Origin of the sequence: Gardnerella bretellae, from assembly GCF_048545135.1 — a bacterium.
GTDB classification, from domain to species: Bacteria; Actinomycetota; Actinomycetes; order Actinomycetales; family Bifidobacteriaceae; genus Bifidobacterium; species Bifidobacterium greenwoodii.
In genome coordinates, this window is record NZ_JBKQXU010000004.1 from 111,550 (window position 1) to 169,220 (window position 57,671).

Annotated in this window: 42 protein-coding genes and 1 riboswitch (1 of these 43 running past the window's edge); of the genes, 7 read left to right on the top strand and 35 right to left on the bottom strand. The window is 44.7% G+C overall.

The features are described 5' to 3' along the window. Positions 1 to 374, bottom strand: a 374-nt coding sequence (locus tag ACJV7B_RS04510; RefSeq protein ID WP_419389060.1) for an ATP-dependent Clp protease proteolytic subunit, incomplete at its 3' end; no start/stop codon positions are given. A gap of 206 nt (positions 375 to 580) precedes the next feature. On the opposite strand from ACJV7B_RS04510, the gene ACJV7B_RS04515 reads away from it, so the two are divergent. Further along, complete coding sequence (locus ACJV7B_RS04515; RefSeq protein ID WP_419389061.1) at positions 581 to 1,471, top strand: hypothetical protein; 891 nt, start codon at positions 581 to 583, stop codon at positions 1,469 to 1,471. 54 nt (positions 1,472 to 1,525) lie between these two features. Here ACJV7B_RS04515 and ACJV7B_RS04520 read toward each other — a convergent pair whose 3' ends face one another. The 7 genes from ACJV7B_RS04520 to ACJV7B_RS04550 all read right to left on the bottom strand — a co-directional run bounded on the left by ACJV7B_RS04520 (position 1,526) and on the right by ACJV7B_RS04550 (position 11,685). Beyond that, positions 1,526 to 2,947, bottom strand: a complete 1,422-nt coding sequence (locus tag ACJV7B_RS04520; protein ID WP_419389062.1) for a chloride channel protein — start codon at positions 2,945 to 2,947, stop codon at positions 1,526 to 1,528. Between the two features lie 111 nt (positions 2,948 to 3,058). After that, positions 3,059 to 4,408 (bottom strand): trigger factor, encoded by a 1,350-nt coding sequence (gene tig / locus ACJV7B_RS04525; protein WP_419389063.1) that lies wholly within the window; start codon positions 4,406 to 4,408, stop codon positions 3,059 to 3,061. Between the two features lie 51 nt (positions 4,409 to 4,459). Beyond that, the gene (locus tag ACJV7B_RS04530) at positions 4,460 to 5,797 is read right to left on the bottom strand and encodes an HRDC domain-containing protein (RefSeq protein ID WP_419389064.1); all 1,338 of its coding nucleotides are present in this window, start codon (positions 5,795 to 5,797) and stop codon (positions 4,460 to 4,462) included. A gap of 192 nt (positions 5,798 to 5,989) precedes the next feature. Continuing rightward, positions 5,990 to 6,361: a hypothetical protein gene (locus ACJV7B_RS04535; protein WP_419389065.1), complete on the bottom strand. Its 372-nt coding sequence runs from the start codon at positions 6,359 to 6,361 to the stop codon at positions 5,990 to 5,992. A 106-nt stretch (positions 6,362 to 6,467) separates the two neighbouring features. Further along, positions 6,468 to 7,349, bottom strand: a complete 882-nt coding sequence (pflA, locus tag ACJV7B_RS04540) for a pyruvate formate-lyase-activating protein (protein WP_004127262.1) — start codon at positions 7,347 to 7,349, stop codon at positions 6,468 to 6,470. Positions 7,350 to 7,494: 145 nt separating this feature from the next. Beyond that, the gene (gene pflB, locus ACJV7B_RS04545; protein ID WP_004137380.1) at positions 7,495 to 9,870 is read right to left on the bottom strand and encodes a formate C-acetyltransferase; all 2,376 of its coding nucleotides are present in this window, start codon (positions 9,868 to 9,870) and stop codon (positions 7,495 to 7,497) included. Positions 9,871 to 9,987: 117 nt separating this feature from the next. Continuing rightward, positions 9,988 to 11,685, bottom strand: a complete 1,698-nt coding sequence (locus ACJV7B_RS04550) for an NAD+ synthase (RefSeq protein ID WP_419389066.1) — start codon at positions 11,683 to 11,685, stop codon at positions 9,988 to 9,990. 258 nt (positions 11,686 to 11,943) lie between these two features. On the opposite strand from ACJV7B_RS04550, the gene ACJV7B_RS04555 reads away from it, so the two are divergent. From ACJV7B_RS04555 to thiC, 4 genes are all read left to right on the top strand, one after another. Continuing rightward, on the top strand, positions 11,944 to 12,777 hold the full coding sequence (locus tag ACJV7B_RS04555; protein ID WP_004137384.1) for a MetQ/NlpA family ABC transporter substrate-binding protein: 834 nt from the start codon (positions 11,944 to 11,946) through the stop codon (positions 12,775 to 12,777). A 155-nt stretch (positions 12,778 to 12,932) separates the two neighbouring features. Further along, complete coding sequence (locus tag ACJV7B_RS04560) at positions 12,933 to 13,733, top strand: methionine ABC transporter ATP-binding protein (RefSeq protein ID WP_410296122.1); 801 nt, start codon at positions 12,933 to 12,935, stop codon at positions 13,731 to 13,733. 1 nt (position 13,734) lies between these two features. Further along, a complete protein-coding gene (locus ACJV7B_RS04565; protein ID WP_308583147.1) occupies positions 13,735 to 14,415 on the top strand; it encodes a methionine ABC transporter permease in 681 nt (226 codons plus the stop codon). 119 nt (positions 14,416 to 14,534) lie between these two features. Beyond that, positions 14,535 to 14,638: riboswitch (TPP riboswitch) on the top strand. Then, a complete protein-coding gene (gene thiC / locus ACJV7B_RS04570; protein ID WP_419389067.1) occupies positions 14,636 to 17,296 on the top strand; it encodes a phosphomethylpyrimidine synthase ThiC in 2,661 nt (886 codons plus the stop codon). It overlaps the preceding riboswitch by 3 nt. A 224-nt stretch (positions 17,297 to 17,520) precedes the next feature. Here the strand turns inward: thiC and ACJV7B_RS04575 are convergent, their stop codons facing one another. The 8 genes from ACJV7B_RS04575 to hrcA form a co-directional block, all read right to left on the bottom strand. Further along, the gene (locus ACJV7B_RS04575; protein WP_419389068.1) at positions 17,521 to 18,057 is read right to left on the bottom strand and encodes a peptidylprolyl isomerase; all 537 of its coding nucleotides are present in this window, start codon (positions 18,055 to 18,057) and stop codon (positions 17,521 to 17,523) included. Positions 18,058 to 18,227: 170 nt separating this feature from the next. Next, positions 18,228 to 24,026, bottom strand: coding sequence for a MiiA motif-containing surface protein (locus ACJV7B_RS04580; protein ID WP_419389069.1), 5,799 nt, complete (start codon positions 24,024 to 24,026; stop codon positions 18,228 to 18,230). Further along, entirely contained in the window at positions 24,023 to 24,199 is a 177-nt protein-coding gene (locus ACJV7B_RS04585; protein WP_419389070.1) for a hypothetical protein, read from the bottom strand. The genes ACJV7B_RS04580 and ACJV7B_RS04585 overlap by 4 nt, the downstream gene beginning before the upstream one ends. Positions 24,200 to 24,472: 273 nt before the next feature. After that, on the bottom strand, positions 24,473 to 25,303 hold the full coding sequence (locus ACJV7B_RS04590) for an inositol monophosphatase family protein (protein ID WP_419389071.1): 831 nt from the start codon (positions 25,301 to 25,303) through the stop codon (positions 24,473 to 24,475). A gap of 252 nt (positions 25,304 to 25,555) precedes the next feature. Next, positions 25,556 to 26,230, bottom strand: coding sequence for a phosphoserine phosphatase SerB (serB, locus tag ACJV7B_RS04595; protein WP_419389072.1), 675 nt, complete (start codon positions 26,228 to 26,230; stop codon positions 25,556 to 25,558). 17 nt (positions 26,231 to 26,247) lie between these two features. After that, positions 26,248 to 27,234, bottom strand: a complete 987-nt coding sequence (fmt, locus tag ACJV7B_RS04600; protein WP_419389073.1) for a methionyl-tRNA formyltransferase — start codon at positions 27,232 to 27,234, stop codon at positions 26,248 to 26,250. A 47-nt stretch (positions 27,235 to 27,281) separates the two neighbouring features. After that, positions 27,282 to 28,433, bottom strand: a complete 1,152-nt coding sequence (gene dnaJ, locus ACJV7B_RS04605; RefSeq protein ID WP_419389074.1) for a molecular chaperone DnaJ — start codon at positions 28,431 to 28,433, stop codon at positions 27,282 to 27,284. A 69-nt stretch (positions 28,434 to 28,502) separates the two neighbouring features. Further along, the gene (gene hrcA, locus ACJV7B_RS04610) at positions 28,503 to 29,519 is read right to left on the bottom strand and encodes a heat-inducible transcriptional repressor HrcA (RefSeq protein WP_004137402.1); all 1,017 of its coding nucleotides are present in this window, start codon (positions 29,517 to 29,519) and stop codon (positions 28,503 to 28,505) included. Positions 29,520 to 29,854: 335 nt separating this feature from the next. Between hrcA and tkt the strand changes: the two genes are divergently transcribed. Both tkt and tal read left to right on the top strand, forming a co-directional pair. Beyond that, positions 29,855 to 31,954 carry a transketolase gene (gene tkt / locus ACJV7B_RS04615; protein WP_419389075.1) on the top strand — a complete coding sequence of 700 codons (2,100 nt, stop codon included), beginning with the start codon at positions 29,855 to 29,857 and terminating at the stop codon, positions 31,952 to 31,954. 219 nt (positions 31,955 to 32,173) lie between these two features. Next, positions 32,174 to 33,277 (top strand): transaldolase, encoded by a 1,104-nt coding sequence (tal, locus tag ACJV7B_RS04620; RefSeq protein ID WP_004137404.1) that lies wholly within the window; start codon positions 32,174 to 32,176, stop codon positions 33,275 to 33,277. 332 nt (positions 33,278 to 33,609) lie between these two features. On the opposite strand, the gene ACJV7B_RS04625 is transcribed toward tal, so the two are convergent. From ACJV7B_RS04625 to ACJV7B_RS04715, 19 genes are all read right to left on the bottom strand, one after another. After that, a complete protein-coding gene (locus ACJV7B_RS04625; RefSeq protein WP_419389076.1) occupies positions 33,610 to 35,529 on the bottom strand; it encodes a PASTA domain-containing protein in 1,920 nt (639 codons plus the stop codon). A gap of 380 nt (positions 35,530 to 35,909) precedes the next feature. Beyond that, positions 35,910 to 37,538 (bottom strand): RNA-binding domain-containing protein, encoded by a 1,629-nt coding sequence (locus ACJV7B_RS04630; protein ID WP_419389077.1) that lies wholly within the window; start codon positions 37,536 to 37,538, stop codon positions 35,910 to 35,912. A gap of 269 nt (positions 37,539 to 37,807) precedes the next feature. Beyond that, complete coding sequence (locus tag ACJV7B_RS04635; RefSeq protein ID WP_419389078.1) at positions 37,808 to 38,635, bottom strand: HAD family hydrolase; 828 nt, start codon at positions 38,633 to 38,635, stop codon at positions 37,808 to 37,810. 88 nt (positions 38,636 to 38,723) lie between these two features. Further along, on the bottom strand, positions 38,724 to 38,972 hold the full coding sequence (gene secG, locus ACJV7B_RS04640; RefSeq protein ID WP_004127207.1) for a preprotein translocase subunit SecG: 249 nt from the start codon (positions 38,970 to 38,972) through the stop codon (positions 38,724 to 38,726). A 52-nt stretch (positions 38,973 to 39,024) separates the two neighbouring features. Further along, positions 39,025 to 39,822: a triose-phosphate isomerase gene (gene tpiA / locus ACJV7B_RS04645; protein ID WP_004137410.1), complete on the bottom strand. Its 798-nt coding sequence runs from the start codon at positions 39,820 to 39,822 to the stop codon at positions 39,025 to 39,027. A gap of 226 nt (positions 39,823 to 40,048) precedes the next feature. Beyond that, positions 40,049 to 41,254, bottom strand: coding sequence for a phosphoglycerate kinase (locus ACJV7B_RS04650; RefSeq protein WP_419389079.1), 1,206 nt, complete (start codon positions 41,252 to 41,254; stop codon positions 40,049 to 40,051). Positions 41,255 to 41,442: 188 nt separating this feature from the next. Further along, a complete protein-coding gene (gene whiA, locus ACJV7B_RS04655; protein WP_032841772.1) occupies positions 41,443 to 42,390 on the bottom strand; it encodes a DNA-binding protein WhiA in 948 nt (315 codons plus the stop codon). Between the two features lie 228 nt (positions 42,391 to 42,618). Beyond that, the gene (gene rapZ / locus ACJV7B_RS04660) at positions 42,619 to 43,491 is read right to left on the bottom strand and encodes an RNase adapter RapZ (RefSeq protein WP_050543669.1); all 873 of its coding nucleotides are present in this window, start codon (positions 43,489 to 43,491) and stop codon (positions 42,619 to 42,621) included. Between the two features lie 134 nt (positions 43,492 to 43,625). Then, a complete protein-coding gene (locus ACJV7B_RS04665; protein WP_419389080.1) occupies positions 43,626 to 44,786 on the bottom strand; it encodes a shikimate dehydrogenase family protein in 1,161 nt (386 codons plus the stop codon). 9 nt (positions 44,787 to 44,795) lie between these two features. Next, on the bottom strand, positions 44,796 to 47,153 hold the full coding sequence (locus ACJV7B_RS04670; RefSeq protein WP_419389081.1) for a primosomal protein N': 2,358 nt from the start codon (positions 47,151 to 47,153) through the stop codon (positions 44,796 to 44,798). 66 nt (positions 47,154 to 47,219) lie between these two features. Continuing rightward, positions 47,220 to 48,440, bottom strand: a complete 1,221-nt coding sequence (gene metK, locus ACJV7B_RS04675; protein WP_419389082.1) for a methionine adenosyltransferase — start codon at positions 48,438 to 48,440, stop codon at positions 47,220 to 47,222. Positions 48,441 to 48,584: 144 nt separating this feature from the next. Beyond that, complete coding sequence (gene rpoZ, locus ACJV7B_RS04680) at positions 48,585 to 48,869, bottom strand: DNA-directed RNA polymerase subunit omega (RefSeq protein ID WP_004135230.1); 285 nt, start codon at positions 48,867 to 48,869, stop codon at positions 48,585 to 48,587. 116 nt (positions 48,870 to 48,985) lie between these two features. Next, complete coding sequence (gene gmk, locus ACJV7B_RS04685; RefSeq protein ID WP_004135231.1) at positions 48,986 to 49,603, bottom strand: guanylate kinase; 618 nt, start codon at positions 49,601 to 49,603, stop codon at positions 48,986 to 48,988. A gap of 16 nt (positions 49,604 to 49,619) precedes the next feature. Next, positions 49,620 to 50,531: an orotidine-5'-phosphate decarboxylase gene (gene pyrF / locus ACJV7B_RS04690; RefSeq protein ID WP_419389083.1), complete on the bottom strand. Its 912-nt coding sequence runs from the start codon at positions 50,529 to 50,531 to the stop codon at positions 49,620 to 49,622. An 18-nt stretch (positions 50,532 to 50,549) separates the two neighbouring features. Next, positions 50,550 to 53,930 (bottom strand): carbamoyl-phosphate synthase large subunit, encoded by a 3,381-nt coding sequence (gene carB, locus ACJV7B_RS04695; protein WP_419389084.1) that lies wholly within the window; start codon positions 53,928 to 53,930, stop codon positions 50,550 to 50,552. Positions 53,931 to 53,981: 51 nt separating this feature from the next. After that, positions 53,982 to 55,193, bottom strand: a complete 1,212-nt coding sequence (carA, locus tag ACJV7B_RS04700) for a glutamine-hydrolyzing carbamoyl-phosphate synthase small subunit (protein ID WP_004137426.1) — start codon at positions 55,191 to 55,193, stop codon at positions 53,982 to 53,984. Positions 55,194 to 55,415: 222 nt separating this feature from the next. Then, the gene (gene nusB / locus ACJV7B_RS04705; RefSeq protein WP_004137428.1) at positions 55,416 to 55,898 is read right to left on the bottom strand and encodes a transcription antitermination factor NusB; all 483 of its coding nucleotides are present in this window, start codon (positions 55,896 to 55,898) and stop codon (positions 55,416 to 55,418) included. A gap of 166 nt (positions 55,899 to 56,064) precedes the next feature. Continuing rightward, entirely contained in the window at positions 56,065 to 56,628 is a 564-nt protein-coding gene (gene efp, locus ACJV7B_RS04710) for an elongation factor P (protein ID WP_004111770.1), read from the bottom strand. 127 nt (positions 56,629 to 56,755) lie between these two features. Next, positions 56,756 to 57,671 carry the 3' portion of a hypothetical protein gene (locus ACJV7B_RS04715; RefSeq protein WP_004135241.1) on the bottom strand. It continues 35 nt past the right edge of the window, so only the last 916 of its 951 coding nucleotides appear in the window; its start codon lies beyond the right edge, outside the window; it ends in the stop codon at positions 56,756 to 56,758.

The following is a 57,671-nucleotide window of genomic DNA, read 5'->3' on the forward strand; positions in this document are numbered from 1 at the left end:
ATAAGCACGCGCGCATGAGACGTAATATAACGCTTACCAGGCGTTCCAGAACTAAGCAGGAACTGACCCATTGAAGCTGCCATGCCGACTGCAATAGTTGCAACATCTGGTTCGATTAGCTGCATAGTGTCGTAAATTGCCATACCCGCAGTAATAGAACCACCAGGCGAATTAATATACAACCAAATATCCTTCTTAGGATCTTGCGCCGCAAGCATCAGCATCTGAGCGCAGATAATATTAGCATTCTCGTCTTTTACTTCAGATCCCAACCAAATAATGCGATCTTTTAGCAACCGATTAAAAATAGAATCGGTTTGCGAAGACGCTTCCGCCTGTTCCATAACAGGAGAAGCTGTAAAAAGCTCAGTCACCTTATCTCCTTACCATAAACTTAAGTATTCCTAGATTATCGTGTGCGCGTGACCGTATAGAAAACATAGTATGCAGCGAATCAGCGAAATATTCTAGACTGAATTTTTACGAATCAATTCAGATAATTATTCAACTATTATACAGATTGATATAAAATGTTTAGTATATTTTTTATTAATGCAAATTCGCTCAAAGAGGAGAAGTCATGGATTCTAACAACTTGCCAAGCAACAATTACCCTCCGAATGCAGAAGCAAATAATAACAATCAGAGCAACGATTACCAAAATAATTGGAATCCAACAGACACTTACCCAAATAATGCTAATCAAACGGGCAGCTATCAAAACAACGAATATCAGAACAACACTTATCAAAACGACGGCTACCAAAATGACGGCTACCAAAATGGGTATCAGAACAATTCATACGTGAACAACGATTACCAAAATAATTGGAATCAAGAAAACACTTACCAAAACAACGACTATCAAAATAACGAATACCAAAATAACGGCTATCAAAATGATTGGTATCAAAACGACTACCAAAACGGGTACCAAAACGGGTACCAAAACGGGTATGCAAATAGTTATATAAATAACGATAAATTATTAAAAACGTATAAAGATTTCCAGCAGCGAGCAATAAGCTTCGTAAATACGACACTAGCAGATGAGCATAAGAAAAGAATTGCTGTCATTGTTGCTGTTGTACTAGCAGTAATAGTTTTCGGCAGCTTAATTACGGGCACTTTTGGCAAACATTACAATTGTTCTGCAGAAAAAAGCGTCAATATTGAAGAATACGCAAATTGCCATCCATCAGACTTTGAAGAAAGAGGCGATGATGACGTATCCGCAACGTTTGACGCTAAGGGAGATAACCTCAATATAACTGTTAAATTCACAGATCGCGTACCTGACGATGCAATTCCAAAGGCCACTGCTACTTTTTCCGACAGACTCTTCCTTTCAAATCTGTTCCCAGTACTTGAAGAAGCTAAAAATAAGGTCAGCTCTCCAATACACTTGTATTACACTATTTTAAATGACGACGGCAGTGTTATTTATAAAGATGACTTCATCGATAACTAAACAATATTACAATATGCGCTTTTGCTACTAATTGAATTAGCAAAGGCGCATATTTTATTTGCGTCTAAAAATTCTTGGCAGCAGCGTTACACTTCGTGCAGCAGCGCAGGAAACAATCATCGGAACGATCATAATAAGCGGAACATTCACTAGTTGCGCCACAAGTAAAAGCGCAAACCATAATGATTTTCGGCTTGCAGCCAATAGACTTGCTGCGCCAAAAATAGCAGACAATATCAATACATTAGGCTGGTTTATAAGAACGCTTCCAATAGGAAGTTTCATACTTACAGCGCACACAACAAGCCCAATGCAAGCACCCGATGAAATACTAGGCTGCAGCACGCCGCCGGAAGCACCGTAGCGCAAAACAAGCAAAGTAGCAAGCATTTTAATCATTGCAAGAAGCAGCAAAAGAATCATAATATTCGAACTAGCTGCCACATGCGGAAAGCTTGATACAGAAAAAGCAAGCTGAGCAAGCGACCTACCATTGCCCATAATATGCGGAAAAAGGCAAGCTATAACACCAATAAGCAAGCCGGCTATTGGCATAAAACACAGCATTTTTACGCCGCGCAAAGCATGAGTGCGACACCAAATAATACCAAAGCGAAAAACACAACCAAATAAGCCACACACTATGCCAACAGCAACAGCTAAAACAAAAATTTGCCAAGAAATCGTGCAGGAAAATTGCGAAATATTGTAGTATTTGGAATGATGCAGTAAAAATTCTGCAACAAGCGTTGCAACATAATTCATAACAAGAGCAAAAGGCAAGCAATACATGCGCTCCGATTGCGCAATATTTTTAACTACATTAACCGCTACAGGACCATTTTCGCGATTTAACCACGCGTAAAAACCAAGACCTTGAGTTTTACTAAGCAAACCTAATGCAAGCACAGTGCCAGCTAAAGGCGCGTGATACACTGCCGCCAATCCAGCTCCAGCAGCAGAAGCAATAAGTACGCGCTGAGTTTTGTAAGACACATGAAAAATGCGGCTGTAACGCTGAGCAATCATTGCAGCCAATTCTCGCGGAGCTACTTCCCTGCCTATTGAAATTCCAGAACCAACAATTCCGATTTGCAGCAAAACATGTGCAATAGTAGAAAAAATTGGCATAATGCTTCCGAAAACAGCTTGCGGAATAGTGACGATTCGAGGAGGATTCTCTCTTTTGCGCAAAAAATACCAAGCTATGCCGGCAATAGTCATTGAAATGGTTGTAGATAGCACGTAGCGATACCAAGGAAGCACTGAAAATACAGTGTTTTCAGCAGATTCAATTGAGCCAAAAGCAAGGTATTGTACTGCGTAAAGAATAAGCGTAAGAACTGTTGCACCTAAGCCGGCAAGAATGCCTAGAACAACAGAAGCTGCTGCAAATCGCGCTACTCGAATTGCGAGATTAAGTAAACTGCCAAATCTTGAGCAAGATTCAGACTTTGTTTCAGAGCTACTATCCATAACTTCTCGCAATTCTTAATAAAGTTAAGACCCGGCAGAAAAATAATTCCGCCAGGTCTTAGTTAAAGCATTTACAAAGTAACTTAGAATTTAGTTAATTCTACTCTACTTCTACTTAGAAAGCTCGTCAGCAACAGCAGCAGCCTTAGTTGCTGCTTCTACGCTTTCGCTTTCTTCATCTTCCTCAGACAAGAATGCGCTCAAATCAAGAGCCTCGCCTTCAGAAACAAACTTTACAGCGCGCATACCAGCAAGCAAGCCCTTAGAGCGAGCAACTTCCTGAATAGCGGAACCAAGCTGACCGTTGTTCACAATTGCATTGATGAACTGGTTTGGATCCATGCCGTACTGCTGAGCAACAGAAATCAAGAAGTTAGTGACATCTGCCTGAGAAACGGATACATCCATCTGCTCAGCCAAAGCATCGAGAACCATCTGGTCGCGAATTTCCTTTTCTGCAGCCTTCTGAGCTTCATCCTTCTGCTTCTTAGTAGCCTTTTCAGGATCTGGGGTCATGCCCTTCAAATGCTCAGCAACAGCCTTGTCCAAAACACCCTTTGGCACAGGAATTTCAACTTCTTCCTGAAGCTTAACAAGGAATGCGTCACGAGCGTTGGTGGCCTGACGACCTTCAGCAGCCTGTTCGCAAGACTTGCGAATTTCTGCCTTCAATTCCTTCAAAGTGTCAAACTCGGAAGCTTCCTGAGCGAAGTCATCATCAAGCTTTGGCAATTCCTGAGTCTTTACGGAATTAACCTTAACCTTAATCTGAGCCTTTTCGCCCTTATGCTTACCGGACTCAAGCTTGCCTTCAAAAGTGGTTTCTTCACCGGCAGAAAGGCTATCCAAAGCCTCATCCAAGCCGTCAAGCAAAACGCCGGAACCGATTTCGTAGCTAACGCCTTCCTGAGCGTCAACAACTTCATCGTTAATGCGAGCTTCCAAATCAATATTGGTGTAATCACCCTTAGTAGCTGGACGATCAACGCCAACCAAAGTTGCGAAACGCTGACGAAGAGCTTCCAAACGAGCCTTAACATCCTTGTCGGAAACCTTTGGCTTCTCAACTTCAATCTCAACGCCCTTGAACTTGTTCAGCTTGAACTCTGGACGACGCTCAACGGTCGCAACAAACTTAAGAGTTGCATCAGCTTCAGTAGACGTTGGAACTTCCTGAACGTCAAACTCTGGCTGATCCATTGGGTGAATCTTCTTTTCTTCCAAAGCATTGGAATAAAGCTCTGGTACAGCGGAATTAACGGCTTCACCAGCAACGGCTGCAAAACCGACACGCTGATCTACAATCTTGCCCGGTACATGACCCTTACGGAAACCTGGCACGTTAATTTGCTTTGCAATCTCCTTACGAGCCTCATCCAAGAATGGCTTGAAGTCTTCGAGATCTGCGGTGATAGTGAGCTTAACCTTAGTTGGCTCAAGATTCCTGACGCTGATTTTCACGCTTGCGCTCCTGAAATTACGTTTTCTACCTTCTGCCGTATGGCACAACCGTTACATGATAGCGCGAGTTACGGACTCAGCAATAAGTGCAACTTGCCATGGCCTAGCGCCTTGTTCCAAAAAGAAGGAATAAACGTCAACATCCGTAATATTTTCGCACCAACATAAGTTACGAATAATTTGCGGTTTAATAATGACTTCTACTGGAGTATGCGTGTCTTGCGAAATACTTGTAAGAACTGCTCTAATTCGTTGCAAACGCTCATATCTAGCGGGATGATGCTCTTTCCAATAGCGCATTGAGCGAGGAGCAGATTGCGCGTCTTGAGACTGCTGCAAACTTTTAGAATCTTTAAAATCGTCAGAATCATTATGCGCAATTTCCGAAAAATCATCCATGGCCGTTTCGCCAGATTTTGCACGATTAAGCGCTTTTTCAATAATATTCTTCCAAAGAGATGGCTTAATTTTGCGCTGAATTGGCGCGTAACGTTCAAACATTTTGTCTTGTTCGCTGCCTGTGTGAATGCGCACACGCTCGTTTAGTGAACGAATAGAACGAAAATCGCGAGCATTACGCGGCTTACGCTTTCCGGCTTCAATAATTGCCGAGTCAGAAAGCAAAAGATTAGGCGCAATATCGTATTTTTGAGCTAAAGCATCACGCTCTTGCCACAAGTCTTTTGCAATTATTAAGCCAACACGATCGTGCATAAGAACATTTATATGCGAAATTTTAAGCCACGGACGAGGATGAGGCGCTTTCTTTTGCGCACCCTTTATAAGCAAGTGCTTAAATTCTTCTTTAGCCCAATCCAATTTTCCTTGCTTTTTAAGTTCGCCGCGCATCACTTCTTCTAGTTCGATTAACAACTCAACGTCTAAAGCCGCGTAATTTCGCCAATCTCTAGGAAGAGGGCGGTAAGACCAGTCCGCTGCAGAATGTTCTTTTGCAAGAGTCAAACCCAAATAATATTCGGTTACAGAACTTAAACCAAAACGCTTTCTGCCAAGTAATTTAGCCGCGATTTCCGTATCAAATAAGTCACGCGGACGCAAACCAATGTCGAAAAATCCTGGCAAATCTTGCATAGAGTCGTGAATAATCCAAGGCGAATCCCCTATTGCCTCGTTAAACTCATGCCAATCAACACCGAGATTTTTAAGAGCCACAGGATCAAGCAAACCAATTCCTGCACCCTTGCGTTTAAATTGAATCAACCAATCTTCATGATTGTAGCGAAAACCGGAAGCTCGCTCAGCGTCCGCAGCCAAAGGGCCAGAGCCCGCTGCCAATAAACTGCAATATTCTTTATATGCTTCAAGCGTATCAATGACTTCTGGAACACCGTCTCTAGGCTCTTTTAAGAGCTTTGGTTCCTCGTTCAAGTACGCCTCCCGATTGTACGCTTTACACAAATTCTTACACTTTTTGCAAAATATTCTGTACTTTTTGCAAAATATCCGTAAAAAATATTTAAGCCGTGTTATAGATTATGCATCTTTTAACACGGCTTCAACTTTCGCACACAACTACGACTATTCAAAAATAAAAAATCAAATAAATAATCAATCAAATAATCAATCTGTTTTATTGTTTGCTATTTCGTCAGTTATGCGCTTAACAAGTTTAGTTTTAAGGAATCTAGTAAGAGTAAACGCAACCACCGAAACCAAAATCGTTGGGATAACGTAGAGGGTATGTAAACCTAAATCTCTTATTGGGAAAGTGGCAAGTTCTGTAGCAATGGTTATAGCAATAGATATTATTGGCACTTCAATAAGAAGTTTCTCATCGAAAGCTGCAACGATATTGGTCGGCAGCAAGATTATAGGCAAAACAATTAAAATAATAATTGCTGTGCCAAAGCCAAACTGATCGTTACACCGCACAAAAATAGCTAACGCTAATGTAAAAGCTAATGCAATCCAACAACCTATTCTGCGCTTCATTGCGTATCCTTTCTCTAAAAAAGGTTATTTGCATATATTATACAAAATCCTTTAAAAAAAAACAATACAATACGCAAAAATTGCCTAAAACGCATCGAGGTTCAGTCTAGTACACAACAAAACCGTGGTCTTTGAACTGGTTTACAACGCGCTCTTTAAGTGCTCTAGAAGGCCCTTTTTGATTCTCAAGAGGGTACGGAATCCTAAGCTCATGCCACTTTGGGCGGCCTAGTTGATGGAAGCCAAGCACGTCAATATGCTCAACAGCATCCCCAAACGAATCGCAAATTTCGGCAACTTTTTCAACGTTTTCTTCGCTGTCGGTCAAACCTGGAACGAGCACAAAACGCACCCAAATCTTCTTACCAGCCTTCGCCAAGCGCTGACCAAAGTCAATAGTTGGCTGAAGTAAGCCGCCAGTTACTTTTTTATACGTTTCTTCAGTTCCGGATTTAACGTCAAGAAGGCAAAGATCAATGTCTTCAATCATTTCATCCGTATAATTGCGATTCAAAAAGCCGGAAGTGTCCAAGCAAGTATGCACGCCCATTTCTTTTGCTGCACGAAAAACTCTAGATACAAAAGCTGGTTGCATCATGGACTCGCCGCCAGAAAAAGTGATTCCGCCGCCTGTTGCCTTAAAAAGACTTTGATAACGGTCAACTTTTTTAATCATCGCATCTAAGTAGACTGGCTTTCCGTCGCGCATTTTCCAAGTATCAGGATTCTGGCAATACTGGCAGCGAAGCGGGCAACCACTCATAAACACTGTCATACGAGTTCCCGGGCCATCAACAGAAGTGTTAATATCCCACGAATGCACAAACCCAATATCGCCTGTTTTAAGAGCAACAAGGCGATCTTTACGATCTAGCCCAATTGGAGATTCAAAGCCGGAAAGTCCACCCATTAAAGTTTGACGAGCATACTCTTTTGACTCTTTGAGCATATGCTGAGTAGTAGTACGAAACGCTGTATTTTCAACCACTTTTCTGCCCTCCAAACTTATTTAGCTGTGTGTAACTATTGCAATGTGTAACTGTTGCAACAGTAAACTTGCGTCTAACCGTTGTGCAAATAAGTAAACCGGGAGCGAAGCTAAGCTCGCTCCCGGCGCTCATAGATTAGATGAGTCAGTCAGAGACTGATCCTTGATGGAACGTACGAGAAATAACGTCGAGCTGCTGTTCCTTAGTGAGCTTCACGAAGTTCACTGCGTAGCCAGAAACTCGCACCGTCAAATGCGGGTACTTTTCTGGATGTTCAACTGCATCCTCGAGCTGTTCCTTACGCAACACGTTAATGTTCGCGTGGTACAGTCCGTGACCGTTGCCAGCATCCAGAATGCCGACCAAGTTATCAATCCTCTCACTTTCATCTCGACCTAAACCATCAGGAGTAATGGTGTTGGTCAGTGAGATGCCATCGAGGGCATCGTCATAATCAATCTTACCAACAGAAAACATAGATGGAAGCATTCCGTGAGAATCCATTCCATTTTCTGGGTTTGCGCCTGGTGCATACGGCGTGCCTTTCTTGTGTCCAGACGGGAAAGAACCGGTATTTTTGCCGTATTCAACGTTAGAAGTAATTGTCAAAATTGATTGTGTCGGCACGGCGTTTCTATACACAGGCAAACGCTTCACCTGGCCCATAACTGTGCTTACAACCCACTTTGCCAAATCGTCGGCGCGATCATCGTCGTTACCGTAGATTGGGAATTCACCAACCGTCTTGTAACCGACCACCAAATCGTCGTCTGCGCCTTCGATGTACTCGTACTCGTGACCTTCAGTATTCTTAGCATCCTTGTTGTAGATTGGGTAAACCTTTGCATACTTCAAGGCAGCCAAAGAATCCGCTGCAATAGACAAGCCGGACATACCGCAACCAAGCGTACGGTAGACTTCCCTATCGTGCAAAGCCATTTCAATGGACTCGTAAGCGTACTTATCGTGCATGTAGTGGATTATGTTCAAAGCCTCAATATAAGTCTCGGAAAGCCATTCCAAAGCCTTCTCGTAGTTGGCCTTGACTTTCTCATAGTCGAGAGTACCGTCGGCTTCTGGGCGAATTGGTTCAATAACGCCCTTGTCAATAACCTGCATGCCGGTCATTTCGTCGCGGCCACCGTTAATCGCGTAAAGCAAAGCCTTAGCGGAGTTCACGCGTGCAGCAAAGAACTGCATTTGCTTACCAACGCGCATTGGTGAAACGCAGCAAGCAATAGCAGCATCGTCACCCCAGTGCTCACGAATGTCTTTATCTGACTCGTACTGAATTGCAGAAGTGTCAATAGAGATTCGTGCGCAGAAACGCTTGTAAGCTTCTGGAAGCTTTGGATCCCAGAAAATGGTGATATTTGGCTCAGGGCCCGGTCCCAAATGCTCAAGAGTCAAAGTGTTGAGCAGACGGAACGAAGTCTTGGTTACGAAAGTGCGACCATCCTCGCTAAAGCCTGCATCGGACCAAGTTGCCCAGTAAGGATCTCCCGAGAAGATTGCGTCGTAATCCTTAGTACGCAAGAAGCGCACAATACGAAGCTTCATAACAAGAGCATCAATAATTTCCTGAGCATCGGTTTCGTTAATTAAACCAGCCTTCAAATCGCGCTCAAAGTAGCAATCAAAGAATGCAGAAACGCGGCCGAAGCTCATTGCAGCGCCATCCTGGCTCTTAACAGAAGCAAGGTAGCCCATGTAAGTCCACTGAACAGCTTCCTTAGCAGTCTGTGCTGGACGAGTCAAATCCAAACCGTACTCGTTACCCAAGTTAATAAGCTGCTTCAAAGCCTTAATCTGCTCATCATGCTCTTCGCGGAAGCGAATCCAATGCTCAATCTCAGTCTCGGTAAAATCGTTGCGGTATGGAATCGAATCCTTATCACGCTTCTTGAACTCAATAAGCATGTTCACACCGTACAAAGCCACGCGACGATAATCGCCAATAATACGACCACGGCCGTAAGCATCTGGCAAACCGGTTAGAATCTTGTTGTGGCGAGCAATCTTAATATTCTTGGTGTAAACACCAAACACGCCATCGTTATGCGTCTTGCGGTAAACGGTAAAAATCTTCTTAATTTGAGGATCTACTTCCTTACCAGCTTCCTTAATAGCCTGCTCAACCATACGCCAACCGCCGTTTGGCATCATAGCGCGCTTGCAAGGCTCATCAGTTTGAAGACCTACGATTACGTTATCTACTTCTGGGCTTTCAATATAACCTGCTGGCATGGCGTCAATACCTGCAGGAATATGAGTTTCAACATCGTATACGCGACGCTCACGCTCAACAGCCAAGTAATTGTCGTCAAGATACTTCCACATGTGCTTCGTTTTTTCTGTGGCATTAGCCAAGAAGCTTTCGTCGCCTTCATATGGCGTATAGTTCTTCAAAATGAAGTCACGAACGTCAATATCTTTCTGCCAGTTGCCACTTTCAAAACCGTCCCAAGCTTTGGTGCGAAGATCCTCTTCGTTGAGAACGGAAGCATCAACCGATGTCATTTTTAAGCTCCTTTTGTAATGCAGCGCACCTTCACGCTGTCTTAATAACAATATTAAGGCATACGTAGAAAAGTGCGCGAGGAGTTTTGCAAGAAATCTAGTGAGATATGTCACATTTTATTCTCGAAAAGCGGTTGTAACAGGCATTCTGCGATCCCTACCAAAAGCAATAGCGCTTACTTTTGGACCCAACGGATACTGCCTGCGCTTCCATTCGGCTCGATCTACCAAACGCATAACCGTATCTACAGTATGAGAGTCAAAACCGTCGGCAAGCAAATCAGCCCTTCCGTGAGCATGCTCAATATGAGCTTGTAAAACACGGTCAAGAAGCTCATATTCAGGCAAAGAATCGGAATCTTTTTGCCCCGGACGAAGCTCCGCGCTAGGCGGTTTAACAATAGAGTTTACTGGAATCAATATGCCGTCTTTAGGAGCTTTAGTCTTTTTAGCATCCTCAAAACCAACAATTTTTAACATGCCAACGCCTACTCCAGCTTTAGCTGCACGATTGCGCCAGCGAGAAAGCGCCCAAACACGCGTTTTTAGCAAATCTTTAATAGGAGCATACCCTCCTACCGCATCTCCATAAATTGTTGAATATCCGCAAGCAAGCTCTGATTTATTACCAGTTGCGAGCGCCAACACTCCTAGAGAATTTGAGTAAGCCATTACGATTACTCCACGAACGCGAGCCTGCAAGTTTTCTGCAGCAACACCTTGCAAATCAAGCTGAGACTGAAAAGCCTTAAAAATAGGCTCAATCGGCTGCACATCGTAGCAGGCACCAATGCGATTTGCTAAATCGCACGCATCATCCTTAGAGCCGTCAGAAGAATACATGCTCGGCATGGAAATTCCGTGAACATTTTCGCCGCCACACGCGTCCGCAGCCATAGTTGCAACTAAAGCTGAATCAATACCGCCAGAAAGACCTAAGCACACGCCTTTAAAACCGTTTTTACGCATGTAGTCGCGAAGACCCAGAACGCAAGCGCTGTAAACTTCTTCGTCCGAATCCAGTTTTGGAGCAATACTAGAAGTTTTTTGAGAAGAAAGCGAAGTGTCAAAATCAATAAAAGACAAGTCTTCAGCAAACATTGGCGAGCGCTCAAGCAAAGTTCCGTCAACATCAACAACAAAACTTCCGCCGTCAAAAACTAAATCGTCTTGACCACCAACCTGATTCACGTACACAACTGGAGCATGAACTTCCTCAGCACGCTTTTTAGCCAAGTTCAAGCGCACATGAGTTTTACCTTCCTCGTAAGGAGAGCCGTTCATTGTTATAAGAGCATCAATACCAAGTTCTGCTAAGCGCGCAACAGGTCCACCATCTTGCCAAATGTCTTCACAAATAGCAAAGCCAAGACGCATATTATTAATCTGCAAAATTTCGCACTTATTTCCGGAAGAGAAAATACGAAACTCGTCAAAAACGCCGTAATTTGGCAAAAAATGCTTATCGTACTGAAGCACTGATTCGCCTTTGTGAAGAACAAGTAGACGGTTACGAGGCTTTCCTGCAGACTCGTCGAAACCAACAGTGCCAACTACTACGTAAAGCTCACCCAAGCCTTCTTCCGAAAGTTTTTTAGCAAGAGACTCTGCAGCTTTTTGCGCGGCCGCACGGAAAGTTCCTCTTAAAGCAAGATCTTCAATCGGATATCCGGTTAATGTCATTTCTGGAAACACAACCATATTCGCACCATTATTTGCGGCGCAAGTTGCGTATTTCACCACTTTTTCAACATTGCTATCAATATTTCCAACGCAGGTATCTATCTGCGCTAATGCCAATCGCAAAAAACTCATATTTACTAGTTTAATAGCATTCGTTACGCAATTAAGCGACGTGTTGAAAAACTTATTTTTCCCCAGCCATGCCGTAAGCATGCGGATTAGTAACACGTCATAAATATTACTAATAAGCAAATTGTAGAATTCTTGATTTTTCTGGCCTATATTGAGAACTCGTTACTCGCGAAGGGGAGAAACGTAAAAACAAAATAAAAAAAAAACAAACAACAAACACAACAAACAAACAGGTAAACAAACCAAGGAGAAGAAAATATGCGCAGGATTAAAGTTATTGCATCACTCACAGCACTCGCAGCGCTCGCAACTTTTGCTTTAAGCGGATGCGGAAGCACTAAAGGCGCAAACGGCGATGATAAGACAATTACCATAGCAGCAACGCCAACCCCACATGCGGAAATTCTTAACAATGTTGTGAAACCAGTTTTGAAAAAAGAAGGTTACAAGCTTGTTGTTAAGGAATTCACCGACTACGTTCAGCCAAATGCTGCAACCGAAGAAGGTGAAGTTGACGCAAACTACTACCAGCATCTTCCATACTTGGACAACTACAATAAGGAAAAGGGCTCGCACCTGATTTCAATTGCAGGAATACATTTTGAGCCATTTGGACTTTACCCGGGAAAGACAAAAACCATTAAGGATTTGGCTAACGGCGCTACTATTGCAGTTCCAAACGATCCTTCTAATGAAGCTCGCGCACTTCTTCTTCTTCAGGATGCCGGTTTGATTAAGTTGAAGAATCCAAAGGATGTAAAATCAACAGTTAACGACATTACGAGCAATCCTAAGAATTTGAAGTTCAAGGAGCTTGACCCGTCTGCAGTTCCAACAGCTATTAAGGATGTTGATCTTGCTGCAATGAACGGAAACTACGCTATTCAGGCTGGTTTTAACCCAACTAAGGATCCTCTTACTTCCGAAAAAGTTGGTGGCGTTGCCGCTAAAACTTACGAAAACATTATTGTTGTAAAGAAGGGTTCAGAAAAGCTGGCTAAGATTAAAGCCTTGATTAAAGCTTTGAAAACAAGTGCAGTTCGCGATTATATTAATAAGAACTATAAGGGCGCTGTGCTTCCAGTTTTCTAAAGAATAAAAAGTAGCCACATACTGCCACAAGGCGTGTGCTTTGCGGCAGTATTTTTAGTATTTTTTAGTTTGTAATATACGTAGTGTAGATATTTTAGTTAAGTATTGAACTTACCTAAAGTATCCTAAGAATAATAAGCTGTTAGGGAATAAGCATGATTCAGATTGAACATCTTCATAAAAGCTACGGAAAAGGTAGCGAAGCGCATGAAGCATTGCACGATATTAATCTCACCATTGAATCTGGCGAAGTATTCGGAATACTTGGCTCTTCTGGTGCCGGTAAATCTTCATTAGTGCGCTGCATGAATCTGCTTGAGAGGCCAACTTCCGGAAAAGTTATAATTGACGGCAACGATATTAGCGAAGTAAAAGATAAAGAGCTTGCTAAAGTTCGCGCGAATATTGGAATGATTTTCCAAAACTTTAGTCTTTTCCAGCAGCGCACAGTATTGCGAAACGTAACTTTTCCGCTTGAACTAAATCACACTCCAAAAAAAGAACGTGAAGAGCGCGCACACTATTTGCTTGACTTGGTTGGATTGCAGGATTTTGCTAACCGCTACCCTAGCCAGCTTTCCGGCGGACAACAGCAGCGCGTAGCAATCGCTCGAGCCTTGGCAAATAATCCTTCGATTATGCTTTGCGACGAAGCTACAAGCGCACTCGACTCCACTACAACAGCTCAAATACTTGACTTATTGCGCAGAATTAACCGCGAGCTTAACGTGACGCTCGTTATTATTACGCACTCGTTGGCAGTTGCTAGAAATATTTGCGACCGTGTGGCAATGATTGACGGCGGAAATATTGTGGAATTAGGAGATACTGCAGAGCTTTTCGCAAATCCACAAAGCGATATTTTGCGCACGCTTATTGCAGACGACAAAGTAGAAAATCATAGAAATAAGAAGAGTTTTACCGAAAACTACACACTTGCAGGCGAGGTGAAGTAAAATGCTAGAAACTGCTACACAATTTATTGATAACTATGGCGATTTACTAATTGAAGGCGTGCAAGATACTTTAGTAATGACTTCTGTGGCAACACTTTTAGCTTATGCAATTGGCCTTCCAATTGGTGTGCTGCTTATTATTTCGGGCAAAAAGGGCATTTGCCCAAACGCAACTTTAAGCGCTGTTATTGGCTGGATTGTTAATATTGTGCGCTCAGTGCCGTTTATTATTCTTCTTGTTGCTTTAATTCCGTTCACTCGCCTACTTGTTGGCACATCTCTTGGAGTTCCAGGAGCTATTGTGCCGCTTGTTATTACAGCAGCTCCGTTTGTGGCGCGAATTGTTGAACAGTCCTTGGCAGAAGTTGACGGAAGCTTAATTGAAGCTGCACAAAGCTTTGGAGCAAGCAAACTTCAAATTGTGTGCAAAGTGCTGCTTTGGGAAGCTTTGCCTTCGCTTATTCGCGGCGCTGCTCTTACATTCATAACGCTTTTTGGTTTTAGTGCAATGGCTGGAACAGTTGGAGCTGGCGGACTTGGAGATATTGCAATACGTTACGGCTACCAGCGCTACCAGTACGATGTTATGACGGTTGCCGTGGTGCTCTGCATTATTCTTGTGCAAATTGTGCAAAGCTTGGGAGATTTTATTTCACGCACTATAAATCACCACGAGCGCTAAAACTTACAAACTCTAACTTTGTAAAACTAAGGCATGTTGTGAAAACTTTACAAAAACAAAGTCTTCGCAACATGCCTTTAATAAAAAGTGCATGTAATCGTGTAAAATGGCTGATAATTCGACATTTGCAGGGGTGCTTTCTTTTAGAAGGCTGAGATAGGCAAAGCCTAACCCTTCGAACCTGTTTAGTTAATACAACGTAGGGAGCAACGATTTTAGTATGACCTCGAATTATCCATACGCATCAATGCGTGATCAGTTCAATCTCACCGCCTGCTTTATTGCAGACCCAAAAGCTTGTAATAATCGTCCGCTTACCGATATTGTTGATGATGCTTTGCGCGCAGGAGCAACGTTGATTCGTTTGCACGCAAATGATGAGAGCGCAAAAGAAATCACAACTATTGCTCGAGATATTGCACAAATTATTGAAGACAATAACAAGTGTGATTCAGTAACTTTTGTTATTGACGAGCGAGTTGATGTTGCTTGGCAGGCTAGAAATCAAAGCATTAAAGTTGACGGCGTTCACTTAGCTCAAAGCGACATGGAACCTAGAGAAGCGCGCGCTTTGCTTGGCGAGGATGCTGTTATTGGTTTAACAGTTGAAACAGAAAGCTTAGTTAAGGTTATTAACGAGCTTCCAGATGGTTGCATTGACTACATTTGCGTAACAGCAATGCGAAACCCAGAAGAAGGGCAAGAAAACACTACTGCCTCTTACGAATTGGAAGCGAATCACACAACGCTGGACGAAGCAAAAATTAATACGATTTGCTCCGCAAGCGATTTCCCAGTTTTAGTTGGCGGAAAAACTCAGCTTGAAGACGTATCTATGATTGCTCGCACAAATGCTGCAGGCTTCTTCGTTACAGAACCGATTTATGCTTCGCAAACTCCAGAATCAACAATGCATGATTTTGTTGAAAGCTGGAAGTCAGTGCGCCAAGAAAGCAAGCACGGCTACGCTAAGCGCGTAGTTGTTGACGAAAAAGCTTCAAACTCAGAATCTAAAGAAACTGCAGAAAAGAAACCAACTTTTATTAACGCTAAAGAAGCAAAAGAAGCAGCAAAGTTAGCTAAGCAGCAGCGCGTAGATATTGCATCACGCGGATGCACTCAGCGAGACAAGGCTCATATTCGCAAAACTACTCCAGTTCATTTTGAATACGAGTACGGTTCTTACGATTTGGAAGTTCCATACACTGAGATTAAGCTTTCGGACACTCCTGGCGTTGGCCCTAACCCGCCTTTTAAGGACTACAATACTGAAGGTCCAAAGTGCGATCCTAAGGAAGGCTTGGCTCCGCTTCGACTTGACTGGATTCGCGACCGTGGTGACGTTGTGGAATATGAGGGTCGCAGGCGCAATCTTCAAGACGACGGAAAGCGCGCAATTAAACGCGGTAAGGCTTCTAAAGAATGGCGTGGTCGCACGCATAAGCCAATGAAGGGCGCGGATCATCCGATTACGCAAATGTGGTACGCTCGCCACGGAATCGTAACCCCAGAAATGCAGTATGTTGCTACTCGCGAAAATTGCGACGTAGAGCTTGTTCGCTCCGAACTTGCAGCCGGACGTGCTGTAATTCCTTGCAATATTAACCACCCTGAGGCAGAGCCTATGATTATTGGTTCTCGCTTCTTAACTAAGCTCAACGCAAACATGGGCAATTCTGCCGTAACTTCTTCTATTGACGAAGAAGTTGAAAAACTTACGTGGGCAACGAAGTGGGGTGCGGATACCGTTATGGATCTTTCCACCGGTAACGATATTCACACCACGCGCGAATGGATTTTGCGCAACTCCCCTGTGCCGATCGGCACTGTGCCAATGTACCAGGCTTTGGAAAAGGTTGAGGATGACGCTTCTAAGCTAAGCTGGGAACTTTTCCGCGACACTGTTATTGAGCAGTGCGAGCAGGGCGTTGACTACATGACTATTCACGCTGGCGTGCTTCTTCGCTACGTGCCGCTTACTGCAAACCGCGTAACCGGCATTGTTTCTCGAGGCGGCTCGATTATGGCTGAATGGTGCTTGCAGCATCATCAGGAAAGCTTCTTGTACACGCACTTTGAAGAATTGTGCGAGATTTTTGCAAAGTACGATGTTGCATTCTCTTTGGGTGACGGCTTGCGCCCAGGTAGCTTGGCTGATGCAAACGATGCTGCTCAGCTTTCTGAGCTTATGACGCTTGGCGAGCTTACTAAGATTGCTTGGCAGCATGATGTGCAAGTTATGATTGAAGGCCCTGGCCACGTGCCATTCGACACTGTGCGCATGAATATTGAAATGGAGAAGGCGATTTGCCAGAATGCTCCATTCTATACGCTTGGTCCTTTGACTACCGACACTGCCCCAGGCTACGATCACATTACTTCCGCAATTGGCGGCGTAGAAATTGCGCGCTACGGCACGGCAATGCTTTGCTACGTAACACCTAAGGAACATTTGGGATTGCCTAACAAGGACGACGTGAAGCAGGGCGTAATTGCGTACAAGATCGCTTGCCACGCGGCAGATCTTGCTAAGCATCATCCACATGCTATGGATCGCGACAACGCTATTAGTAAGGCTCGTTTTGAGTTCCGCTGGTTGGATCAGTTCAACTTAAGCTACGATCCAGATACTGCAATCGCCTTCCACGACGATACTCTTCCTGCAGAACCGGCAAAAATGGCGCATTTCTGCTCGATGTGCGGACCAAAGTTCTGCTCGATGGCTATTTCGCAAAACATTCGTAAGCGCTTTGGTGGAGCAGCTCAGCAGGAACAGCTTGTTGAAGAAGCTCGAAACCAGGCTATTGCTGACGGCATGAAAGAGATGAGCAAGAAGTTCCAGGAATCTGGCTCGTCGCTTTACCAAAGCGTTAAAGAATAAGCTATAGTAAGCGCGAACTTAAGCGCTGTAGGCAAGCTTATGTGAGCTTACAGCGCACGAATTACTTTTTAAAGTAATGAATAAAATACTTACAATGGATAATGCATAACAGAAGAAGGTTGAACAACCGAAGCGAGTTTTATAGCTAGGTTTTGCAAGGAATCTTGCAGGGCTTAACTATAAAGCTCGCTTTTTTATTGCTGATTTATTTACCAGCTTAAACTTCACAAAACTTCAATAGAAATAATGCCAACAGGCTCAAGAGGAGCATCAGAGCGATCGGTTGCAACCGACTCGAGCTTATCTACAACAGCCTTCGATTCATCGTCAGCGACTTCGCCGAAAATTGTATGATGACCGTCAAGCCATGGAGTTGGAACGGTTGTGATGAAGAACTGCGAGCCGTTAGTGCCATGCAAACGACCGTCACGACCGCGACGCTTTCCAGCATTTGCCATAGCGAGCAAATAAGGCTTGTTGAACTTCAAGGATGTGTCAATTTCATCGTCAAACTCGTAGCCAGGACCGCCAGTTCCGTTACCAAGTGGGCATCCACCCTGAATCATAAATTCCTTAATAATGCGGTGGAAAGTTAAACCATCGTAAAATGGCTCATGCGAAGGTTCTCCACTGAATGGGTCGATCCACTCGCGTTCACCGGTAGCTAAGCCAACGAAATTTTTGACGGTTTCAGGCGCTTTGGTATCAAACAGGTTGATTTTAATATCGCCTTCAGAAGTATGCATAATAACTGTAGTCATGTGGTAATTCTCCCATATTTTCGTGACTGTTTCAATTCGTGTTAAATAAAAATATTCGCATACGAAAATGCCCCACTTCGCGGAGTGAAGAAAGATGCGAAGTGGGGCAAGTATTTATTTATTTATTGTCTAGCAAAGCAGAAAGCTTTACTGGCTTTTAAGCCGCTCGCTTAGTTGTTGCTATGGCGAGAAACACCGCGACGCTTGGCCACGAAGAACGCAGCACCAGCCGCAGCAACAGTAGCAAGCAAGCCAATCACAGACACGTTGCTACCAGTCTTACTCAGCTTAGAAACACCACTCTTCAACACCTGAGCGCGCACAGAAGCACGCACCTGAGCCGCATGAGCCTTAGCAGACGCCAAAGCCTTACGAGCAGCAGAAAGCTTCTGAGCCGCAGCATCAACCTGAGCCTGAGTTGCGTTAGGATCAGCAGCAACCTTCTTAGCTTCAGCCAAAGCAGTATCCAAAGCCGCCTGAGCCTTAGAAACTTGAGCATCAGCCTGCTTCACAGCCGGATTGCTCTCAACCGCAGCGTTCACAGCAGCAGAATTTGCGCCATTAGCATTATTGGCGTTGGAAGCATTACCAGAGTTTGCACCAGCACCAGCGTTTGTGTTACCAGCATTGCCAGCTCCAGCATTACCAGGCTGAGAATCAGCTTCAGCACTATCAATCTGAACGTTCAACTCGCCCTTATCCACAGTAGTAGGCGCGTTATCATTCACACCAAAACCAGAATCCTCATGACCACCAGGAACAGGAGTTGGAAGCGGGCTTGGAGTTGGCTTCAAATCATTCTCAGCCTTCTTCAAATCCTCAGTAGCCTGATTCACCTGATCTTGAGTTGCATTTGGATCATTATTAACTTCGTTAGCATGATCCAAAGCGTGATCATAAGCCTGCTTCTTATCCGAAGGAGCATTATTGTACTCATCCGAATTATGAACATCGCTACCATCGTTAATGCCCTGCTGCAAGTGAGACTTATCAACAGAAGGCGTTGGAGTTGGGGTTGGAGTTGGCTCGACTGGTTTCTTGCCTTTAAGAGCCTCTTCAGCTTCTTGCAACTTCTTCAAAGCAGCATCCAAAGCCCTCTGCTTATTCTCCTTGGTGTCAAGATGATCGTCTGTGCCAGCCTGCTTCTTACCGGTCAGCTTATCGATAAGATCCTTAGCCTCTTGAAGAGCCTGATCAAACGCATCCTTCTTTTCCTTAGTAGAATACGTATACCTATCTAAGGTATTAACAGTGCTATCCTTACCAATCTCATCTTGCAAAGGCTTGGTGTTGACACCATCGAGCTCTTCGCGCGCTTTTTGAAGATTTTTAAGCGCTTCATCCACTGCTTTTTGAGCTGCAGCTTCCTGCTCAGGAGTACGAGGAGTAGCGTTCGGATCCTGTTGGTTTGCATTATCATCTTTAGCAGTCTTCAATGCGTTTTCAGCATCAGTAAGCGCCTGATCAAACGCCTGCTTCTTCTCTTGAGAAGATGTGTTGTAGATAGGATCACCCGGTGTTGCCGGCTTAGTTGGATCCTGAGGATCGGCCTGCGTTGGCTTAAGCTTAGAATCCTTATCTACTTCAGCCTGAAGTGCATCAGTAATAACGCCAGCACCCTTAGCTTTGTCGTCAATGGCCTGCATTGCCTTAAGAAGATCCTTGTACAGCTCATTAACCTGATCTGCCGTCTTGGCATCGCCAGTTTCCTTAGCAAGCACGGCACCAGCGGCTGTGGAGGCGGTATTAAACGCCTTCTTCTTGTCATCGCTGTCTTGCAATGACTTGTACTTTTCGCCATTAGCGAACGTATCAGCGATCTCTTTCAGCTTCTCAAGGCGCTCCATAGCATGATCGGTTGCAATAGCATCAGCAAGCGCATTGTCGATGTCGTCCTTGCCGGTATCCTTGCCATCGTCATCCTTGATGTTGTGCGCATCAGTTGAGTTGATGATGTCTTCATACGCTTTCTTCTGCGCATTGTTCAAATGCTCGAGCTTGTCAATCGCTGCAAGCGCATCCTTGATCTTCTGGTTCTTCTTAGCACGATTTACAATTGCTTCAGGATCGCCAGTGTGAGTAGACTGATCAATCTGCTTCTTGTAATCATTCTTCTCTTCTTCGGTCAATCCAGGGATCTTATCAATCTCTCCCTTAGCTTTTTCCTTCTCTTTTTTGAAGGTGTCAGCATCAGGATCGTTGGTGTTACCCTTCTTGTTTTCCTTCTGAGCATTGTTAACTGCATCATTGACCTTGCTATTAGCAGTATTGAACTTAGTTTCAACATCGCTAAGCTGAGTCAACATTCCAGAAGGCGTAGTAGCGCTAGCTACCTGAGTCTTTGCAGTGCCGATAGCAGTTTTTGCATCGTTAATAGCGTTAGTAGCAGCATTCTTATCTGCATCTTTGATTGTTGTATTATCGGTAAGAACCTTTTCAGCAGCTGTAAGCTTATTCTCAAACTCAGCAATCTTGGCGTTAGCAGCCTGCCTTGCAGCTTGCTCGTTAATGCCGTTTTGGCGCGTTGCAGCATCGAGAGCAGCGCGGATTGTGGCGGTTTGAGCGCTGGAAATGTCCTTAATGGCATTTTCCAAATCGGTAAGCGTGTTATCCTTCTTAGCTGGATCAGCGCCGATTAACTCCTTAAGAGCCTTATCATCATCGCTGTTAGCATTGCCGTGGCTTAAGAATGGAAGTGCACCTTCCTTCAAAGCACCTCGAGCGTCGTTAATCGCCTTGGCCTTTTCGAGAATCTTCTTAACTTCCTCAGGAGTTTGAGCATTATCAATTTCATCTGACAGCTTCTTCTTATCGCCAGACTCACCATCAGTCAGATTAGTCAGGCCATTGATAGTTTCCTTGGCTTTGGTTTTATCTTCAGCAAGTTTATTTTGCTGTTCTTTTTCGCGCTTCTCTTTCTCGCGCTTTTCCTTTTCCTTCTTTTCCTTTTCCTTTAAATCATTAGCATTAACATTGTTGTCATTGCCTTGCTTATTAGCTTCCTTGAGGATATTCTGGATTTTCTCCTTGGTATCAGCCTGGTCAATCTTATTCTTGTATTCTTCCTTCTGCTTATCAGTAAGCTTTGGATTACGATCAATAATCTCCTTCGCCTGCTTCCTGAGCTTCTCAAGGTCTTCAGCGGATGGAGTTGGGTTTTGTTCCTTAGACTTTGGAGTATACAAATCAGCTTTCTTAATACGAATCAGTTCTTCCGCATTAGTACTGGTAGAGCCTGCTTTCCAGCCACGAACAACCAAATCTCCAGTCTGTGAATCAACAATTACGCTGGTCACACTACCTGTTTGCTTATCCCCAGTGTAAATATTCAAGCCAGATGTTCCACTTGCAACAGGAGTTAAGCTATACGTATTCGCATTGTTGCCAGAAAGAACAATAGTCTTATTGTTGTAGGCACCCTCAAGCTTAGACCAGTTTGTATTGTCAGTCGTATAGTTCTTCTTCAAGAACTGCTCTACAACAATCTTCTTGTAATCAGCATCGTTTGGCTCACCATCATGATCCAACTTCAACTTCTCAAAGTTGTACTTATACTCAACTGGCTTTGGCTTCTGATAATCAGCAATCTTCTTGATAAGATCACGAAGAGCTTTCTCATCATTCATGCTATTAATTTTCTCGTCAGTAGCTCCGAGAGTATTTATAGCATCTTCTGTTAACTCTCCAGCATTCTTTCGCTGGTCGCGAATCTGCTTAGCAAGCTTTCTCAAATTTTCGATGGTGTTATCTTTATTGTTATTCTTCTTGATGTAAATATCTTCGCTATCAATAAATAACTGTTTGGTCATACTATGATCAGTATCATCATTATCCTCTACAGGTGTAATATCATAATTAATTGTTATGTCTCCTCCCGAATGAGAAACCATTACATCTACAATATGACCATTCCCAATACCATAAGGAGCCATTGATGGATCTTTTGCAGTTAAATTAGAACCCTCAATTGTGATAGTACTACTACTACCGTCGTCCTTTATTACAGGAACTGTACCGTTGTAATTCAACTCAACGAACTTCTTAAGAGCCGCTTGCTTCTCTGCTAACGTTGGAGAATCACCAGCAATGTTGACATGAGGAATTTTATATTTATATCCATCCTTATTATCTTCATCTTTTTGCGTCGTAGGATTCTGAGGACCAGCTCCAGTTACCTTCTTCTTATAGAAGATTCCGATTGGATAAACCTTGTCCGCATATCCATCAGCCGTGAAGGTCACGGTACCATTTGCGATATTAATCGTTGCAGATTTTATTGTCACAGACTTACTAGGATCGTTCGCATCTTTTGCAGTGCGACGCATTAACTGACTCTGAAGTGAACGAATTACTTCTTGACTAACAGTAGCAGTCTTATCAAATGGATCAAATATTACCTGACCAGGAGTAGGAGGCAAATCAACAGTAAACGTCTTTTTTTCTTCAGCAGGCTTTGGAGTTGGCGGCTTTGGAGATGGAGCTTGCTCAGGCTTCTTAGTTAAGAACTGCCATGAAGGAATTGTGCTAGTAGAGCCATCAGCCCAGGTAATAATAGCGTTCTTGAAGTCTTTATCAAAGCTTACAGGAGTTTGATTATTCTTCTTCGCTGCAGTATAGACATCCAAGTCGGCGTTTGCTGTATCGAAAGCGTCAGTTACTTGCTTTTTCTCCAGGTCAGTCAAGCTTGCAGGATTTACAACCTCAATTGGATCAGGCACAACATACGGCGCCCAATCGGAGATTTTTGGTCCTTGATATACCAAAGAAGAATAAGGAACTGTGATTGTAGATCCATCAGTATAAGTAATAGTAAGCGTTTGTTTATCGTTATCAAACTTATAAACATCCGAATCCTTATCAGAAACCTTGGTCAAAAAGTCTTTGCCTGCATTTTCTTTCTTAAACGCAGCAATAATCGCCTTCTGATCAGCTTCGCTCAAACTCTTCGGATTCACAACGCCAATCGGAGCAGGGTATACAGGTGGGAACTTAACGTTGTCTTTTTTCTCTTCAACTACAAGCAACTTTCCAGGCATTTTAATTGTTGTCTTGTCATGGAAAGTAAGAGTTGCAGTACCGTCATTAGCGACTTCAATCTTATCAAGAAGCTCATTGAAATGCTTAACGTCTTTATTAGCAGTCTTAATAGCATTCTCAACTGAGGTCTTTTCAGTATCAATAAGAGCATCAGCTTTAGCAACAGGCGTCAAAGCTGGATACTGAACCTTCAAGCTGTCTGCAATCTTTGGAGCATGATGAGTCTGGCCAGTAGCAATATGCCAGTTACCAGCAAAACGGTAAACGCCAGCAGCAAAACGCAAAGGATGCTCATTGCGCTCTTTCCATGCTTTGTCGGTAAGTTCTGCAACGTAGGTCATTTGATAAAAACGCTTACCGGCAGATTCCCAATCAACGAACATGCCCTGCATGCCCTTTGTGGCATCGTAATAATCGCCCCAATTGCCAGCAGTATTACCAGTTTTATCGTATCCATTGTTCTGTTTACCATCAATACCCAAAAGCGTTTTTAAGCCATTCATAGAAGTAAGCTTGCTTGGATCGGTAATATAGAAGTTAGAAATACCCTTCCAATCCTTTGAATTAGCATAATGTTTAGTAACATTTTCATCTTCTCGGTGAAGACCAGGACGAGAAGGAACAGGATTGCCGTCACCTGTGTATTTTTCAAAACGGCTGTAATTAATATCGTGTACGTCTGTTAAACCTGCTGGAACACCGTACCACCACATTGGACGGAATGCCCATTTATCAAAAGAATTGTCACTAGAATTAAGATTTGCAGTGTACTTTACATGTACAAACTTGCCGAGAGGATCTTGGTTAGCAATAGTGTCTTCTTCGGCATCTTTCATATTGCTATAGTAATGAACCTCGATCTTAATGCGATCTTTACTATAATCTGCGTCGGACTTGTAGCCGTAGTAAATATTGTTGCCGTCAGGGCTCACATAACCATCAGCATACGCAGGCGCAGGAGAAACGAATACCCCCCCCCAAGCACCATAGCGCCGGCAAGCATAGCTGCGCACACACTCTTAGAAAGTGGCGCATAAGACGTACTCTTAGTAGACTTAAGTAAATCAGCGAAACTATTTGCGTTAATATTATTCTTCTTCATCATTTCTTTTACTCCGTTTATTCGACCGAGAGATTTTGCGTATTAAATCAAACTCGGCAAATTAGCGTTTTTCTTATCAATTAGTAATATCATACTGCTAAATCACCGTGCCAACGTTTTAATATGCGTTCAGCACAGCAAATTTTAGCAATCTGAAACCAGCACAAGGGGTATTTTACTCAAAAATTCATACATTTCAAGCATTTTTATATGTGATTTTTGCTACTTTTAGAGCAAAACTAATATTGCGTTATTTGTGCGAAAATTAGTTTACGCTTACTTAAGATACGGCTTTAACTCGTTAATAAGCAAACCGTTAGAAGCAACTACGTCATTTTCGCGTCGCCAATGAATAGAGTTTCCATCCCATTGGCAAACCTGACCCTGCGCTTCTAGCACAACCACAGCTCCAGCAGAAACGGCCGGAATATCCCACTGATGCAAGTGCGGCTCAAAGTAAGCGTCGTACGTGCCGTCCGCCACCTTGCACAAGTCAAGAGAAGCCGGACCAATGCGCTTAATATCCGCAGGGCAGCCGGTTTCAACAGAAGCAACTACGTCAAGCGCGCGCTTAGACTCTTGCGGAATATAAGACATTCCGTAGCAAACAACTGATCCGCGCAAAGTTGAAGTTGTAGAAGGCGTAATCTTTTCGCGCTTTTCTCCTTGCGGAGTTCTACGAATGCGAATTGCACCCTGATCTTTTGCAGCCAAATAAGTCAATCCCAATGCAGGAGCGTGAACAACGCCAAGCACCGGGCGAGCTGAACCTTCATCGTTAAATTCAAAAAGCGAAACCGTAAGAGTCCACTCTGCCATGTCTCGGTTGAAATTAATAGCGCCGTCAACGTTTCCAACGCACCAAAAACGGTCGCCCGGATTGCAATGCTCCGGCCTAGTGTGCCAAAAACCTTGGAAAGGATTCACGTACGTTAAACGGTTTTGAATAAAGCGCACGAGCTTATCGCCAAAACCAGACTCCGACTGCATAGGATCTCCCAACGCAAGCGACGTCATATCTTGAGGACTTAATTGATCCTGATAAGCGTGTTTACCAACGTCTTCCAAAATGCGCGCAACTTCAAGCGCAACTTCTCGTAAATTCAACTTACACTCCCTACCCTTCGTGCGCGAATTTCAATGTAAATTCCTGAATCTTCTGCGTTCACGCACACTTTTCTCTCAAAAACTAACTGTTATTTTACTCATCAATAGAAAGATTTACCAACACATTTATGCTCTGTGGATAAAAGCTACAGAACTTTCACAAAAATAATCATTAATCATTAATCTTTAATCATTGCTTCATCATTTTACATTGCTTATGTACATTCATCAACTTTTCGCTCTATAAATGCATTAATTCGCATTCAAAAAACGCAATACAGCGCTTAAATCGCGAGTAAGAATATGGTAAGGAGTAGCCGCTTGAACCGCTGGTTTTGCGCAAAAAGCCACGCCTAATCCAGCAAATTTAATCATTGAAATATCGTTCGCTCCATCCCCCACGACAACAGTTTGCTCGCGCTCAACACCAAGATCACTTGCCCAAGCTCGAAGCGCTTCCACTTTTGCGCTAGCATTAACAATATTTCCTAGCACGTTGCCAGTAAGCTTGCCGTCAATAGACTCCAAATGGTGAGCCACCCAAAAATCAATATTCAAACTCGGCAGCAATTCGTCCAAAATTTCGTGAAAACCGCCAGAAACTGCGCCAACTTTCCAACCGTGCGCGTGAAGCTCGTCAATTAAAACATTCGCGCCTTTAGTTACGTGAATTTTAGGAATAATATGCTTCTTGCACTCGTCAATATTTAAATTCCGAAGCATCTTCACGCGCAAACGCAAGGAGTCGTCGAAAGTGATTTCGCCACGCATTGCGCGCGCTGTAATCAAAGACATCTCATCGCCGCATCCAGATTCTGCACCGAGTAAATCGATAACTTCTTCCTCAATAAGCGTTGCATCAACATCCATAACCAAAAGCCCGGGCTTGGCTAAAGTTGGCGCAAAAGAAGAAAAGTCCATGCTCATAATTTTATGCGCAATAATTATGCGCAGTAGGCTTCGGCAGAAAGCCTTGCTCCGCGCGCCCAATCTGCCGCTTTCATAGCTTTCTTACCTTGCGCTTTTACTTCCAAAAGCTCAAGCGCGCCACTTAAAGTACCAACCCAAACTTGCTTTTTGCCGGCAAGCAATTTTCCAGGATTAAGCTTCATTAATTCTCCAGAATGCGGATTGTTAGCGTCTGCAGGCTTTGCGCGCAAAACATGCAAAGTAATCGGCTCTGCGCTATTCTCGTCGTCCGCATGAAGCTCGCACCACGCGCCCGGATTTGGCGTGCAAGCGCGAATTTGACGGTCAACCGCAAAAGCTGGCGCATGAAAATCAATATGAGCATCTTCAACCGTGATTTTTTGCGCAACTTCTTGAGGAGACTGATCCTGCTCAACCGGCACAATTTCGCCAGTTTCCATGCCGCGAAGAGATGCTGCAAGAAGAGGAGCGCCGTCGATTGCAAGCCTAGAAAGAAGATCGCCGGAATTTTCGTGAGGCTCAATTTTCGTAGTAAACTGCGCCAAAATAGGGCCGCAATCCATGCCGCGCGTAATGCGAAAAACCGTAGCGCCCGTAATATCATCCCCAGCCCAAATTGCGCGCTGAACAGGAGCTGCACCTCTCCACTGCGGAAGAAGCGAAAAATGAAGATTGTACCAGCCGAGCGGCAACGCGTCTAAAACGCTCTGTCGCAAAATCTTGCCGTATGCCACAACCGCTGCAGCTTTAGCCCCAGTTTCGTAAAGCTTATTAAGGAAGTTAGCTTCGTCTTTGCTAGGGTCAATTTCGATTACTGTAAGGCCTAGATCAAGAGCAGCTTGTTTTACCGGGCTTGGAACGAGCTTTCGGCCGCGACCGGTTGGAGCGTCCGGGCGCGTAATAACAGCGCAAACGTCAAAATGCTCACTATCTTTGGCTAGCTCACGAAGAGACGGAACAGCAACTTCCGGAGTGCCTGCAAACAAAATTGGTAATGCCATATTTCCTCTACTATTTTAAATCAAAGCAGTAAATTAAAGACGTAAAATCAGCCAGCAAAAGCTTCCTTTAATTTACTAAAGAAGCCTTTTCGCTCACCCGACTGCTCATCAAGCGAATTTTGCTTAACATGCTTTACGTCACCGTCATGCAAATTAGCAAACTTACTAATAAGCGAACGCTCTTCTGCACTAAGTTTCGTTGGAATCTGAACCAAAACATGAACAATAATATTGCCGCGATCTTTAGAACGAAGCTTCGTAACTCCAAGATTTTCAAGAGTTACAGTGTCGTCGCTCTGGCATCCAGCAGGAATTTCAAGCTTTTGAGGGCCGTCAAAAGTTTCGATTTCAACATCGTGACCAAGCACAGCCCAGCTCATAGGAACAGTAATCCAGCAATGCAAATCGTCGCCGTTTCGCGTAAACTGCTTGTCGGCGCGAATGTGAATATCAACATACAAGTCACCAGCAGGGCCGCCGCACTCGCCAACACTACCCTGAGAAGCAAGACGCAAACGGCTTCCATCTCGAATACCTGCAGGAACGTTCACACCAACTTCGCGAAGCGCGCGCACTCGTCCGCGACCACGGCAGTTTTGGCACGGATTTTTAATAATCGTTCCGTGACCTTCGCACTTGTCGCAAGGCATTGAAGAAACCATTTGGCCGAGCATTGTGCGCACAACCTTCTGGCAGAAGCCAGAACCGTGGCATTGATCACACTGTTCAGGAGCAGCATTGTCGGCAGAACCAGAACCGCTGCAATCTTGGCACACTCCAAAAGCGGTTATGCGAACGCTCACATTTCCGCCAAAAATAGCCGTTTTCAAATCAATCTTAGCTTCAGCTAAAGAGTCCTCACCAGGCTGAACCCTAGAAATTGGGCCTTGAGAAGTTCCAAAAGAGCCACCGAAGAACTGGCTAAAAATATCACCCATGCCCATGTCTGCAAAACCAGCACCTGAAGCTCCGGCACTTCCAGCAGAAGGATCGTTAGGATCGACTCCCATATCTACCATTCGACGCTTTTCTGGATTAGAAAGCACGTCGTAAGCTGCGTTTACTTCCTTAAACTTTTCTTCAAACTCAGCGCCTGCAATATCCGGATGATACTTGCGGCTCATCTTACGGTAGGCTTTGCGAATTTCGTCGTCGCTAGCGTTATGATCAACACCTAAAATCTTGTAGTAATCAGTCAATTAATTCCCCTTTTACCTTTTCATAAATCATTTTTACATAAGGCACAGCCAGCTATAAGCCAGCTAATTTTAAGAATTTTCGGATATAAACGAATTAAGATAGCGCGCAACAGCCTTAACAGCTGTCATAGTTGCAGCATAATCCATGTGAGTAGGGCCGATTGAGCCAATAAACGCGGAATCAGAATCAGCATTGTAGCCGTAAGCGCTTGTTACAACAGAAGCATTAAGCAAGCCCGGAGTGTGCGTTTCTGAGCCGATTGCAACACTAACGCCGCTTTCGCAATCACTTGCTTCCTCGCTTAGCGAAGTCATAAGTCGCATAATAACGGCCTGTTCCTCAAGAGCGTCAAAAAGGGAAGCAAAATCGCCAATACTTTGCCTATGCGCAAGTTGGGAAGCTCCAGCCATATACAAGTCGTGAGTATGCTCGCCGTCATGCATGTCTTCTAAAGCATTAGCAAGTTGACTAATAATTTGCAACGCTGACGCTAAATCCTTGCGATTTGCAAGCAAATAAACGCGCTTAGAAGCATCTAAAAGAGAGGCTCCAACGCAATTCTCATTAACCATATTAACTAAATGCAATAAGTCGTCTGGATTTATGTTAGAGGCTTGAATCATGTGCTGGGCTACGCCTCCAGCGTCTGTAATCACAACAACCAGAAGCATAGAAGATGATACTTGAACAATCTCAATTCTTTTTACTTTTGACTTAGACAATGCTGGAGATGCGACGAGCGCGACTTGACCGGTAATACTTGCAAGAAGACGTGCAGAACGTTGCAAAGTATCTTGCAAACTAACAGATCCGCTTAAAAAGTTGCGTATAGCACGACGTTGAGGCTCAGAAAGCGGAATAACTGCAGCCAAGCCGTCAACAAAATAGCGATACCCCTTTTGGGTAGGAATGCGTCCGGCAGAAGTGTGCGGCTGAACAAGGTAGCCTTCTTCTTCCAAGGCAGACATATCGTTACGAATAGTCGCAGAACTTACCCCAAGCTGATGATGCTTTGCAAGAGCCGCAGAACCAACAGGCTCTTGAGAACGAATATAATCCTCCACAACTGCGCGCAAAATCATCATGCGTCGTGACTGCATTACCGCTCCTTATAAATAACAAATACGTCTAAATACTATATTTCTAATATTTCTAATATTCTTAGTATTTCTAATATTCTTATAATAGTCTATTTCTTAGCACTCAACAGAACATAAAAGCAAACTATTAGCAGAACTCAAAAGCGAACTATTAGCAGAACTCAAAAGCAAACTCGCAACAGAACATAAAAGCAAACTTTTGACACACTTTGTAACATATTCGTCGCGCGCGAAAGATAGGATTGAAGGGCAATGAGAGGGTAAAAAGCCAGCGTAAGCTGTGCCTAAAAACCCGGATTATTGGAAGGAAAGTAGATCACATGACCGATTTCAACTGGTCTGCATTAGACGAGCGCGCCGTAAAGATGGCGAAGGTTCTCTCGGCTGATGCTGTTGAGCGAGCAGGACACGGACATCCTGGCTCCCCTGTTTCATTGGCACCAATTGCGTACACCCTGTACCAGCATTTCATTAAGCACGATCCTGCTGACCCAAAGTGGGCTGGCCGCGATCGTTTTATTCTTTCTGGCGGTCACGCTTCGCTTACGCAATACGTGCAGTTGTTCTTCTCTGGTTACGGCTTGACTCTTGACGATCTCAAGTATTTCCGTGGCGGCGCTGACACGCGTACTCCAGGCCACCCAGAGTATGGCTTAACCCCAGGCATCGAAATGACCACCGGCCCACTCGGCCAGGGTCTTGCCTCTGCTGTTGGCTTTGCTTACGGCCAGCGTTTTGAGCGCGGTCTTCTTGACCCAGAAGCTCCAGCCGGCACTTCCCCATTCGATCATAAGGTTTGGGTTATCTGCGGCGAAGGCGACGTTGAGGAAGGCGTTTCTTCTGAAGCTGCTTCCTTGGCTGGAAACCAGAAGCTCGGCAATTTGACCGTAATCTTCGATGCAAACCACATTCAGATTGAAGGCGATACTAAGCTCACCTTCTCTGAAGATATTCTTGCTCGTTACCGTGCATACGGTTGGTACACCGATGAAGTTAGCTTCGTTCAGCCAGACGGCTCCTACAAGGAAGACGTTCAGGCTTTGGCTGCAGCTATTGAAAAGGCTCAGGAAGTTACCGACAAGCCTCACTTCATTAAGGTTAATACTTTGATTGCTTGGCCAACCCCAGGCAAGACCGACAACGAAGCTTCCCACGGCTCCAAGCTTGGCGAAGAAGCTGTTAAGGGCTTGAAGGAACTTTGCGGTTTCGACCCAGAAGTTTCGTTCCCAATCGACGAAGAAGCTTTGGCTCACGCTCGCAAGGTTGCAGAGCGCGGCTTGGCTGCTCACAAGGCTTGGGATGAAGCTCTTGCAAAGTGGGCTGCTCAAAACCCAGATAAGGCTGCTCTTTACGAGCGTCTTAAGGCCGGCAAGCTTCCTGAAGGCTTCGACAATGCTATTGACGACTTGGTTGCTGGCTTCGAAGTTGGCTCTAAGGTTGCTACCCGTAAGGCTTCCGGCGCAGTTCTTAACGCAATTGCTGCCGTTATGCCAGAACTTTGGGGCGGCTCCGCTGATTTGGGCGGCTCCAACAACACCAATATTAAGGGCGCTGACTCCTTCGGTCCATCCGAAGACGCAACCCGCACTTGGCCAAACGTTTCCGAGCACGGCCGCCAGCTTCACTTCGGTGTGCGCGAGTTCGCAATGGGTGCTATTACCAACGGTATTTTGCTTGGTTCTGACACTCGCCCATTCAACGGCACCTTCTTCCAGTTCTCTGATTACGAGCGCCCAGCAGTTCGCTTGGCTGCTTTGATGGAGATTCCAAACCTCTACGTTTGGACCCACGATTCCGTAGCTTTGGGCGAAGACGGTCCAACTCACCAGCCAATCGAACACTTGGCTGCATTCCGCGCTATTCCTCAGCTCGAGGTTGTGCGCCCAGCAGACGAGTACGAAACTGCTGAAGCTTACCGCTACTTCTTCGAGAAGAAGAACAGCTACCCAACTGCCATGATTTTGACTCGCCAGGGCGTTCCAACCCTCGCTGAGACTGCTGAAAAGGCTCGCGAAGGCGTGAAGCACGGCGCTTACGTTTTGGTTGATTGCGAAGGCACTCCAGACGTAATCATCATGGCAACCGGTTCCGAAGTTCAGTGGGCTGTTGCCGGCGCCAAGACCTTGGCTGCTGAAGGCATTAAGGCTCGCGTTCTTTCCATGCCATCTCTCGAGTGGTTCGAAGAGCAGGACGAAGAGTACAAGGAAGCAACCTTGCCAAAGTCCGTCAAGGCTCGCGTTTCCATCGAAGCTGGCTTGGCATTGCCTTGGTACAAGTATCTTGGCGATTGCGGCAAGGCTGTTTCTATCGAACAGTACGGCTTGCAGGGTGACGGCGGTCAGAACATGATCGACTTGGGCATTACTGCTGAGCACGTAGTAGAAGCTGCTAAGGCTTCTATCGAAGAAGCTCGCGCTTAAGATAACTTGGCAAAAAGCAAGTAAGCAAAATAAAGCTTGATGTATCAAAATAAAATTGGTATGTCACAAAACTAGAAGTGCTAACGAAACACTTCACAAGAGACAGCGACGGCGTGTTGATGCCGAGCTACCGTTGGTTCGACATCAACCGCTGTTTCTTGTAAAACGCCAAAATACCGACGTGCCCCAATTGGTGGAGCACAGTGTTAAGGAGATAACATGACTGAAGCAACGCAGCGCACTAGCGATTCCGGCGTTTCTATTTGGTTGGACGATTTGTCCCGCACCCGCATTGAGTCCGGCTCTTTGCAGGATTTGATTGCTAATAAGAATGTTGTTGGCGTTACCACCAACCCATCCATCTTCCAGAAGGCTTTGAGCCAGGTTGGTCCATACGATGCACAGCTTAAGGAACTCGGCAAGGTCGACGTTGAAACCGCTATTCGCGAGTTGACCACCACCGATGTTCGTAACGCAACCGATATCTTCCGCGAGATTGCTGAAAAGACCGACTTCGTTGACGGCCGCGTTTCCATCGAAGTTGATCCACGCTTGGCTCACGATACTGCTAACACTGAGAAGCAGGCTGAAGAGCTTTGGGCAAAGGTTGATCGTCCAAACGCTATGATCAAGATTCCTGCAACTTTGGAAGGTCTTCCAGCAATCACCGCTACCCTTGCTAAGGGTATTTCCGTGAACGTAACCTTGATCTTCTCCCTCGAGCGCTACGAGCAGGTTATCGACGCCTTCATCGAAGGTATTGCTCAGGCTGATGCAAACGGTCACGACTTGAAGCACATGGGTTCCGTAGCTTCCTTCTTCGTCTCCCGCGTTGATAGCGCTGTTGACAAGCTCCTCGAAGAGAACGGCTCCGAAGAAGCTAAGGCTCTTGAAGGCAAGGCTGCTGTTGCTAACGCTCGCTTGGCTTACGAACTCTTCGAGAAGAAGTTCGCTGCCGACCCACGTTGGGCTGCTCTTGAAGCTAAGGGCGCAAAGAAGCAGCGTCCACTTTGGGCTTCTACCGGCACCAAGAACGCAGCTTACTCCGACTGCAAGTACGTTGACGAGTTGGTTGCTGAGCATGTTGTTAACACCATGCCAGAAAAGACTTTGAACGCTCTTGCTGATCACGGCAACGGCGCTGCTTCCATTAAGGGCACTTACGAAGAGAGCCACGCTGTTATGAACAAGCTTGCTGAGCTTGGCATTAACATCAAGGACGTTACCGACAAGCTTGAGGCCGACGGTGTTGCCGCCTTCATCAAGTCTTGGGATTCCGTGATTGCTGACGTGCAGTCCGGCATCGATCGCGTAAACGCCTGATTTCGCTAATCGTCTGATAGCTAAACTGCTAATCAGCGAAACTGCTAAATAACGAAAACCGCACCTTGCGTATGTGTTAATCTTACGCAGGCGCGGTTTTTGTTTGTGCAGCGCTCCAAACGATAGATAATTCCCCCACGTTTGGAGGGTTACGAAGGGTTAGGCGCTCCAAACATGAGTAAAACTCCCCACAATTGGAGCGCTCAGCGTACGATTACGCTCCAAACGCGAGGAAGTTATCCGGCATTTGGAGGGTTTGGCGTGGCGTAGAACTCCAAACGCGAGATAATTTCCCCACGTTTGGAGGGTTACCCGAACAAACCGTAAATCTGTTACTTGAGCGAACTCCAATCAAACGGCTGCTCAACAAGATAGTACGCATTGCTGTCATCCGGAGCAGGCGCAAACGGCACAGGCTTATGCTTGCTAGTCGGCACAAACGGATTATCTGAGGTCGAATACTCGCCATCAAACGGCACAACAGTTTCTTTGTAAAGCTTAGGATCCCTACGCAAAATAAATGGACGATTAGGATCCGGCTGCGTTTTACCTTTGCCTTTAAAATATCCGCTACTTTCCAGCTCACTAAGTTTTGCATTCACCGGAATTGCAACAAAGAAATCGGTCATTCTATAGCTCATACCGGTCCACTTCTTATGATTGTGCAAATCCATAAATAGAGACAGAACATCGCCATCGTAATTCTTCAGATGACCAGCTTCACACACTTTTTGATCTAAAATAGGCAACAAATACAAATCATCACCGCAATAAGGCACACCAAGCGACTGATAAAATTCAATAGCGCCAGTATCTCCAGCTATAAGATGATTATGCATAAGATCCTTCATATGCGGATCGAGCTTTTCTCCACTAGTAACTGACGCAGAAGAAATAACGTCTAGAATCATTTGCATTAAATTATCTGTTGACATTTCAAGCGTATTTGGAGTGTAGCTACGTAATATTCGGTCAAATGACGAACTAAAATTATCACCCGGATACCCGTTTATAGTATAGATACGTGTTTCCTTCTGATATTCGTTAGGAGTATAAATAGTTGTTGCTCCCAAATTTATGCAGTCACCGGATTTAGTGCACCAAGTTCCAAGCAAAGGCTCCATAAATTCTATAAACTGTAGTTTTGTATTGCCCTTTTTATACTCTAAAGACTTACCTTTCATATCCGTTGCAATAGCAGTTCTTGCGCCCGACGCGTCAACGCCATAGAGAAGATCAATATGACCTCCAGTAACTTGCGATCCAAGCGAAGGATAAGTTCCCATAATTTTGCCTATCATTTTTTTAGACGCAAAATGAGGCTTTAAAGTAATATCGTTAAAACCAAGAGAGTTGAGCTTCTCCTTGGCTTTATCTTTATCCATGCCGAATATATTTACAGGAATACCCTTGTTTTTGCTTGCGACGGCAAGATTGATAACGCCCTTATTCCCATTTATAACGGAATATCCTGGCATAGGCTCGGAGCCAATCACTTCCCCACTCGGCTTATTATCAACAACAACATTGTGGACTTTTACTTCCACGCCCATCTTTTTAAGAATCTTAGTAACTGAACCAACTTTTTTGCCAACTATGCCTTCAGACGGCACGCCCGGGCCTTTGGACTGAACAATCGTAACAGGATTAAATTTAAGAACTGAATTTCCAGGATTCGTACCGTCAAGTCTTAAGAAACTTCCGCGCTTGCGCTTGTTAAATTCGCCTTTAATTCTTACGCTTAAGCCCTGCTTTTCAAGCTTTTTAGTCATTTTTGTTATGCTTGTGCGCGCAAATTCTGAAGCATTAGGCAACTTAACTTTGTTAAGTTCGAAATAAAGAAATGTACCAAGAGCAGCGGCAATAACGATTGAAGCAGCAACAACAACCGCGATTATTACCCTCATTTTATCTACTTTGTGTACTTCGCTATTTTCGCTATTTTCGCTATTTTCGCTATTTCCATTTTGGGAAGGATCTTGCGGAGGATTTTGCGAAGGATTGTACGGAAGCTGCGAGTCTGTAGGATAGCTGCCAAACTGGGATTGCTGGTCTACTGCAGGCTGATTGATTACCGAAGTCTGCTGTTCTTCCGGTTGATTGACAAACTGGGATTGCTGGTCTACTGCATGCTGATTGCTAAACTGAGTCGTCTGCGAATCTGAAGGACGACTATTTACTGGAGCACCGCAATTTTCGCAAAATGACCAGTTATCTTCAAGAGCGCTACCACACTGTATACAAAACGCCATAACACACCTTCTTTGCCGGCACCTTCTTTATTGGCGCCTCATATTGCTCTCTTTACAAAAACCAATATACTCCAACCGCCAAAAAATGCTGCGATCCACACGACAGCGTTATTAACGCAGAAAGCAAACTGCACCAGTAACGAAAAAACGGCAGAGCTCGCGCGGGTAACGCGCTAGCTACTGAGCTTGCGTTGAAAGCACACCGTGCTTTCAAACCTGAGCAAGCTCAGCGCTCCGAGTTGCCTTCGCGCGCGCTGTGCTGCGCTCAAGCAGGTCGTCGCGCTAACGCAGTCAAGTATCTGAGAAAGTAACACTCACAGGCAAAAACAGACCTAGCTATAAGCGCCAAAATCATCCTTAAAATTTAATTACACAATAAACTACCTGTTAAAAACGTAAGTAGTAGACCTACCCTTTCCACAAACTGAAATATCTCCTCTACTAACTAAATCAGATAACAATTGCTTAGCCTTGGTACTACCCACGTTAAGAATATTTTGCACTTGCTCACGCTTTATTGTTCCATGATTATGTACTGCTTCAATAATCTTTTTATAGCAATCGTCAACGCTCATACGTTTATGCGAGTTATTAGAATCTTGCGAAAGTGAATTTGTAGTAAGTTCTGAATTATAAGTACCGTTCACTAAATTCAATGAATTAGCATTAAGTTCAGTTTTGTTTTTTGCAGAACCAGATACAAAGTTATTCTTATCGCTTACAAAAAATTCAAGAGTAGTACGGTCTGGATTAAAGGACTCACTTAAAATTGGATAGCGTATTCCAGCCCAATCACAACCAGCTCTCATAGCATCAAATCCGCTTCCAGCACGTTCAACAACAGAAATCAGCGCGAACATTTTAAGCAGTGCTGGATTCCGAGAATCAGAAAAACCTCCAGCTAAAGCCACTTCTACAGGCATACGTAAGCAGCCCGGGTTTGCAAAAGAAAGCTTAAAACCATCATTTGCGCTATTTGTTTCTATAGAAGATTGTGAAGAACCATCAACTTCAGTACTCACAGCATCATTATATGTAATAACAGTGTTACCTCGCATATAATAATCAGCATGAATCAACGTGTTTGCAAGGGCTTCTCTAACTGCCATATGCAACGGAGTATCATCAACTCGTAATGACTGCGAATTAAGCAAAAATGGTACATCAATTTTACGAGAAAGACGCTGCCATACAATACTCCAAAAATCATAAAGATTTCCACTCCACGAACCATCTGAGCTGACAATCCTATGACTCCATCTACTATCAGCACTTGTGATTTCTCTGTAGTCAAGAAAATAGTACGGAAATTCCGTAAGAATGCACCACTCATGACCAAACATTAAAAGACCCGCTCGAGTAGGATGCAATTTATTCGACTCGTCCTTTGCTAACGCTCCGATTCTCATAAGAAATTCATCCGCATCAAGCGTAAGCCAAGGATGTTGAGGACGCACTGCACTTAGCATATTGCGGTAAGAGCGCACAGTCTCCATATCAAAATCGTCAACACTATGCTGAAGAAGCGGAGATTGACCCATAGAATTTACGCTCGAACCATTATCTCGAACCATAGCTTGATACTCTTCTTGAGAACATTTGTAGTCGCCTTCAAAATTACGACGATACGTACCGCCTATAGGATTTCCATTAATATAAATCGGCTTATCAGAACGATTTGCTCTTGGAACAGTTATGCGAATAATAGATTTGTTATCATTAGTTTGTTCAATAGAAATATTTTCTTCAATAAGAATATTCGAGCTAATTTTATTCTTATTATTTAGCGTATCCCAAATATCTTTTACCATATGTTCAGGGTTATTTACGCCAACAAGCTGTAAATTATGCTGCGCATCTTCGCTTACACCCAGCAAGATAGTTCCACCATTCGTATTAGCAAAAGCACAATACGTTTCCCACATACTTCTCGGCGTACCGTTTGAAGCCGCTTTCGCTTCTAATTGATTACTCTCTCTTAGTAAAGACAGCGAATTTATATTTAGCATTGTGATCTCTCTTCGTAAGTTAGGTTTGTTGCATATAGTTTTTTAATTAAGTTTGTAGTTATATTTGCGCCTAAAATCGGGCATTTTAAAACTCAAGCATATTTTGCGTCCGATTTTGCGTCCGATTTTACATCCTTTTCGTCCGATTCTACTTGTTTTGCGTCCAAAAAACAAGAAAACGTCCGTAAATTTTGCAAACGCGTCCGCATTTTGTAGAACGCGTCCGATTTACTGCTATTTGCGTCCGATTATGATAATTGCAATAAACCCTAGAGCAATTCGTTTTGAAGCCAGTTAGCAACGCCATCGTCATTGTTGGAATCGCAAACTTCGTCCGCAATCGCAAGCAAACGCTGATTACTATTCGCAACCGCAACACCGTATCCTCCGGCGCGAAACATATCGATATCAATAATATCGTCGCCAAAAACAACTGTTCGGCTAGGCTTTACGCCCAAACGATTGCAAATAACGTTCAGTGCGTGTCCTTTGTTTGCAAGAGGATTCGTGAGCATCCACAACACGTCTTCGCTAATGTGCAAGGAAAAATCATCCGGAAGAATACTCTGAAGCTGCTCCTTCTCGCTCTCTTGCGGCACAATAATAATTTTGTCTGCAATGCCGTGCGGAACGTTAGAAAAGTCGGTAATAATAAAATCTTGCTCGTTCCAAAGCATACGCACGTCAAAATTCGTGTAACGAACGTCGTTCATAACAATACCAAGACGGAGCGTAGGGATTTTATCAAGCAATCGCAGGCAAACATCACTCGCAAGATTAGAATCAAAACCAAAACGAGTAAGAGTATCAATGCTTCGTTGTGAAGTAAGTTCAGAAACAGTGCTGTGAGCGCAATCAAAATCAATAAGCGCACCGTTGAGATACGCACAAACTTGAGCTTTTAAATCGTGAACAAAATCAAAAGCACTTCCAACAGGACGAGCCGTAATAATTGCAAGCGGAATCCCAGATTCGCGCAATCGCTCAGCTGCTTGCACAGTTTCGCGACTTAAAAAGCGGCCTTCAAAAGTATCGGAATCGTGGAGCATAGTTCCGTCAAGATCAGCAATTATTAAAGAAGGAGAAAAACGCAGCATTGTAAAAACCTAAATAAATGAACCTAAATAAACAAACCTAAATAAACAAAAAGCGCGCAATCTTTCGACTACGCGCTTAAAAGAATACTTAGATAAGTGAGAACTTAGTCATTAAGTTCAAAATAACAATTACCGCAACCCAAATCAGTGCAATAATCACTGTCCAACGGTTCAAATTCTTTTCTGCAACACCAGAACTACCGGCGTTCTTCGTTAAACCGCCGCCGAACATGTCGGAAAGGCCGCCGCCCTTGCCCTTGTGCATCAAAATCAACAATGTTAACAAAATGCTGGTGAGCACAAGCAACACTTGCAAAACAATTTTCAGAGCGGACACAAGTAACCTCCTGTCTTAGAGTACCCGACTAATCTTAATAAGAACCGTTGACCTATAGACGCGATTGTGCTGCGGTGAGTCGCACAATATTCGACAACTCCTCTGCATCCAAAGAAGCTCCGCCAACCAAGAATCCGTCAACATCTGGCTCAGCAATAAGACTTGCAGCGTTGGAAGAAGTCACAGATCCGCCGTAAAGAATACGAACAGTATCCGCAACGTCACTTCCAAAAGTTGCGCGCAAATCTTCGCGAATAGCAGACGCCGCTTCCTGAGCCGACTGAGCAGTAGCAACCATGCCCGTGCCGATTGCCCACACAGGTTCATAAGCAATAATCAAGCGCTTAGCTTGTTTTGTGTCCAAATCGCGCGTTACGTCATGAACCTGACCAACAGCAAAATCAAGCTCAATACCCTGCTTGCGTTCCTCAAAACTTTCGCCGACGCACAAAATTGGAGTCATTCCAGCCGCAAGAACCGCACGCACCTGGTCTACAATATTCGCATCGTCTTCCGGATGATACTTTCGGCGCTCAGAATGCCCAACAATAACCATTGAGCATCCAAGACTAGCAAGCATATCTGCAGAAACATCGCCTGTAAAAGCGCCTTGCGCAGTAACGGAAACTGCTTGCGCTCCGTACAATATTGGCAGACGATCAGACTCAACAAGAACCTGCACGCTTCGTATAGAAGTAAAAGAAGGCATAAGAGCCACTTCGCAATCGCGGTAGTCGTAGTGCGCGTCACGCAAAAGCCACGCAAATTTTTGTATAAAATGCGTTGCTTCGCGGTGATTGAAATTCATTTTCCAATTACCTGCGACTAGCGGCTTTCTTTTAACAACCATAATCACCCTTAAAAATTGAGGATTGAAGATTAATAGTATTACGCAAAATTTTACACGAAATATTACGTAAATTTACGCAAGATTTTTACGCAATATTTTACGCGAATTAGTATTATGCCGACTCCGATTTACAAAAGATTCATAAAATCGAAAGCCGGCATAATTGAAAACATTTAGTTTACTTACGACTTGCGTAAAATTTACTTACGACTTGCGTAAAGCTTATTTACTCAAGCACGCTCAAGCCTGGAAGAGTCTTTCCTTCCAAGAACTCGAGGGAAGCGCCACCACCAGTGGAGATGTGCGAGAAGCCATCTTCCGCAAAGCCAAGATTACGCACTGCGGAAGCAGAATCACCGCCGCCAACAATGGTGAAAGTACCGTTCTTAGTTGCGTCAACCAAGCCCTGAGCTACAGCACGAGTACCAGCAGCAAACTCTGGAACTTCAAACACACCCATAGGACCGTTCCAAACAACAGTCTTGGAATCGACAATCTTGTCGTGGAAAAGCTTCTGAGAATCAGGGCCAATATCCAAGCCCATCTTGTCTGCTGGAATAACGTCAGCTGGAACAACTTCTGGAGCAACAGGAGTGTCCCCTGCTGGGAAGCCAGCGTTCACAACAATATCGGTTGGAAGCACAAGCTCAACGCCGTTCTTCTTAGCGGTTTCAATGTAGCCCTTAACTTTTTCGAGCTGATCTTCCTCAAGCAAAGAAGTACCAACTTCGTGACCCAAAGCCTTGAGGAAGGTGAAGACCATGCCGCCACCAATAACAAGACGATCAGCCTTAGAAAGCAAGTTTTCAATAACGCCGAGCTTGTCGGAAACCTTGGAGCCGCCGAGAACAACGGTCAAAGGACGCTCTGGATTTTCGGTTGCGCGAGAAAGTGCCTTAACTTCCTTTTCAACAAGCAAGCCGGCAGCTGCTGGAAGATCTGCAGCAACATCGTAGTTAGAGCCCTGAGCGCGGTGAACAACACCGAAGCCGTCGGAAACAAATACGTCACCAAGAGCCGCAATCTTCTTAGCATAAGCTGCACGCTCGGAAGCATCCTTGCTGGTCTCTTCTGCGTTAAAACGCACGTTTTCAAGCAAAACAACGTCACCATTGTTCATTGCAGCAACCTTAGCTTGTGCATCCTCACCGTAGGTGTCTGCAGCCAAAGCAACTTTCACACCGAGAAGCTCACCTAAACGAGCTGCAACTGGAGCCAAAGAAAGCTCTGGAACAACCTGACCCTTTGGACGACCAAGGTGAGCCATTAAAATCACCTTCGCACCCTGCTCGCGCAAAGCCTTAATTGTTGGCAAAGCAGCACGAATACGACCATCATCGGTAATCGTAGTACCCTTGAGAGGAACGTTAAAATCAGCGCGAACCAAAACGCGCTTGCCGCTCAAATCTCCCAAATCTTTAAGTGTCTTCATTGGTATCCTTTCCAAACCATATTGGCTTACCATATTTGACTTACATACTGGCTTACCGTGCCGGCTTACTTCGTTCAACAAGACGCAAAATCAGCCTAAAACATCAACACATTGCCGGGTGCAATTATACCGCACATCTGCAACAATCTACCGCAGTCAAAACGACAATAAACGCCGGAAAGAAGATATTAAAGCTGCTGCATACGCGACTTCTCAACCTTCGCCGAAAGCTGCAAAAGTCTACGAATTCGTCCTGCAATAGCATCCTTCGTAATTGGAGGATCAGCCAAATGTCCAAGCTCTTCCAAGCTTGCGTCGCTATGCTCCAAGCGAAGCTTTCCAGCCATCAGCAGATTATCTGGAATATCGTCACCCAAAATGTCGAAGGCGTGACGAACTTTTTCGCAAGCTTCGGCAGCAGCTTTCGCACTACGACGCATATTTGCATCGTCAAAGTTTGCAAGACGATTAGCTTTTCCGCGAGCTTCACCATCTGAGCGCTTGCCTGTCCATTCGCGAGCAGAACGCGGAGCACCAATCAGATTCAGCATGCGTTCGATTGCGTCAGAATCGCGCAAAGTCACGCGCTCAGAACTGCGCACTTGGCGAGCTTTAGCTGTAATACCTAAACGAGCTGCCATAGTTTGCAAAGCGTTTGCAGCTTCGTGAGTTGGGCACACTACTTCCAAGTAGCTTGCTTTGCCAGGATCGGAAATTGCGCCGTGAGCTAGGAAGGCACCGCGCCATGCTGCTTTAATTTGGGCGATACTTCCGCCGATAATTTCTGGGGCTAGGCCTGCAACAATGCGCATGCGGCGGTCAAGTAAACCAGATTGTAATGCTAATGCTGCAGCACCGTGATCAACAACTACGTCGTAACGAAGAACAGTACCAGCTGGAGTCTGACGCGAAACCTGCGAAATGGTTGCCTCGCGCTGGAAGTGCGTCTTTAAGACCTCTACAAGCCACTGTGCGGAACGCTGAGAGTCAAACTGAGCGCGAACCACAGCTTGGTTATTTACTGGCCTTAAACCGCCAGCAAAGCGCATCATAGCTGCCGCTTGAGCCATAATGACCGTCGGGAGCTCATTGTTGTTGGAAACGAGTTCATTTTTGACGTCGTCAAGAAGAGCCAAGGGACAACCTCCTACTTTTGTTCTTCTTAAAATATGCGTGCTGTTGGATACTCGCATGATGCGTTTGAACACGACATGCCCGGCTTTCTGTGATACAGAATACGTTGGACATTTTAGCGTTATTTGCACACGTTTGCATATACTTTTAGCACAAAATTTTTGCGTTTGCTTTATTACTTACTTTATTACTTGCTTTATTGCTTGCTTTATTACTTACTTTATTACTTACTACCTGCGCTGCAATTCGCGTGCAGATACTGTAACCTGCAAACCGTGCAATCGCAAGCGTCTTGCAAGCTCAATACTTGTAGCAACTGAGCGATGCTGGCCACCTGTGCAGCCTACTGCAATCGTAACGTAATGCTTATCTTCTTTAGCAAAACCGTCGATAGCAGTAAGCAGCGCCTTTTCGTAAGAGTCCAAAAAAGCGACCGCTGCAGGATTAGAAAGCACGTAATCGCTTACAGCCTTGTCTTTTCCGGTTAAATCACGAAGAGCTGGAACCCAGAATGGGTTAGGCAAAAATCGCATATCAACCACAAAATCAGCGTCCATCGGCATACCGTACTTAAAGCCAAAGCTGAAAATGTGCACGGCCACAGTGGAAGATCCTTTGCCAAGTAGTCCTTCGTAAAGTTTGGTTGAAAGTTGGTGAATACTAAGAGTTGAAGTATCGATAATAATATCCGCGCAATCTTTCAAATGGCTGAGCAACTCTCGCTCTTCTAAAATGCCGTCAATAAGTCTTCCGCCGCGCTGCAAAGGATGAGGCCTTCTAACTGACTCGTAGCGTTTAATAAGCACGGAGTCTGAAGCGTCTAAGAACAAGATTCGCGTTTTTACGCCAAGCTCGTCAATATGCGCAAGAACTGCAAACAGGTCGTCGAAGTATCCTCTAGAGCGCACGTCAATAACAGCAGCAAGCTTATGCACTTTTGATCCGGATGACGTCATCATATCTACCAGCGGTATGAGCAGTTTTGGAGGGAGATTATCAATAACGTACCAACCCATGTCTTCCAACGCGTTAGCCGCGTGCGAGCGCCCGGCTCCGCTCATGCCGGTGATTAGCATAACTTCAAAACCGTCTGCTAATTGCATGTTGATTGCGCCGTGAGCATTTGCGTCTAATTCTTGATTCGCGCTATTTTGCGAGCTATTTTGCGCACAATCTTGCGAGCTATTTTGCGCGCTATTTTGCATATCGCTTTTCGCATCAGCTTGATTTTCGGCGCTCATAATGCCTCCTGTAATGCTTTTCGCATGCAATCAATTAAATCTTTAGGATCTTTAGAATTATCGTAATCTTCGGTCTTGTCAGAATCATTATTAGAAATATTTTCCGCGATTACTTCAGATTTTACTTCAGCTTCTTCTTTAGAATTTCTGTACTCAAACGTCATAAGCTTTACTTGCTCTAAAGCTTGATACAAAAGCATTTCTTCTCCGCCAATCCCCAATCCGTATTGCCTCCACGCGCTAAGAAGCATGCTTGGGCGAGGATCGTACACAACATCAAGCAGTGTTCCTAGGCTTTTTACGCGCCTATTTTTGCAGTATGCTTTTAGTGCTATTGCCAAGCCGTCTGCAACGTGCGCAGGAACGGTGCTTATTACAATATCTGCTTCTGCAATTGCGCGAATTGCGTCTAAGGAACTTAAAGATTGCAAAATGAGAGATTCGTCACATTTTAATATTTCTTCGCTAATTTTTGGAAACTCAATCCCTATAACCGATTCGTAATTTGCGTCGGTTTCATTGCTTTTCTTTTCACTACTTTCATTTTCGCTACTTTCTAAGCACGGCTCTATGCTTCTGCTGTTTGGAGAATCAGCGCAATACGCGCGCAGAAGATTATTAAAACGCTCTACACCTTTTACGCTACCGTCATTTTCAGTTCTAGCAACAACTTTTACCTGCTCAAGTTTTGAGGCTTGCGCAATTTCTATAAGTGCCGCCATTGCTGAGGATGCTGTGTTGCCGCTGCCAATAATAACAGCTTTTTTTACGCCGCTTATGCGCTCGTGCAAAGCCTGAATAAAAGCCATAATTATGCCGCTTACGTCCGTGTTACAAAGTTCAATTTGTGAAGGCGAGGCGGCTGCTGGATTGCTTGTAAAAATCGCTGTGTTTGCTACGTTAAGAGTTCTTGACCAGTAGTCGCAAGGAGTGCCGAGTTTCATTACGGTTTTTTTAAGCGGCATTGTAAGGCTTAAGCCTTTCCAAGAATCGTCAAGATTAGATATAAAATCAGCTAGCTCAGCTTCGCTTACCTTTTCTTTGCTGTATTGCCAATTTGTAAGTCCTAAAGCTTTATAAGCAGCGTTGTGCAATACGGGAGATAGCGAGTGCGAAATAGGATCTCCTAAAACTGCACAACGATATATTTTTGGCATAATCACTCCTCAGTACGCTAATAAATCTTTTGGATCAACGCAAAAACGCAGTTCTCCTGCAGCACGCTTTGCCACGTGATGCGCTACTTCCTTGTGTAATCGGTTCACTAATTCTTGTCTTAAATAAAGCGGAACTCTTACTACAGCTTTTACACGGTCGTCAAAATCGTCAAAATGCTGGTATCTGTCTGTAACAGGCGGATGCATTGGAACAATGCCTAATAATGGAGAAATTGTTGAAAAATCATCATTTTGACTAATTTCGCACCCAAGATTTTCCTTCATTGCCCCAATATTTTCAAGCGCACGCATAACAGCATCGCGCTCTCCCCACACGCATGCTGCAGTTACAAATGGCGGCAAAACAGCCTGTTTGCGCTCCGAAAGCTCGTTTAACGAAAGTTGCGTTGTGTCCCACAAAGTAAGCGCTCTAGCCAAAATTGTGTACGTTTCGCCAATCAAAAGCACGCTTCCGCCGCTAGTTCTAGGAGCACACAAGCTTGCAGCTTTCATCCAAGCGGTAAGAGTGTCAATTCTGGAATCAAGCCCCGACGCATACAAGCTCACCCAAGTGTCAAGTATTGCCACAACGCCATACGAGCCGCTTTGCGCACCGTTTTGAGATTTAACGCGCGGCTCTGCTCCGGAAGTTGCCACAACAATTACAGGCTTTTTATCTATGCACTGAATAATTCCGTTCGGCTGATGCGGCGAAGAAAGCAAAATAGGCACGTTTCTAAACAATTTTGACACTTCTTGCGCAATACCTGCAGCACCGACGCGTATAGCACGCAGATTAGTGTTTCCGCAATTAGCACAAGACCAATTGACTGCGCTTGCTCCACACCATAAGCATCGAAGGGATTTAATCCCAGCACTAATATCCAAAGGTCCAGTGCAACGCCTGCAACGCGCTTGGTGAAGGCAAGAAGAGCACATTGCAGACTGAGTAACGCCATCTTGAGCAATAAGCAGCACAGGGTTTCCGTCTGCAAGAGCCTCGTTTATTGCTCTTACAGCAGTATGCGGTATTCTAGCTCCAATGCTTGGGTCAGCAAGTTTCGACAAAGTTTCTCGATTAAGCCAACGAACCCACGGAACTATTTTTTCGCGCAATTCTTTGCGCACTGTTACAGGAACGCTACTTCCACTTATATCTTTTGCAACTTGCGTATTGGAAGAATACGAATCTACTTCGCTTTGACTTAACGCGCTTCTAGAATACGACATTGCTACAAAAACGCCACCATGCTTTTTTGCGCGAAGTCTCATAACGCCACGAGCTTGAGCGTAAGGCATCATTCCGTCTGCATACTGGTATGCGGTATCTTCAACAATAGCGAATAAAGCATCCCCCTCAACCGGAGCATACATTGCAGCGCGCGTTCCAAGCACGCAAGGAACTATTCCGGAAGCTACTGCACGCCAAGCTCTATAACGGTCAGCCGGAGCATCCGCCGCACAAAGACGCGCAACATCTCCATCAAAACCGCCTGCAGAAAAACCACGGTGATTTTCACTAACGCGCTTATACGGTTTTAATCCGTAAGCCATAAGCGCGCGCATAACGTCATTTACTTCCCTAAGCGTTGGCAAAACAGCAACAGCCTGCTTTCCTTGACTTACAGCCGTTACAATCATCCAAGCTAAATCTTGAGCCATTCTTAAAGAGCCGGCAGGTGCGTCAACTACAAAAGATTTAGCATTATTATTTTCGATTTTTTCGCCGTCAAAACCCGCGTTACTAGCTTTTTTAACTAAAGCGTCATGCAAAATATCCGCATTTTCGTAAGATTCAATCATTCTAGCGAAAGTAGCGATAGAAGAATCAGTTTCATTAGCTTCATTAGATTTATAAGCTTTATTACTGCTTTCCAAAATCTTTTTAAGATTTATGCACCAATCTTTTCTGCGATGCAAACGTATGCTATCAAAAACTTCCTCATGCTCAACTCTTGCAACTCTTTGAGGCACAGCAAGACGAAGAATATTAGCTATAGTTCCACCATAAGCTTTTGCAATAGCGTCAATATCTTCGCGCAAAGACTTAGAAATCAGCACATCTGAAGGAAACACACGCTCTAAAAATCGCAAAGCAGAAGAAGGAGTATCACTATTAGAAGAACGAGACCAAATAACACCTGTAAGCCTTTGCGCACCAAAACGTACGCGCACGAAAGCTCCCGGCTGAGCAGCATCATCTTGATCCTTAGATACTAAATAGTCAAAAGTACGACCTAAATGTGAAGCTTGAACATCTAACATTACGTGAGCAATAGCACAATCGTCTGCAGGAACGCGCGAAACAGCATTACGCTTGCGTTTAGTTTTACGCGCGAATCCGTCTAACGAAGGTTGCTCTGCCATTTTAGCTTCTACTTTTAGCTCGTACTTTTAGCTTTTTAGATTCTAAATTAGATTCTACTTAAGATTCTACTTAAGATTTAATGCGGCTAGAAGCTGATCAGTTCTATTCGTTTCTTCCCAAGGGAACTTAACATCTGTGCGACCAAAGTGGCCATAAGCCGCGGTTTTAGCGTAAATTGGGCGAAGCAAATTAAGCTCGTCAATAATTGCAGCCGGACGCAAATCGAATACTTCACGAACAGCGCGAGCAATATCAGCACGCGTAATACCGTCAGCTTCAGTACCAAAAGTCTCAACGTTTACGCTTACAGGATCCGCAATACCAATAGCGTAAGCAACCTGCACTTCTGCCCTATGAGCAAGACCAGCTGCAACAATATTCTTAGCAACCCAACGCGCGGCATAAGCTGCGGAACGATCAACTTTACTTGGATCTTTTCCAGAAAAAGCTCCGCCGCCATGATGCGCCGCACCACCATAAGTGTCAACAATAATTTTTCGACCAGTCAAACCAGAATCTGCAGCAGGACCGCCCAAAACAAAAGAGCCAGTAGGGTTCACAAGCATACGGTATGAATCGTGCGCAACTTTTTGAGCAAGAACTTCGTCCAACACAGGCTTAACAACATGCTCAACAAGCTGTAACTTAAGCCAATCGCTGGAAACTTCAGGATCGTGCTGCGTGGAAATTAAAACAGTATCCAAACGCTTAGGCGTACCCTTGGAATCGTACTCAATAGTAACCTGAGTTTTTCCATCTGGACGCAAATGCGCAACGATACCATCTTTTCGAACTTTAGAAAGCCTTTGTGCTAAACGGTGAGCAAGATAAATTGGAAGCGGCATTAAAGTGTCAGTTTCGTCACTTGCGTAGCCAAACATAACACCTTGATCTCCAGCACCTTGAGCAGCATAACGCTCCTCGCGAGAAGCAGCACTTTCGCTCTTTGCATCCAAGCGAGTAACGCCTTGATTAATTTCATCACTCTGCTCGGTTAAAGAAACCATAACTCCGCAAGAATCAGCGTCAAGACCAATAGTGGAACTCGTATACCCAACATTACGAACCACAGAGCGCAAAATTCCTGGAATATCGCTATAAACTTCGCCCCTCACTTCACCAAACACCACAAATTGGCCTACAGAAGCGCAAACTTCTACGGCAACGTGAGCGTGAGGATCTTGACGAAGCATATCGTCCAAAATAGCGTCAGCAATCTGATCGCACAACTTATCCGGATGACCTTCAGTAACAGATTCTGCAGAAATTAACTTAAGTTCTTCCACAATCCCCTCCAATACAAATACTCGTAAAGTGAAAAACGCAGCCGCACATCCGAGTTTCAAGCACAGATGATACGACTGCGATTATGCGCATAAAAAGACGCTAGAGCAATAAGTATAAGCTTTATCACTTAACTAATAAATAAATTAATTGCCTTCGCTTAAATCGTCTTCACCAAGCGTCTCTTCAAGCAAGCCTCTATTAATCTCACGGAAAGCAATAGACAAAGGTTTTTCTTGATTTTTATACTCAACTAGTGGGCCAACATTTTGAAGCAAACCTTCGTTAAGCTGCGTGAAATAAGAATTAATTTGACGTGCTCGTTTTGCAGCAAATAAGGCAAGCGCATACTTGGAATCCGCATGTTGCATAAGATCATCAATTGGTGGATTCGCAAGACCCGTAGGTGTTGGCTGAGTGCCCAATGCCATAATATTCTCCAAATTCTATGGTTCCACAATAGTTCCAAAACGCCTATTATAGGCTATAGATTGGATATTGCGGTAAGTTCTATTTATAACTTCTTTATAAGCTATTTATAAGCTATTTATAGCTCGTATTCGCGAGCAATAACGTTCCAAAGTTCGTCCGCCGCTCGCTCAGCATTGTCGTTTACAATAACAACATCAAACTCGCTGGCTGCAGCAATCTCAACCTTTGCGGTTTCCAAACGTTTTGCCTGCTGCTCAGGGGTTTCAGTGCCTCTGCCAATAAGACGGCGCTTAAGCTCTTCAAAACTTGGAGGCGCAATAAACACGTACACAACTTCCAAACCAAGCCTAGAAGCCTCTTGCTTTACTCGCCTAGCGCCTTGCAAATCAATTTCCAGCAAAGTTGGAATATCCTGCTCAAGATGTTCCAAAACAGGCTGCAGCAAAGTGCCGTAATGTGCCATGCCGTGAACAAGAGCAGTTTCTAAAAATTCTCCATTGCGTTTACGCCGCTCAAACTCTTCCTCATCTAAGAACCAGTATTGAATACCGTTAAACTCACCCGGTCTAGGCGCGCGCGTAGTTGCAGAAACAGACAACCAAATATGAGGATGCTTTTCACGAAGTACGCCTTCTACCGTACCTTTACCGGCTGCAGTAGGACCAGTTAATACGATTAGGCGACGCTTAGTCTGTGAAGACTCAGAAGCAGCCGAATCATCTTTGGTAGACATTTCCATCACCTCTCAATTACGCACGTTCGTCTGAATCAATAAGAGCCTGACGAATATCCCACGCTATTCGCTCTGTTGCGGCAGACAGTTCGCCAATACTTGGCCCATGAGACGCAATAGAACGAGAAACAGTTACCAACACATTACCATGCGTACCGGCAAAAACACGCTTTAAGTCGTTAGCTTCAGCACCCTGCCAGCCGTAGCCTGGGGAAAGAATTGGGCCAGTAAAGCTTGCTACGTCAATTCCGCCGCCGTTCATCCAGTCGCCAATAGTAGCGCCAACAATTAAGCCGACTGAGCCCAAGCCCTTAGTTTTATTGTTAAAACTTTGAGCTGTTTGAGCAATTCCGTGAGCTACTGTAGTTCCGCGGTAAGTTCCATTTTGGCGGATTGCAGTTTGCAAGCTTGCGCCTTCGCGGTTAGAAGTTAGCGACGCAATAAAAACGCCGCGACCGTTATTAAGCGCTTCGTTAATCAATCCGCCCATTGAGCTAGCACCGTAATACGGAAGAAGCGTAATAGCGTCAGCAAGAAGAGGAGCACCAGGCTTAAAATATGCGTCCGCAAGCGCAGAAATCGTAGTAGACAATCCACCATGACCGCTGTCAACAATCGTAATAACATCCATTTGACGAGCCGCATAAAGCACACGTTCAAGCGCTGCGAAACCTTTAGAACCGTAGCGCTCAAACATGCTGGACTGGAATTTTACTGCCGCTGCCCTGCCGTTCATAGCCTGAAGCATGCGCATTGAAAACAGCTCAGCTCCGAGAGCATCCATGTTGTATCCCCAATTAAGCAACATTTTGCGATGAGGATCAATACCAACGCATAGCGGACCATACTTGGCCATAGCGTTCTTCAAACGCAAGCCAAAATCGGATCGCTGCGCTTGTAATTCTTGATCACGAATGCTCTCGGTCATGTATTAAGCCCGACTTTCTTAACTTTCTGCCTGTTCAATTGCAAACAGTTGTTGAGCATGCTCTTGAATGCTCATCACCTGATAATCGTTGTTCTTAACAGCCTCAATAGCCATTAATACTGGCGCAAATTCGGTAATAGTTGTGAATTGCGGAAGATCTGCTGCAACAGCTGCTGCGCGAATAGCATAGCCGTCCGTGCGAGACCCTCTTGAATTCGGTGTATTTAGTACCATGTCAATCTTACCATTCTCGATAAGCTCCACAACATTTTTGCCGATTCTTTCGTGAACATTCCTGCCATTTGACACATCTTTCGCCGTGTCGCCTTGACTAGAAAGCTTATCTACGATTACCGAATCAATGCCGTAGCGTCGAAGCACAGAAGCAGTACCTTCCGTAGCCCAAATAGTAAAACCAAGTTCTACTAAGCGCACTGCAAGAAGCGGAAGCTGACGCTTATCCGCATCGCTTACAGACACAAACACGTTGCCACTGGTTGGCAAACCGCCCTTGTATGCTGCAAGCTGACTCTTAGCAAAAGCGTGCGGGAAGTCGCGGTCGAAGCCCATAACTTCGCCGGTTGAACGCATCTCTGGGCCGAGCAAAATATCAACCGTGCGTCCAACAGGAGTGCGGAAACGCTTAAACGGAAGCACGGAAGCTTTAATAGCAACCTGCTGACCTGGGTGAATATCACCACCGTCTCCCTTTGGAAGAAGAAGTCCGCGCTTACGCTGCTGGGCGATTGTTTCACCGGCCATAATTCGAGCAGCAGCTTTAGCAAGAGCAACGCCCGTTGCCTTAGAAGCAAACGGAACAGTACGAGAAGCTCGAGGATTTGCCTCGATTACGTACAAAGTGTTTGCCATAAAAGCATACTGAACGTTAATAAGACCACGAACAGAGCAGCCACGAGCAATCGAAAGCGTGCCTTCGCGAAGGCGATGAATCTGATCATCCGAAAGAGTGCTAGGAGGAAGAGTGCAAGCAGCGTCACCAGAGTGCACGCCAGCTTCCTCAACATGCTCCATAATGCCACCAATATAAAGCTCATTACCGTCGTAAAGCGCGTCAACGTCGATTTCAATAGCGTCTTGCAGGAACTTATCAATCAAAAGCGGCGAAGGTAATCTGCCAGAAACAACCGTGTCTGCACGAGCCTCATCCAAAGCGCGCTCAACATACTTTGCGAGCTGAGCGTCGTCGTACACAATCTCCATGCCACGACCACCGAGCACATAGCTTGGTCGCACAAGAACCGGGTAGCCAATTGCGTGAGCCGCATCTTTTGCTTCCTCAAGACTTAACGCTGTGCCGTAACGCGGAGCATTCATGCCTTCTTGACGAAGAACCTCACCAAAAAGCTCGCGATTTTCCGCCAAATCAATAGCCTCAGGAGTTGTTCCCAAAATTGGAACTCCTGCAGCTTTAAGACGAGCAGCAAGCGAAAGCGGCGTTTGACCACCAAGCTGCACAATCACGCCCTTAACAGGACCAAGCTTCTTTTCTGCTTCGTAAATTTCAAGAACATCTTCGAAAGTAAGCGGCTCAAAGTAAAGGCGGTCAGACATATCGTAATCTGTAGAAACTGTTTCAGGATTGCAATTAACCATAATGGTGTCGTAATCCTTGCCCAATTCCTGAACAGCGTGAACGCAAGTGTAATCAAACTCAATACCCTGGCCGATTCGGTTCGGGCCAGAACCAAGAATAATCACAGCTTCGCGATCGCGCTTCTTCAACTCGCTTTCGTCAGCATAGCAAGAATAGTAGTACGGAGTTGCTGCGTCGAACTCGGCTGCGCAAGTATCAACAGTCTTATAAACAGGGCGCAAACCGTAAGCCCAACGAAGCTCACGAACCATGTTTTCGCCCTCGTCGCCAAGATTACGCAAATGCGCAATTTGAACGTCCGAAAGACCAGCAAGCTTAGCACGCTTCAAAACCTTAGGAGTTAAAGTTTCAGCTTCACGAACTGCGAGCGCAGTCTCGTTAATTTGAGCCAGCTGCTCAACAAACCAAGGGTCGATTTTTGTTGCTGCAAAAATCTGCTCCGGCGTTGCCCCACCCCAAAGCGCACGCTGAATTTGCAAGTAGCGATGCTCTGTTGGAGTGTGCATTTCTTCAAGAAGCTTGATCACTTCTTCCTTGCTTGGGCGCTCGCCGTCCCAGCTAAAGCATGCGTGACGCTTGTCGATTGAGCGCATTGCTTTTCCAAGGGATTCTTGGAAGTTTCCAGCCAAAGCCATTGCTTCGCCAACCGACTTCATAGAAGTTGTAAGCGTGGTGTCTGCTCCTGGGAACTTTTCGAAAGCAAAACGCGGAATCTTCGTTACAACATAGTCGATTGTTGGCTCGAAGCTTGCAGGAGTTGAACGCGTAATATCGTTTTGAATTTCGTCCAAAGTGTAGCCGAGAGCAAGTTTCGTTGCGATTTTTGCGATTGGGAAGCCGGTTGCTTTAGATGCGAGCGCGGAAGATCGAGATACACGCGGGTTCATTTCAATTACGATAATGCGACCGGTTTGAGGGTTGATTGCAAACTGAATATTGCAGCCGCCTGTGTCAACGCCTACGCCTCGAATAATAGCGATACCAATATCGCGCATCTTCTGATATTCGCGGTCTGTAAGAGTAAAGCATGGAGCTACGGTAATTGAGTCGCCGGTGTGAACGCCTACAGGATCAACGTTTTCGATTGGGCAAACAACTACGACGTTATCTTTTGCGTCGCGCATAAGCTCAAGCTCAAATTCCTTCCAGCCTTCAATGCCTTCTTCAATAAGCACTTCGTCTGTTGGAGAATAGTGAATGCCGGCTCCTGCAATTCGGTGAAGCTCTTCCTCATTGTGAGCAATGCCAGAGCCGAGGCCGCCCATTGTAAAGCTTGGGCGTACTACTACCGGGTATCCTAAAGTTTCAACAATTTTGTCTACTTCTTCGATTGAGTGAGCAATAAAGGATTTTGCGCTTTCCGCTCCAGCTTTTTCAACGACTTTTTTGAAAAGCTCACGGTCTTCGCCGCGGTCGATTGCTTCCAAAGAAGCACCAATAAGCTCAACATTGTATTTTTCGAGGATTCCTGCACGACCCAAATCCATTGCAGCATTAAGCGCAGTTTGACCACCAAGCGTTGGAAGAAGCGCATCCGGACGCTCCTTCGCAATAATTCGCTCCAAAATCGAAGTGTCAATTGGCTCAATATAAGTTGCGTCCGCAAGCTCCGGATCGGTCATAATCGTAGCCGGGTTGGAATTAACCAAAATTACGCGAATGCCTTCTTCGCGAAGAACTCGGCAAGCCTGCGTTCCAGAATAATCAAATTCTGCAGCCTGACCAATAACAATCGGGCCGGAACCAATTACCATAACCGACTTAATATCAGTACGTTTTGGCATAGTAAACTTCTCTTTCCGTAAATATTAAAATCTTACTTGCTTTTTCGAGTATTACTTGCTTTTTCGAGCGTTTTCGCGCATCAATTGCACAAAGCGGTCAAACAGATAGGAAGCGTCGTGCGGACCTGCTGCAGCTTCCGGATGATATTGCACAGAGAACGCTGGAATATCAAGGCATTGCAAGCCTTCTACAACATTGTCGTTCAAGTCAATATGGGAAACTAGCACGCGACCAAAGTGGCCGTTTTCGTAAGGAGATTGAACAGGTCCGTCAAGAGGAGCGTCCACTGCGAAGCCGTGATTGTGAGCCGTAACTTCCACTTTTCCGGTTGTAACGTCTTTTACAGGCTGGTTAATGCCACGGTGGCCAAACTTTAGCTTGTAAGTGCCAAATCCTAGAGCGCGACCAAGCAACTGGTTTCCAAAGCAGATGCCAAAGAACGGATATCCTGCGTCCAAAACTTTACGCAAAAGCTCAACCTCGCGATTTGCTTGGCCAGGGTCTCCAGGACCATTCGAGAAGAATACGCCGTCTGCGTTAAGAGCCTGCAGCGATTCGAAGCTTATTGAGGAGCTTACAACATGCACGCGGCAGCCGCGCTCAGCCAAACGGTGAGGGGTCATAGATTTAATACCAAAGTCGACTGCTACAACCGTGTAAAGCGGATCTTTTCCTTCAAAATCTCCGCAAGGCTCAATCGTATACGTTTCTTTAGTACTGACTTCATCCGTTAAACGCAAGCCCTGCATTTGAGGAGTCTGCTTAATTTCGTCAACGAAGGAAGCGACGGTACGAAAAGCCCCGGTTGACGAATCAACCAGGGCCCTATTAGAAAAAATGCCGGCACGCATAACGCCTACCGAGCGTAAATGACGTACCAGCTTTCGAGTATCAATACCACTAATGCCAACGATACCTTGCTTTTGTAAATCGTCTTCCAAGGAACCTTCAGCGCGCCAATTGCTAACTACTGGGCTTGGCTCCTTAACCACGTAACCCGCAACCCAAATGCGATTAGATTCAGGATCTTCGTGATTCATTCCCGTATTACCTATGTGTGGGAATGTTTGAACTACGATTTGTTGATCATAACTTGGATCAGTTAACGTTTCTTGATAACCAGTCATGCCCGTGGAGAACACAATCTCGGCGCGCGTAGAACCTTGCGCACCAAAAGGCTTACCAACGTAAACCTGACCATCCTCCAACACCAATACTGCATCATCACTGCCGAATCCGGCGAAGGTGTCGTTGTAATCCACCTTAACCCCCTTATGGCTTTAGGATATTCGTGGCAAGTTTACTCAGGTTGGCGGACGGGCGACGCGCCGGCGCGGCGACCTGCTTGAGCGCTCCAAACGCGAGACAAGTTCCCCACGTTTGGAGCAAAACACAACCCAAAACCCTCCAAACACGAGAAAAGTATCTCACATTTGGAGGGCTTGGTTTAACGTAATAGCTTCAGAGCACAACTGCAAAGCTTATTACTCGGCAGCAGCTTCTTCCGTAGACTCTTCAGTAGCAGCGTCTTCAGTAGAAGCTTCGCCATTAAACTTTGCTAAGCAAGCGTCTTTATCTGCCATAATCGCGCTCAAAAGCCCGTGAATAAACGCAATAGCTTCCTCATCGCTATACATTTTCGCGAGCGCAATCGCCTCGTCAATCGCAACCTTGTCTGGAATTTCCTCGTTAAGAAGCATTTCCCACACCGCAATGCGCAAAATATTGCGGTCAATAACAGCCATTCTTCCAACTTTCCAGCCGGTTGAGTAACGGTTAAGCGTCTTGTCGATTCTGTTGCGTCGCTCTCCTACGCCTCGAACAATCTCAATAGCGTACTCTGGAAGTGGAGTTTGAGCGCCAGGCTCTTTAACGCGCTCCTCTAGCAAAGAAAGAATAGGCTGATTCTTTTCATCCGCCTCATAAAGCGTATTCAAAGCCCTCTTACGAGCAGTGGAACGTGCCATAATAGCGCCCTTCTGTGTAACGTATAAAAATTACTTAATAAAGTTGTATTAAAAATTACGCGACCCAGTAACGAATAATCGCCACCGGGTCACACTATAAAAATTATTTAGAAATAAATAGCTAATTTAATTAGATAACTAATTTTTTAATTAGATAATTAATTCTTTAGTTTTCGCGACCAAGGTAAGAGCCGTCACGAGTGTCAACCTTCACCTTTTCGCCTTCACCCACGAAGAGTGGAACCTGGATTTCAGCACCGGTTTCCACGGTTGCAGGCTTAGTGCCAGCGTTAGAACGGTTGCCTTGCAAGCCTGGCTCAGTGTGCGTAATGGTCAAAATTACGGAAGCTGGAAGCTCAACGCTCAAAGGAGTGCCGTCATGGAAGCTTACGATGCAGTCGGTGCCTTCAAGCAAATACTTGCTCTGCTCACCAACCAAAACCTTAGGAATATAAACCTGGTCGTAAGTGGTCATATCCATAAAGACGAAGTTGTCGCCATCTTCGTAGGAGTATTGCAAAGTACGATTATCAACGGTCTCGAACTCCATCTTCATGCCGGCGTTAAAAGTCTTGTCGACAATCTTGCCCGAGAGCACGTTCTTAATGGTGGTACGCACAAAAGCAGGACCCTTGCCTGGCTTAACGTGCTGGAACTTAACGACGGTCCAAAGCTGACCATCAAGGTTCAAAACCGATCCATTCTTAATATCATTGGTAGTCTGTGCCACGAGTTACCCGTTTCTTTCGCTAATAAAGCCGCAATTTTCGCGGCTTAAGAAATAAACCTTGCTTATTATGCCACAAAGCGTCAACTAATTAAAATAACAACTAAAATAACAACCGCATTTAACGCAATTATTTGTTACTCTGATCGTTTTGTTCCGAAGACTCTGAGTTTTGACTACGACCCATTGGAATATAGCCACCTTGATCATCCTTAGGATGTGGAGCATCAAAAGGATACCCATTGCCATCTCTACTTAAAAATCTATCGCTCACTTTTTTAATTCTATCTTCGTACTTGCTTATAACAGCTTTTATTTTTTGATAAGCTTGCTTTAACTCTTGATAATTATTGCTGCTTTTAGCAAGAGCATTGCCAGCATCATTAATAGCATTTTCTAGACTTTTAGAAGCAGCAGCTAAAATAGGCAAATTTTTCGCTTTTTCTACAAGTTCTCTAGCTTTTTTAACAAGATTTAATAATTGATCACCAAAAGCAGTTCTGCTAGTTTTTAGTAAATTCTTTGCATGCGTTTTAACAGAATTAGCATCTTTACGCAAAGCATCCAATGTGTCTGAAAGCTTATTTTCAACTGTTGTAGAATCGTAAGAATCCGCGCCAAGTGGGCATACTGGAATATCATCATTTAAGTCATCATTAGCGTAGCTTAGAGAAGACTCAAAATCATCTGCAGCGTCTTTAGTGGCATCAAAATCTTCATCAAAATCAGCAGCTTTTATATTAGAAGCATCTTTAACATCTTGACTTGATACAATTTTTTTAAGCTCTTCTTTAGCATCGATTACTTTTTTGCGCAATTGAATGCAAATTTTAGAAGGCTCACTTGCTTTTAGATTAGGCTTAGAGTTATTAGCAAATAATGCAAACCATAATCCAGCAACAACTCCGATTGATATAAGAGATACACAAACAATAACAGCAATAGCCTTTTTATCGCTTAACAAGGAGTTGTTTGAATCATCATTAGAAGATCCAAAAATATTTTCTTGCTCATACTGAGCAGGATTATTAAAAGAATCCAAATCG

Excerpts from the sequence above, each read along its gene's own strand:
- rapZ (WP_050543669.1), bottom strand. The coding sequence starts at position 43,491 with ATGCAATTAGCAGACGGTTTTGAAGTTATGCTAATCACCGGCATGAGC.
- ACJV7B_RS04520 (WP_419389062.1), bottom strand. The coding sequence starts at position 2,947 with ATGGATAGTAGCTCTGAAACAAAGTCTGAATCTTGCTCAAGATTTGGC.
- thiC (WP_419389067.1), top strand. The coding sequence starts at position 14,636 with ATGACCTCGAATTATCCATACGCATCAATGCGTGATCAGTTCAATCTC.
- ACJV7B_RS04565 (WP_308583147.1), top strand. The coding sequence starts at position 13,735 with ATGCTAGAAACTGCTACACAATTTATTGATAACTATGGCGATTTACTA.
- pflB (WP_004137380.1), bottom strand. The coding sequence starts at position 9,870 with ATGACATCGGTTGATGCTTCCGTTCTCAACGAAGAGGATCTTCGCACC.
- hrcA (WP_004137402.1), bottom strand. The coding sequence starts at position 29,519 with ATGATGATTTTGCGCGCAGTTGTGGAGGATTATATTCGTTCTCAAGAG.
- tpiA (WP_004137410.1), bottom strand. The coding sequence starts at position 39,822 with ATGGTTGTTAAAAGAAAGCCGCTAGTCGCAGGTAATTGGAAAATGAAT.
- carB (WP_419389084.1), bottom strand. The coding sequence starts at position 53,930 with ATGCCAAAACGTACTGATATTAAGTCGGTTATGGTAATTGGTTCCGGC.
- ACJV7B_RS04630 (WP_419389077.1), bottom strand. The coding sequence starts at position 37,538 with ATGCTAAATATAAATTCGCTGTCTTTACTAAGAGAGAGTAATCAATTA.
- ACJV7B_RS04515 (WP_419389061.1), top strand. The coding sequence starts at position 581 with ATGGATTCTAACAACTTGCCAAGCAACAATTACCCTCCGAATGCAGAA.
- ACJV7B_RS04550 (WP_419389066.1), bottom strand. The coding sequence starts at position 11,685 with ATGAGTTTTTTGCGATTGGCATTAGCGCAGATAGATACCTGCGTTGGA.
- gmk (WP_004135231.1), bottom strand. The coding sequence starts at position 49,603 with ATGTCTACCAAAGATGATTCGGCTGCTTCTGAGTCTTCACAGACTAAG.
- ACJV7B_RS04555 (WP_004137384.1), top strand. The coding sequence starts at position 11,944 with ATGCGCAGGATTAAAGTTATTGCATCACTCACAGCACTCGCAGCGCTC.
- pyrF (WP_419389083.1), bottom strand. The coding sequence starts at position 50,531 with ATGACCGAGAGCATTCGTGATCAAGAATTACAAGCGCAGCGATCCGAT.
- serB (WP_419389072.1), bottom strand. The coding sequence starts at position 26,230 with ATGAGCATGGACTTTTCTTCTTTTGCGCCAACTTTAGCCAAGCCCGGG.
- ACJV7B_RS04575 (WP_419389068.1), bottom strand. The coding sequence starts at position 18,057 with ATGACTACAGTTATTATGCATACTTCTGAAGGCGATATTAAAATCAAC.
- ACJV7B_RS04625 (WP_419389076.1), bottom strand. The coding sequence starts at position 35,529 with ATGGCGTTTTGTATACAGTGTGGTAGCGCTCTTGAAGATAACTGGTCA.
- nusB (WP_004137428.1), bottom strand. The coding sequence starts at position 55,898 with ATGGCACGTTCCACTGCTCGTAAGAGGGCTTTGAATACGCTTTATGAG.
- tal (WP_004137404.1), top strand. The coding sequence starts at position 32,174 with ATGACTGAAGCAACGCAGCGCACTAGCGATTCCGGCGTTTCTATTTGG.
- ACJV7B_RS04585 (WP_419389070.1), bottom strand. The coding sequence starts at position 24,199 with ATGATGAAGAAGAATAATATTAACGCAAATAGTTTCGCTGATTTACTT.
- fmt (WP_419389073.1), bottom strand. The coding sequence starts at position 27,234 with ATGGCATTACCAATTTTGTTTGCAGGCACTCCGGAAGTTGCTGTTCCG.
- ACJV7B_RS04670 (WP_419389081.1), bottom strand. The coding sequence starts at position 47,153 with ATGGCAGAGCAACCTTCGTTAGACGGATTCGCGCGTAAAACTAAACGC.
- ACJV7B_RS04535 (WP_419389065.1), bottom strand. The coding sequence starts at position 6,361 with ATGAAGCGCAGAATAGGTTGTTGGATTGCATTAGCTTTTACATTAGCG.
- ACJV7B_RS04665 (WP_419389080.1), bottom strand. The coding sequence starts at position 44,786 with ATGCCAAAAATATATCGTTGTGCAGTTTTAGGAGATCCTATTTCGCAC.
- ACJV7B_RS04635 (WP_419389078.1), bottom strand. The coding sequence starts at position 38,635 with ATGCTGCGTTTTTCTCCTTCTTTAATAATTGCTGATCTTGACGGAACT.
- tkt (WP_419389075.1), top strand. The coding sequence starts at position 29,855 with ATGACCGATTTCAACTGGTCTGCATTAGACGAGCGCGCCGTAAAGATG.
- ACJV7B_RS04560 (WP_410296122.1), top strand. The coding sequence starts at position 12,933 with ATGATTCAGATTGAACATCTTCATAAAAGCTACGGAAAAGGTAGCGAA.
- ACJV7B_RS04650 (WP_419389079.1), bottom strand. The coding sequence starts at position 41,254 with ATGAAGACACTTAAAGATTTGGGAGATTTGAGCGGCAAGCGCGTTTTG.
- rpoZ (WP_004135230.1), bottom strand. The coding sequence starts at position 48,869 with ATGGCATTGGGCACTCAGCCAACACCTACGGGTCTTGCGAATCCACCA.